At 72.2% G+C, this 56,983-nt stretch carries 48 protein-coding genes and 1 pseudogene (2 of these 49 running past the window's edge); 27 read left to right on the forward strand and 22 right to left on the reverse strand.

Translation table 11 applies throughout. The features are described from left to right. Positions 1–16, reverse strand: partial view of a non-homologous end-joining DNA ligase gene (ligD, locus tag AB0E91_RS01860; RefSeq protein ID WP_361773615.1) — the 5' portion only. It extends 1,007 nt beyond the left edge of the window; the window shows 16 of its 1,023 coding nt (coding positions 1–16); the start codon lies at positions 14–16; its stop codon lies off the left edge, out of view. A 74-nt stretch (positions 17–90) separates the two neighbouring features. Here ligD and AB0E91_RS01865 point away from each other — a divergent pair, with 74 nt between their 5' ends. Then, entirely contained in the window at positions 91–1,161 is a 1,071-nt protein-coding gene (locus AB0E91_RS01865; RefSeq protein WP_361773618.1) for an ATP-dependent DNA ligase, read from the forward strand. 4 nt (positions 1,162–1,165) lie between these two features. Here AB0E91_RS01865 and AB0E91_RS01870 read toward each other — a convergent pair whose 3' ends face one another. Continuing rightward, positions 1,166–3,844, reverse strand: a complete 2,679-nt coding sequence (locus AB0E91_RS01870; protein WP_361773621.1) for an AAA family ATPase — start codon at positions 3,842–3,844, stop codon at positions 1,166–1,168. A 319-nt stretch (positions 3,845–4,163) separates the two neighbouring features. Here AB0E91_RS01870 and AB0E91_RS01875 point away from each other — a divergent pair, with 319 nt between their 5' ends. Further along, on the forward strand, positions 4,164–5,114 hold the full coding sequence (locus AB0E91_RS01875) for a DUF2510 domain-containing protein (protein ID WP_361773624.1): 951 nt from the start codon (positions 4,164–4,166) through the stop codon (positions 5,112–5,114). 134 nt (positions 5,115–5,248) lie between these two features. Here AB0E91_RS01875 and AB0E91_RS01880 read toward each other — a convergent pair whose 3' ends face one another. Further along, positions 5,249–5,863 (reverse strand): TetR/AcrR family transcriptional regulator C-terminal ligand-binding domain-containing protein, encoded by a 615-nt coding sequence (locus AB0E91_RS01880; protein WP_361773627.1) that lies wholly within the window; start codon positions 5,861–5,863, stop codon positions 5,249–5,251. Positions 5,864–6,103: 240 nt separating this feature from the next. Here AB0E91_RS01880 and AB0E91_RS01885 point away from each other — a divergent pair, with 240 nt between their 5' ends. Next, entirely contained in the window at positions 6,104–6,916 is an 813-nt protein-coding gene (locus AB0E91_RS01885) for a phosphatase PAP2 family protein (RefSeq protein ID WP_361773630.1), read from the forward strand. After that, entirely contained in the window at positions 6,913–7,875 is a 963-nt protein-coding gene (locus tag AB0E91_RS01890; RefSeq protein WP_361773633.1) for a hypothetical protein, read from the forward strand. The genes AB0E91_RS01885 and AB0E91_RS01890 overlap by 4 nt, the downstream gene beginning before the upstream one ends. Before the next feature lie 82 nt (positions 7,876–7,957). On the opposite strand, the gene AB0E91_RS01895 is transcribed toward AB0E91_RS01890, so the two are convergent. The 8 genes from AB0E91_RS01895 to AB0E91_RS01930 all read right to left on the reverse strand — a co-directional run bounded on the left by AB0E91_RS01895 (position 7,958) and on the right by AB0E91_RS01930 (position 17,826). Continuing rightward, positions 7,958–8,653, reverse strand: coding sequence for a phospholipid scramblase-related protein (locus AB0E91_RS01895; protein WP_161181161.1), 696 nt, complete (start codon positions 8,651–8,653; stop codon positions 7,958–7,960). Positions 8,654–8,767: 114 nt separating this feature from the next. Continuing rightward, a complete protein-coding gene (locus AB0E91_RS01900; protein ID WP_361773636.1) occupies positions 8,768–10,942 on the reverse strand; it encodes a discoidin domain-containing protein in 2,175 nt (724 codons plus the stop codon). A 55-nt stretch (positions 10,943–10,997) separates the two neighbouring features. Further along, a complete protein-coding gene (locus AB0E91_RS01905) occupies positions 10,998–12,605 on the reverse strand; it encodes a glycoside hydrolase family 13 protein (RefSeq protein WP_361773639.1) in 1,608 nt (535 codons plus the stop codon). A 52-nt stretch (positions 12,606–12,657) separates the two neighbouring features. Further along, positions 12,658–13,533 (reverse strand): carbohydrate ABC transporter permease, encoded by an 876-nt coding sequence (locus tag AB0E91_RS01910; RefSeq protein WP_361773641.1) that lies wholly within the window; start codon positions 13,531–13,533, stop codon positions 12,658–12,660. Then, a complete protein-coding gene (locus tag AB0E91_RS01915; RefSeq protein WP_361773644.1) occupies positions 13,530–14,486 on the reverse strand; it encodes a sugar ABC transporter permease in 957 nt (318 codons plus the stop codon). The genes AB0E91_RS01910 and AB0E91_RS01915 overlap by 4 nt, the downstream gene beginning before the upstream one ends. Positions 14,487–14,490: 4 nt before the next feature. Next, entirely contained in the window at positions 14,491–15,846 is a 1,356-nt protein-coding gene (locus tag AB0E91_RS01920) for an extracellular solute-binding protein (RefSeq protein ID WP_361773647.1), read from the reverse strand. A 163-nt stretch (positions 15,847–16,009) separates the two neighbouring features. Next, positions 16,010–17,008: a LacI family DNA-binding transcriptional regulator gene (locus AB0E91_RS01925; protein ID WP_199779924.1), complete on the reverse strand. Its 999-nt coding sequence runs from the start codon at positions 17,006–17,008 to the stop codon at positions 16,010–16,012. A 179-nt stretch (positions 17,009–17,187) separates the two neighbouring features. After that, the gene (locus AB0E91_RS01930; RefSeq protein ID WP_361773651.1) at positions 17,188–17,826 is read right to left on the reverse strand and encodes a hypothetical protein; all 639 of its coding nucleotides are present in this window, start codon (positions 17,824–17,826) and stop codon (positions 17,188–17,190) included. A 263-nt stretch (positions 17,827–18,089) separates the two neighbouring features. On the opposite strand from AB0E91_RS01930, the gene AB0E91_RS01935 reads away from it, so the two are divergent. The 3 genes from AB0E91_RS01935 (at position 18,090) to AB0E91_RS01945 (ending at position 19,769) form a co-directional block, all read left to right on the forward strand. Then, positions 18,090–18,746, forward strand: coding sequence for a helix-turn-helix transcriptional regulator (locus AB0E91_RS01935; protein ID WP_361773654.1), 657 nt, complete (start codon positions 18,090–18,092; stop codon positions 18,744–18,746). A gap of 26 nt (positions 18,747–18,772) precedes the next feature. Beyond that, entirely contained in the window at positions 18,773–19,318 is a 546-nt protein-coding gene (locus AB0E91_RS01940; RefSeq protein ID WP_361775106.1) for a toxin-antitoxin system, toxin component, read from the forward strand. A gap of 220 nt (positions 19,319–19,538) precedes the next feature. After that, the gene (locus tag AB0E91_RS01945) at positions 19,539–19,769 is read left to right on the forward strand and encodes a hypothetical protein (RefSeq protein WP_361773657.1); all 231 of its coding nucleotides are present in this window, start codon (positions 19,539–19,541) and stop codon (positions 19,767–19,769) included. A gap of 40 nt (positions 19,770–19,809) precedes the next feature. Here the strand turns inward: AB0E91_RS01945 and AB0E91_RS01950 are convergent, their stop codons facing one another. Further along, the gene (locus tag AB0E91_RS01950; RefSeq protein ID WP_361773660.1) at positions 19,810–20,490 is read right to left on the reverse strand and encodes a 4'-phosphopantetheinyl transferase superfamily protein; all 681 of its coding nucleotides are present in this window, start codon (positions 20,488–20,490) and stop codon (positions 19,810–19,812) included. A 272-nt stretch (positions 20,491–20,762) separates the two neighbouring features. Between AB0E91_RS01950 and AB0E91_RS01955 the strand changes: the two genes are divergently transcribed. Together AB0E91_RS01955 and AB0E91_RS01960 are read left to right on the forward strand one after the other, a co-directional pair. Continuing rightward, positions 20,763–21,890 (forward strand): ATP-grasp domain-containing protein, encoded by a 1,128-nt coding sequence (locus tag AB0E91_RS01955; protein ID WP_361773663.1) that lies wholly within the window; start codon positions 20,763–20,765, stop codon positions 21,888–21,890. Positions 21,891–22,036: 146 nt separating this feature from the next. After that, positions 22,037–23,722 (forward strand): carbohydrate binding domain-containing protein, encoded by a 1,686-nt coding sequence (locus AB0E91_RS01960; RefSeq protein WP_361773666.1) that lies wholly within the window; start codon positions 22,037–22,039, stop codon positions 23,720–23,722. A gap of 48 nt (positions 23,723–23,770) precedes the next feature. Here the strand turns inward: AB0E91_RS01960 and AB0E91_RS01965 are convergent, their stop codons facing one another. After that, positions 23,771–25,108, reverse strand: a complete 1,338-nt coding sequence (locus AB0E91_RS01965) for a 6-phospho-beta-glucosidase (protein WP_361773669.1) — start codon at positions 25,106–25,108, stop codon at positions 23,771–23,773. A 133-nt stretch (positions 25,109–25,241) separates the two neighbouring features. Here AB0E91_RS01965 and AB0E91_RS01970 point away from each other — a divergent pair, with 133 nt between their 5' ends. The 4 genes from AB0E91_RS01970 (at position 25,242) to AB0E91_RS01985 (ending at position 32,929) form a co-directional block, all read left to right on the forward strand. Continuing rightward, the gene (locus tag AB0E91_RS01970) at positions 25,242–30,356 is read left to right on the forward strand and encodes a caspase family protein (protein ID WP_361773672.1); all 5,115 of its coding nucleotides are present in this window, start codon (positions 25,242–25,244) and stop codon (positions 30,354–30,356) included. Beyond that, a complete protein-coding gene (locus AB0E91_RS01975) occupies positions 30,353–30,709 on the forward strand; it encodes a hypothetical protein (protein WP_361773675.1) in 357 nt (118 codons plus the stop codon). The genes AB0E91_RS01970 and AB0E91_RS01975 overlap by 4 nt, the downstream gene beginning before the upstream one ends. Further along, complete coding sequence (locus tag AB0E91_RS01980) at positions 30,706–31,308, forward strand: hypothetical protein (protein WP_361773678.1); 603 nt, start codon at positions 30,706–30,708, stop codon at positions 31,306–31,308. The genes AB0E91_RS01975 and AB0E91_RS01980 overlap by 4 nt, the downstream gene beginning before the upstream one ends. Before the next feature lie 211 nt (positions 31,309–31,519). Further along, positions 31,520–32,929 carry a glycoside hydrolase family 16 protein gene (locus AB0E91_RS01985; protein WP_361773681.1) on the forward strand — a complete coding sequence of 470 codons (1,410 nt, stop codon included), beginning with the start codon at positions 31,520–31,522 and terminating at the stop codon, positions 32,927–32,929. Positions 32,930–33,032: 103 nt separating this feature from the next. Here AB0E91_RS01985 and AB0E91_RS01990 read toward each other — a convergent pair whose 3' ends face one another. After that, a complete protein-coding gene (locus AB0E91_RS01990) occupies positions 33,033–33,938 on the reverse strand; it encodes an AraC family transcriptional regulator (RefSeq protein ID WP_361773684.1) in 906 nt (301 codons plus the stop codon). A gap of 146 nt (positions 33,939–34,084) precedes the next feature. Between AB0E91_RS01990 and tkt the strand changes: the two genes are divergently transcribed. Genes tkt through AB0E91_RS02025 form a run of 7 tightly spaced genes read left to right on the forward strand, consistent with a single transcriptional unit; the run spans position 34,085 to position 43,059 of the window. Further along, complete coding sequence (gene tkt / locus AB0E91_RS01995; protein ID WP_361773687.1) at positions 34,085–36,160, forward strand: transketolase; 2,076 nt, start codon at positions 34,085–34,087, stop codon at positions 36,158–36,160. Positions 36,161–36,179: 19 nt separating this feature from the next. Beyond that, the gene (gene tal / locus AB0E91_RS02000) at positions 36,180–37,322 is read left to right on the forward strand and encodes a transaldolase (protein WP_361773690.1); all 1,143 of its coding nucleotides are present in this window, start codon (positions 36,180–36,182) and stop codon (positions 37,320–37,322) included. Next, entirely contained in the window at positions 37,322–39,001 is a 1,680-nt protein-coding gene (gene zwf, locus AB0E91_RS02005; protein ID WP_361773693.1) for a glucose-6-phosphate dehydrogenase, read from the forward strand. The genes tal and zwf overlap by 1 nt, the downstream gene beginning before the upstream one ends. Further along, the gene (gene opcA, locus AB0E91_RS02010; protein ID WP_361773695.1) at positions 38,998–39,924 is read left to right on the forward strand and encodes a glucose-6-phosphate dehydrogenase assembly protein OpcA; all 927 of its coding nucleotides are present in this window, start codon (positions 38,998–39,000) and stop codon (positions 39,922–39,924) included. Before zwf ends, opcA begins: the two co-directional genes overlap by 4 nt. Position 39,925: 1 nt before the next feature. Beyond that, on the forward strand, positions 39,926–41,581 hold the full coding sequence (gene pgi, locus AB0E91_RS02015) for a glucose-6-phosphate isomerase (protein ID WP_361773698.1): 1,656 nt from the start codon (positions 39,926–39,928) through the stop codon (positions 41,579–41,581). Between the two features lies 1 nt (position 41,582). Beyond that, positions 41,583–42,461 carry a phosphogluconate dehydrogenase (NAD(+)-dependent, decarboxylating) gene (gene gnd / locus AB0E91_RS02020; RefSeq protein WP_361773701.1) on the forward strand — a complete coding sequence of 293 codons (879 nt, stop codon included), beginning with the start codon at positions 41,583–41,585 and terminating at the stop codon, positions 42,459–42,461. Between the two features lie 4 nt (positions 42,462–42,465). Beyond that, positions 42,466–43,059 carry a histidine phosphatase family protein gene (locus AB0E91_RS02025; protein WP_361773704.1) on the forward strand — a complete coding sequence of 198 codons (594 nt, stop codon included), beginning with the start codon at positions 42,466–42,468 and terminating at the stop codon, positions 43,057–43,059. Positions 43,060–43,141: 82 nt separating this feature from the next. Here the strand turns inward: AB0E91_RS02025 and AB0E91_RS02030 are convergent, their stop codons facing one another. Then, entirely contained in the window at positions 43,142–43,582 is a 441-nt protein-coding gene (locus tag AB0E91_RS02030) for a PPOX class F420-dependent oxidoreductase (protein ID WP_361773707.1), read from the reverse strand. A 99-nt stretch (positions 43,583–43,681) separates the two neighbouring features. On the opposite strand from AB0E91_RS02030, the gene AB0E91_RS02035 reads away from it, so the two are divergent. From AB0E91_RS02035 to AB0E91_RS02045, 3 genes are all read left to right on the forward strand, one after another. Continuing rightward, a complete protein-coding gene (locus AB0E91_RS02035; protein WP_361773710.1) occupies positions 43,682–44,281 on the forward strand; it encodes a TetR/AcrR family transcriptional regulator in 600 nt (199 codons plus the stop codon). Continuing rightward, positions 44,278–45,636, forward strand: a complete 1,359-nt coding sequence (locus tag AB0E91_RS02040) for an MFS transporter (RefSeq protein ID WP_361773713.1) — start codon at positions 44,278–44,280, stop codon at positions 45,634–45,636. Before AB0E91_RS02035 ends, AB0E91_RS02040 begins: the two co-directional genes overlap by 4 nt. 70 nt (positions 45,637–45,706) lie before the next feature. Continuing rightward, entirely contained in the window at positions 45,707–46,984 is a 1,278-nt protein-coding gene (locus AB0E91_RS02045; RefSeq protein ID WP_361773716.1) for a serine hydrolase domain-containing protein, read from the forward strand. Between the two features lie 16 nt (positions 46,985–47,000). On the opposite strand, the gene ribA is transcribed toward AB0E91_RS02045, so the two are convergent. Further along, positions 47,001–47,660 (reverse strand): GTP cyclohydrolase II, encoded by a 660-nt coding sequence (gene ribA / locus AB0E91_RS02050; RefSeq protein WP_361113835.1) that lies wholly within the window; start codon positions 47,658–47,660, stop codon positions 47,001–47,003. Between the two features lie 39 nt (positions 47,661–47,699). On the opposite strand from ribA, the gene AB0E91_RS02055 reads away from it, so the two are divergent. After that, complete coding sequence (locus tag AB0E91_RS02055) at positions 47,700–48,533, forward strand: creatininase family protein (protein ID WP_361775109.1); 834 nt, start codon at positions 47,700–47,702, stop codon at positions 48,531–48,533. Positions 48,534–48,634: 101 nt separating this feature from the next. Here the strand turns inward: AB0E91_RS02055 and AB0E91_RS02060 are convergent. From AB0E91_RS02060 to AB0E91_RS02080, 5 genes and pseudogenes are all read right to left on the reverse strand, one after another. Continuing rightward, positions 48,635–49,543: pseudogene (locus tag AB0E91_RS02060) on the reverse strand (lysylphosphatidylglycerol synthase transmembrane domain-containing protein); the annotation flags it as partial. Further along, positions 49,540–50,442: a class I SAM-dependent methyltransferase gene (locus AB0E91_RS02065; protein ID WP_361775112.1), complete on the reverse strand. Its 903-nt coding sequence runs from the start codon at positions 50,440–50,442 to the stop codon at positions 49,540–49,542. The pseudogene AB0E91_RS02060 and the gene AB0E91_RS02065, both read right to left, overlap by 4 nt. A gap of 83 nt (positions 50,443–50,525) precedes the next feature. Then, entirely contained in the window at positions 50,526–51,731 is a 1,206-nt protein-coding gene (locus AB0E91_RS02070; protein ID WP_361775115.1) for a glycosyltransferase family 4 protein, read from the reverse strand. Between the two features lie 41 nt (positions 51,732–51,772). After that, positions 51,773–52,171 carry a 6-carboxytetrahydropterin synthase gene (locus AB0E91_RS02075; protein ID WP_361773720.1) on the reverse strand — a complete coding sequence of 133 codons (399 nt, stop codon included), beginning with the start codon at positions 52,169–52,171 and terminating at the stop codon, positions 51,773–51,775. Between the two features lie 180 nt (positions 52,172–52,351). Continuing rightward, on the reverse strand, positions 52,352–53,335 hold the full coding sequence (locus AB0E91_RS02080) for a dehydrogenase (RefSeq protein WP_361773722.1): 984 nt from the start codon (positions 53,333–53,335) through the stop codon (positions 52,352–52,354). A 107-nt stretch (positions 53,336–53,442) separates the two neighbouring features. On the opposite strand from AB0E91_RS02080, the gene AB0E91_RS02085 reads away from it, so the two are divergent. Next, positions 53,443–54,228: a CDP-alcohol phosphatidyltransferase family protein gene (locus AB0E91_RS02085; RefSeq protein ID WP_361773725.1), complete on the forward strand. Its 786-nt coding sequence runs from the start codon at positions 53,443–53,445 to the stop codon at positions 54,226–54,228. A 71-nt stretch (positions 54,229–54,299) separates the two neighbouring features. Here the strand turns inward: AB0E91_RS02085 and AB0E91_RS02090 are convergent, their stop codons facing one another. Further along, positions 54,300–55,085, reverse strand: coding sequence for an SAM-dependent methyltransferase (locus tag AB0E91_RS02090; protein ID WP_361773728.1), 786 nt, complete (start codon positions 55,083–55,085; stop codon positions 54,300–54,302). A 283-nt stretch (positions 55,086–55,368) separates the two neighbouring features. On the opposite strand from AB0E91_RS02090, the gene AB0E91_RS02095 reads away from it, so the two are divergent. Further along, positions 55,369–55,866, forward strand: a complete 498-nt coding sequence (locus tag AB0E91_RS02095; protein ID WP_361773731.1) for a hypothetical protein — start codon at positions 55,369–55,371, stop codon at positions 55,864–55,866. Next, positions 55,866–56,983 carry the 5' portion of a hypothetical protein gene (locus tag AB0E91_RS02100; protein ID WP_361773734.1) on the forward strand. Its footprint extends 268 nt past the window's final position, so the window shows 1,118 of its 1,386 coding nt (coding positions 1–1,118); its start codon is at positions 55,866–55,868; its stop codon lies beyond the right edge, outside the window. Before AB0E91_RS02095 ends, AB0E91_RS02100 begins: the two co-directional genes overlap by 1 nt.

Consider the following 56,983-nt stretch of genomic DNA (forward strand, 5'->3'; position numbering starts at 1 on the left):
CCACCGCATCGCCCATGCGGCCACCGTAGGCGTCCCCCGCACACCGCGCACACCGGGCGCGGTCGGCTGGGCGCGCGCAGAATCGGTGCCATGGATCTGCCGGTCATGCCGCCCGTGAAGCCGATGCTCGCCAAGCCGGTGGCGAAGATCCCGCCGGGCATGCACTACGAGGCGAAGTGGGACGGCTTCCGGGCGATCGTGTTCCGCGACGGGGACGAGGTCGAGCTGGGCAGCCGCACCGGCAAGACGCTGTCCAGGTATTTCCCCGAGCTGGTGGCGGCGCTGAAGGAGCGGATTCCCGAGCGGTGCGTGCTGGACGGGGAGATCGTGATCGCGCGGGAGGGGCGCCTCGACTTCGACGCGCTGACCGAGCGCATCCATCCGGCCGAGTCCCGGGTGCGGACGCTGGCCGAGCGGACGCCCGCCTCCTTCGTCGCCTTCGACCTGCTGGCCCTGGACGACCACGCCCTGCTCGACGTGCCTCTCTCCGACCGGCGGGCCCTGCTCGACCGGGCGCTGGAAGGGGTGACACCGCCGGTGCATCTGGCCCCGGCGACGACCGACATCGAGGTCGCCCGGGAGTGGTTCGAGCGGTACGAAGGCGCGGGCCTTGACGGGATCGTGGCCAAGCCGCTCGCGCTGCCGTATCTCCCGGACGAGCGGGCCATGTTCAAGGTCAAGCACGAGCGGACGGCGGACGTGGTGGTGGCGGGTTACCGGCTGCACAAGAGCGGCCCGGTGGTGGGCTCGCTGCTGCTGGGGCTGTACGACGACCACGGCCTCCTCCAGCACGTGGGGGTGGCGGCCGCGTTCACCATGAAGCGGCGCGCGGAGCTCATCGAGGAGCTGGCGCCGCTGCGGATGACGGACGTGAGAGGGCATCCGTGGGCGCGCTGGGCGGAGGAGTCGGCCCACGAGGAGGCCCGGCTGCCGGGGGCGCCGAGCCGCTGGTCGGGCAAGAAGGACCTGTCCTGGGTGCCGCTGCGCCCGGAGTGGGTCGCGGAGGTGGCGTACGACCACATGGAGAACGGCGCCCGTTTCCGGCACACGGCGCGCTTCCGCCGCTGGCGCCCGGACCGCACCCCGGAGAGCTGCACCTACGCCCAGTTGGAGGAGCCGGTGCGGTACGACCTCGCGGAGATCCTGGGGAGCGCCGGGTAGCCGGTCATGCCGTACCCGCGCGCCGTGCCTGTTCGGCGCGGGCCACCAGGCCGTCCGCGCCGCAGGAGCGGGCCAGTTCCAGGCCCCGGCCGAGGTCGGCCGCCGAGCCCGCCGCGATGCCGTACTCCACGAGGGCGGCCGCGTGCTCGTACTGGCAGGGGGACGCCGCCAGATAGGCGACCGCCTTGCGCGCGAGGCGTACCGCTTCCTCGCCGGTGGCCAGCGCGGCGGCGCAGCGCAGGGCCTCGCCGATGGCGGTGTCGGTGCCGAACCGCTCGGCCTGGCGGCGGGCTTCGGCCGCGAGCGTCCGGGCACGGGCGGGGTCCTGGACGGCGAGGGCGCGGGCGAGGTCGACGGCCCAGGGAGCGAGGACCGGGTTGTGTCCGCCCCTGGCGACGGCGGTCTTCTCGGCGGCCTCCAGCTCGTTGATCCCCTCCTCGGTGCGGCCGACGGCGAGGAGCAGACGGCCGCGCACGGAGTAGAGGTCGGGCAGCACGATCGTGGACGGGTACGGCGGTGCGAAGCCGCTCCGCTCGGCCACGGCCCACGCCTCTTCGTAGTGGCCCCGGGCGAGCAGGGTGTCGACCAGGCCGCACATCGCGGACCAGTACAGCGGCAGTCGGCGGCCGACCCGTTCGGCGAGGGTCAGGGCCTCGCGCAGGGTGGCCTCGGCCTCCTTCAGCTTGCCCTGGCGGCGCAGGGCGAGGCCCAGATAGGAGTTGGCCAGGGAGAGATGGCCGCCGTGCCATCCGGCGCTCCGGTAGGCGCGCAGGGCCTCGGCGAACAGGCTGTCGGCGAGGTCGAGCCGGTCGGTGTAGGCGTAGGTGCTGCCGAGCATCATCAGCAGCTCGATGCCCCACTCCTCGTCGGTCCAGCCGAGGCCGGGCGCGAGGCGGTTGTTGACCAGGACGCGGTCGCACAGCTCCACGACGGCCTCGGCGTTCTCGCCGTGGGTCATGGCGTCGAAGCCGCGCAGGATGAGCAGCGCGCGTTCGGCGTTGTCGCGGCCGGTGCAGGTGCCGGCGAGTTCGGCCAGGCGCCGGGAGCGGTCCGGGGAGACGGTCTCGCGGTGGATGCCCTCCCACATGAACCGGAAGGCCTGGAGCCGCATCCGGACCGGGCCCGGATCGTGCCGCGCGGCCTCGGCGCCGACGGTGCGGACGGCCTCCTCCAGCTGGTCGTTGTGGAGCAGGGCCTGGGAGAGGCGGATGACGGCCTCGACGCGCTCGGCGTGGTCGAGGCCGGGCGTGGCGAGCGCGGCGCGCAGATGCTCGACGGTGACGGCGGGTGCGGTCAGGCGGGTGGAGCAGCCGAGTTCGAAGAGGACCTTGGCGCGGATGTCGGGGCGGGGCGGTTCCCGCAGGGCGCGTTCCAGGCAGCGGCAGGCCGCGTCGGGCGCCCCGACGGCGAGGTGTTCGCGGGCGGCCTCGCGCAGTTGGGCGACCAGTTCCTCGTCGCCCTCCGGCTCCACCTTCAGCAGATGCCGGGCGGCCTCGGCGGCGCCGCGTCCGCTCTCGGTGACGGTCTTGGCGGCGATGCTGTGCAGGAAGCCGCGCATGCTGCCGGTCATGGAGTCGTAGACGGCGCTGGCGACGAGCGGGTGGGCGAATTCGAGGACCCTGCCGTGCGGCCCGTCCCGGGTGGGGTCCGGGATGCCCTCGGTCAGGATGCGGGCGCCGCAGAGGAGTTCGGCGCACTCCTCGGCACCCTTCAGGCTCATCCGGCTGACGCGGGCGACGAGTTCGACGGTGCTGCCGGTGCCGAGGACGGCGGCCGCCCAGGCAAACCGGGTGGCCTCGTCGCCGAGCACGGACAGGCGCTCCACCACTCCCCCGCCGCGCCCGGAGTGGTTCAGGCCGCGCAGTTCGGCGGCCCGGCCCTCGACCGGCTGGAGTTCGCTGTCGCGGACCTTGGTGAGGAGTTCGACGGTGTCGTAGGGGTTGCCGCCGGTGACGGCCCAGACCTCGCGGCAGAAGGGGTCGTCGGCGTGCGACCCCACGGTGGCGCGGGTGAGCTCGGCGGTGGCCTCCGGGGTGAGGGTGTGCAGGCCGTCCAGGCGGTGCCCGGCGCTCTCCACCGCGTCGAGGTGGGAGGCGCTGCCCTCGGGCAGGGCGCCGGAGCGGCGGGTGACCACGACGAGCACCGACAGCTCGCCCAGGTCGGCGGTGAACGCGGCGAGCCAGCGCAGCGTCTCCAGGTCGGCCCAGTGGGCGTCGTCGACGAGCAGGACCAGCGGCCACTCGCTGGTGGCGAACCGGCGTACGGTCGCGACGAGTCCGTCGCAGACGTACTGCGGGTCGGCGGGGGCCGCGCCGGGCTCCACGATGCCGAGGGCGGGGCCGGAGATGTCGTACCAGTCGCCGAGGTACTCGCGGGCCTCCTCCGGCAGCATCGAGGTGAGCATGGGCTGGAGGAGCTGGCGCAGGACGTGGAAGGGGACCGTGCGCAGGGTCTCGCCCGCGCGGGCCGACCAGACGGTGCAGTTCTGGCGTTCGGCCAGGCGGCGGGTCTCGTCGAGGAGCGCGGTCTTGCCGAGTCCGGCCTCGCCGCGGATCACGAGGACGTTTCCTCCGCCGGAGCGGTCGGCGCGCAGCTCGTCGATGGCCTGCGTGATGGCGGCGAGTTCCGCGTCCCGTTCCCACAGGTGGGCCGGGTCGGCCGCCGACGGCCGTGCCCGCGTCATCCTGTTCCCTCCCCAGGTCGCCCGGACGGCGTGCAGACCCCGAGCGTAGCCGTCCCGGGTGAGGGTTGGTGGTCCGACCGGGCAGTGTCATATCCCTATGGGGGACTGGTTACCGGCCAGTCGACCTCACTCCGGCCCGACCGGTCGGTCTGCGCCCAATGAGGCGTCAATAATGCCTGGATTGGTGCGAGTTGGGAACAGGAGCGAGGCCTTCGGGCGTGACGCAAGTCACTTCGACGCGGGGTCGGGTCGGGCGCGTCGCGCGTCTCCGGCGGGGTGCTCTCATCACGCTTTCACCGATGCCTCATACGGTGTGTCCATGACGCAGGTGACTCCTCCCGGCTGGTACCCCGATCCCGGGCAGCCGCACAACGCCCCGCCCGCCGAACGCTGGTGGGACGGCACCGCCTGGACGGCCCAGGTCCGCCCGGCCGGCCACGGCACATACCCGGCCCCTCCCCCGTACTACCCGGCGGCCGCCCCCTACCCGCCGCCGCCCGCGCCCCGGCGCGGACTGCGCATCGGCATAGCCGTGACGGCGGCGGTCGTGGTGCTGGCGAGCATCGGGGTCGGGGTGTTCGCCCTCGCCAGGAACTCCGGCGGCGGCCACGACCGCGCGGGCGCGGGGCAGGAGCAGCGGGGCCGGGGCGGCCCCGAGGGCTCCGCGCCCGAGGACCGGGGCGGTCCGGGCGGCCCCGGGGAGTCGCCGTCGCCGCGCCGCTCCGCGATACCCAAGGTCGAGGGCGGCGGCACGCTGCCCGATCCGTTCAACGGGATCAGCATGCCGGTGCCGGAGGGCTGGACCGGCGAGGTCATCAGCATCGGCGCGCAGGTGACGTCCGACACGTCCTACAAGTGCCCGGGCAACGCCTCGCAGAGCTGCACGGCGGGCGGCGCCTACACCGCGTCCGCCTCCGCGCTCGGCACCAAGGGCGACACGGCCGAGGCGGTCGCCAAGGCGGACATCGCGGCCAACGCCAAGCAGTCGTACGGCGGGACGACCTACGGCAGCATCACCTCGCACGAGGTGCTGGCCTCCAAGGCCGTGACGGTGGCCGGGCAGAAGGGCTATCTGGTCCGCTGGAAGGCGGTCACCAGCAAGGGCGCCGACGGCTATGTGGAGTCGGTCGCCTTCCCCTCGCCCAACGACGCCCACGAGATCCTGGTGGTCCGCTTCGGCCTGGACGTGGGGCAGCGGGTCGCGGTGATCGACGAGATCCTGAAGGGGATCAAGGTGTGGTCGGGCGGCGGCAGCGGCCAGAACGTGTGACGAAATCGGCCGGGTGGGGTGCCCCTCCGCTCAAGGGGCACCCCACCCGGCCAGGGGGTGTGCGCCGCCCCCGTCCCCACGGTGCGGCGCGTGCAGGTCACCGTTCAGTCATCCCGTGAACGGCGGCCTGGGTCTCAGGTGAGTCCGAACGCGGGCAGCACGGCGGCCTCCACGAAGCGGACCAGATAGTCGGCGTCGGCGTACTGGCCGCTGAGCACCGGGCGTACTCGCAGTACGCCGAACATCATGGCGGGCACGAACTCCAGGGCGGGATGGCCGGCGGGGACCTCGCCCCGTGCCACGCCGCGCCGGATCATCTCCTCCAGGGCGGCGATCTCCGGGGTGACCAGCGCGTCGCGCAGCGCCTCGGCCAGCTCCTTGTCGGCGGTGGCGGCGGGCATGAGCGCCTGGAGGAGCCGGGTGTCCTTGCCCGACCAGTCGCCCGCGGCCCGGGCGGCCTGGCGCAGGTCCTCGGCGAGGGAGCCGGTGTCGATCCCGGCGAAGCGCACCCGGCGGTTGGCCCGCAGGGCGGCCGCGACGAACTGCGGCTTGGTCTTCCACTGGCGGTACAGCGTGGACTTGCTGCACCGGGTGCTGGAGGCGATGCCCTCCATGGTCAGGGAGTCGTAACCGCACTCGCGGACCTGGTCGAGCACGGCGTCGAAGAACTCCCGCTCACGCTCGGGCGTGATCTTGGAACGGCGCGAGGCGGCGACCGTGTCCGGTCCGTCCGCGGCCTGCGACGTCATGCGTGGCTTCCCCTCACTTCGTCACCCGGGTACGACCGCGTCCGTGCGGTCCGCTCCCAGTGTTGCCCCAGTTCAAGCGATACGCAAGCGTACCGGAACTCGACCGTATCGGTACACTGTCGTATCGGTACATGGTCGTTTCGGTACACTGGCGTTTCGGTACGGAGACGTATCGCACCGCTGAGTTCCGGGCATCCGGTCCGGGACCGGCAGCACCACCGTCAAGAAGGGGGCCGGGGGATGAATGCCCGCACCGAGCCTTCCCCAGCGGAGCCGCCCGCGCCGGCGAGGCCCCCGCTGCTGCGCGAGTTCCTGCTCGTCGCGGGGCTCTTCCTCGTCTACAAGTTCGGCCGGCAGCTGGCCGTCGGCCACACCGCCGAGGCGTTCCGGGACGCCCACCGGGTGTGGGACCTGGAGCGGGCCGTCCATCTGCCGGACGAGACCGATGTGCAGTCCCTGCTGCTGCACGGCACGACCCCGGTGCACCTGGCGAACACCTACTACGCCACCGTCCACTTCCCGGCGACCGTGGCCTTCCTGGTCTGGCTGTATCTGCGCCGCCCCGGGCACTACGTGTGGGCGCGCCGCGTCCTCGCGCTGGTGACCGCCGCCGCGCTGGTGCTGCCGTTCACCTTCCCGCTGGCCCCGCCCCGGATGGTGAGCGGCACCGGCCTCCTCGACACGGCCCGGGTCTACGGCCCCTCGGTCTACGGCCCGCCCGCCCGCGACCACCTCTCCAACCAGTTCGCCGCGATGCCCTCGCTGCACTTCGGCTGGGCCCTGATGGTGGCGGTCGGCCTGATCGCGGCCACCCGCTCGCGCTGGCGCTGGCTCTGGCTGCTGCACCCGCTGATCACGCTGGTCGTGATAGTCGGCACCGCCAACCACTACTGGCTCGACTCGATCGTGGCGACCGCGATGCTCGGCGTCGCCCTCGCCGTCGTCCACCCGCCGCACCACGCGGCGGGCCGCGGCGCGGGCCGCCCGCTCGCCCTCGGCCGTCCCGCGCGGCTCGCCCCGGAGGGGTCCGTGCTCATGGGTGCCGCCCGATGAACGGCGCGATCCTGGTCGCCGTCGGCCTCTCGCTGATCTCGGCCGTCGCCTACGCGGCCGCCGCCGTCGCCCAGGAACGGCTGGCCTCCCGCGACGCGGGCGCGGGCCTGCTCCACATGCTCCGCACCGGCGCGTGGTGGTCCTCGGTCGGCCTGAACGCGGGCGCCGCGCTGCTGCACGTCGTCGCGCTGCGCTTCGGTCCGCTGACCGTGGTCCAGCCGCTGGGCGCCCTCACCCTGGTCGCGGCGGTGCCGCTCGGGGCGCGGGCGGCGGGACGCCGGGTCACCCCGGCGGAGTGGCGGGGTACGGCGCTGACGCTGCTCGGGCTCGGCGCGCTGCTGATCACCGCCTCGGGTCCGGCGCCGCACCGGGTGCTGAGCCTGACGGCGGCGCTCGCGGTGGCGGGGACGACCATCGCCGTGATCGGTCTGCTGTCCCGGCCCGGCACCCGGCCCGGGCTGCGGCACGCGGCCGCCTCCGGCTTCGCCTCGGGTGTCGCCTCCGCGCTCACCCAGACCGCCACCGTGGCGGCCACGGACCACTCGGGCCCGGCCCTGAGTCCCCGGGTGATCGTGGTGGCCGTCCTGGTCGCGGCGTTCGCCACGGGCGGGCTGCTGCTGTCCCAGACGGCCTACCGGGGCGGTCTCGGCGCCCCGCTGGCGGTGGTCACCCTGGCCAACCCGGTCGCGGCGGCCGTCATCGGCCTGACCCTGCTCGGGCAGGGCCTGCGGGGCGGCACCGGCGGGATTCTGCTGGGCGTGACGGGCGCGCTGCTGGCCTCGTGGGGCGTGGTGGTGCTGACCCGGGTGACGCCGTCGCAGACGACTTCGGCCTCGCCTCCAATGGACGACGAGGAGCATCCCGTCGCCGCCGTACTCGCGCTGGACGCGCAGACGGCGACGGCCGAACCGGCGCTCGTACCGCGTCAACCAGGACCGAACCGGCTGACGCCCCTGTGACGACAGGCCCCCGTACGAAAGGCGGCGGCCGCGTGTCCCACCGGACACGCGGCCGCCGCCTTTTCGCTGCGCGGGGAGCGGATCAGCCCAGGCCCCGGGCGTCCTGCTTGAGCGCGGTGTCCACGGTCAGGGCCGCCGCCACCACGAGGCTCAGCAGCGGGTCGGACAGCGGACGGTGGATCTGGAGGACGTAGTTGTCCGCCGTGGTGAAGAGGGTCTTGGCCAGGCCCTCCCAGGTCTTGGTGATCCGCGCGACCTCGGTGTCCTCGTGGTCGGTGATCGCGAAGTTCCAGGCACGCCAGTTCTCGGCCTTGATCGCGCCGATCTCGCGGCCCTCCGCGGTCATCGCGAAGTTGATCTTGCCGATCATGTTCTTCTGCACGATCTCGCCGACCGGCGAGCCGTCGGGGCGCGTGACGACGACCCGGGACTTGAAGATCTTCGCGGGGCGGACGAGCAGCAGCACCGGCTGCCCCTCGGCGTCCCGGATCTCCAGGCGGTGGGTCAGGTACTGGTCCCAGCTCGTGAGCAGGCGCACCATCTTGCGCAGCACGCCCTGGCCGACCTCGACGACCGAGCCGAGCCGGCCGCCGTTCTGGTCCATCACCGTGTACTCGTTGGTCAGCTCTATGAGCTTGGCCTTCTGGTTCACCACGAGCACGGGCTCGGTGAACAGGGTGCCGTCGCCGGTGGCGGTGGGAGCCACTCCGGCCTGCTTCTGCACCTGACGCTGCACCTTCGGGTCGGCGTCGGAAGGGATGTTCGATTGCGTGGTCACCGGGGCACAGTAGGGTGATTGACCCGTACCTGACCAGCCCTTTTCCGAATCGTGGCCGAACGGACGCACGGGCGGCCGCCCGGTCCTCCCGGACGGCCGCCCGCACCCCTCCCGTCAGGGCGTCTGGTACGCCTCCACCTCACTGAACTGTCCGGCCGGCCATCCCGTGTTGGCGCTCACGGTCAGCCGCAGATAGCGCAGGTTCGTGCCGCTCGGCAGGGAGACGGTCGTCGTGTTGCCCGAGGCCGGGTCGAAGCGGTAGTCCTTCGCACCGGCCACGGTCGACCAGCCCGAGCCGTCGGCGCTGCCCAGGACGGCGATGGTCTGCGTACGGGCGCCCCACGCCGAGGACGGCGGCAGCTTGAGCACCAGCCGCCGCACCCCGTACGACGAGCCGAGGTCGACCGTCCAGGACTGCGGGAAGGCGTTGTTGGTGGACTCCCAGTAGCTGTTCGCGTCGCCGTCCACCGCCTTGCCCGGGGTGTAGACGTCCTGCGAGCCGGTCGCCGTCGCCGGGCGGCCCTTGGCCAGGTTGCGGTTCGGGTCCGGGTCGGGGTTGCCCTGCCCCGGCTGGGGCCAGGAGGAGCAGTCCGACCAGGTGCTGTTCCAGCCGGAGTTGCCGCCGCCGTCGGTGAGCGCGAAGGCGCCGGAGTTCGACGGGTAGGGGCAGTTGTAGATCCCGGCGGCGCCGACCTGGGTCGCGGTGACGTTCCTGAAGGCGGCCGCGCCCTGCGCCTCCGCCTGGACGACGACCGTGCCGGTGTTCCGCACGGTCGCGCCGGTCACGTTGACATTGCGGACCGGGTAGCCCTGGCCGCCGCCGGAGACGAACTCGAAGGCGGAGTACGGGCTGTCGGTGATCGTCGTGTCGGTGATATTGACGGTCGCGTTGATCGCGCTGTCGTAGGAGTCCACCCGCAGGGCGCCCATGGGGTGGTTCCAGTTGGGGTTCATCGCGCCCGCGCGGACCAGGGTGTTGCCGCTGACCGTGATGGTGCCGGCGAGCGGGGAGAAGGGGTCGAGGAACTTCTGGTTGGAGATCGCGATGCCGCTGCCGAGGGCGTTGGTGTCGGACACCAGGTTGTTCTTGACGGAGATGTCGGTGCCGCCGTAGATCGCGATGCCGTTGGCGAGGTTCGGCTGCGAGATGGTGTTGCTCTCGAAGCTGGAGTTGGTGTCGGGGGCGTAGAGGGACCACATGGCGAGCGAGTCGTCGCCCTGGTTGCGCAGGAAGTTGTTGCTGACGCGCACGCCCCGGGCGTTGCCGTTGAGGTTGAGGCCGTCGGCGGTGGTGTCGAGGATGCGGTTGTTCTCCACCACCAGGTTGTCGTTGTTGCCCATCAGCCAGAAGCCGACCTTCAGGTGCTGGAGCCACATGCCGGAGACCGAGGAGCCCGGTCCGAGCGAGCCGTTGACGAAGTTGTCCGGGTTGGAGTCGACGCGCTCGGTGACCTCGCCGATGACGGCGAAGTCCTTGATGTGGACGTTGCCGGAGGAGCTCGACTGGTCGATGAAGCGGGAGGTGTGCACGACCGAGTGCCAGCTGCCCGCGCCCTGGAGGGTCACGTTCTGCACGCCGCCGAGCGAGGAGGTGATCCGGTAGTCGCCCGGCGGAATCCACACCGTGCCGCCCTGGGCGGCGGCGACGGCGTCGCGGAACGCCTGGGTGGAGTCGCCTCCGCCGCTCGGGTCCGCGCCCTTGGAGACGACGGACACCGATCCGGCCGGCTGCGACGCGGCCGCGCCGACCTGCTCGAAGTCGGCCACGTCCACGGTGACTTGGGTACCAGTCGACTGGAACGCCACCTTGTCCCCGGCCTGGAGGTTCTGGCCGAGCAACAGGCGGGCGTTGTCGAAGAAGTGGTGCGTCTTGGCACCCGGTATCCAACTGGTGTCGATGTACGAGTACTTGGAGGTCACCGGCAGTGTCCTGGAGATCCTGGTGCCGTTGACGTACACGTCCAGCGAGCCGGACTGGCCGTCGGGGACGCTGTACGAGAGGTTCACCGCGTTGGCCGCGCGCGGCACGGTGAACTCCACGCGCTGCCCGGAGGTGAGCCGTACGGCCTGGCGTCCGGACGCCTCCGAGGCGAGGGTGCCCTGGGTGTAGTCGGGGCCGATCCTGGTGCCGGTGCCGGCCGCGGATTCCGCCTCCACGGAGGTGAAGGGCAGGTTCGCGCCCGAGGCGGCGTGCGCGGCGGGGGCCACGGCGACGATCATGCCCGCGGCGAGGGCGACGGCCGCGCCGACGGCGGGCAGCCCGAGGTGTCTGGTGGTGCTGCGGTCCATGTGCTGATCCCTTCGTGGGGGGGGTGCCGGGGATAGCAGGGGTGTGCGGGTGCGGTCAGGCGCGCAGCCAGACCGCGGTGTCCTGCGGCAGTCGGCCCTCGTCGTCCAGGGGGCCGCTGGCGAGCAGGAGTTCGGAGTGCGCGGGCAGCCCGGCGGGTGCGTCGGAGAGGTTCACCACGCAGAGCGCGCCGTCCGCGCGGGCGAAGGCGAGCACGCCTTCGGGGGCGGGAAGCCAGGTGAGCGGTCCTTCGCCGAAGGCGGGGCGGGCGGCGATGGCCTCGCGGTAGAGGGTGAGCATGGAGTGCGGGTCGTCGCGCTGCCGGTCGGCGGCGTACGCCTCCCAGCCGGCGGGCTGCGGCAGCCAGGGCTCCTCGCGCGAGCCGAAGCCCGCGTACGGCTCCGCCGCCGACCACGGCAGGGGGACGCGGCAGCCGTCGCGGCCCGGGTCGGTGCCGCCGGAGCGGAAGTGCATCGGGTCCTCGATGCGTTCGCGCGGGATGTCGGCCTCGGGCAGGCCCAGTTCCTCGCCCTGGTAGAGGTAGACCGTGCCGGGCAGCGCGAGCGAGAGCAGGGCGGCGGCGCGGGCGCGGCGGGTGCCGAGGGCGAGGTCGGTGGGGGTGCCGAACTCCTTGGCGGCGAAGTCGAATCCGGTGTCCTCGCGGCCGTAGCGGGTGACGGTGCGGGTGATGTCGTGGTTGCAGAGCACCCAGGTGGCGGGGGCGCCGACGGGCGCGTGTTCGGCGAGGGTGGAGTCGATGGCGGCGCGGAGCCTCGCCGCGTCCCAGGGGCAGGACAGGAAAGCGAAGTTGAAGGCGGTGTGGAGTTCGTCGGGGCGGAGGTAGCGGGCGAAGCGTTCGGCGTCGGGGAGCCAGACCTCGCCGACGAACATCGCGTCGTAGGGGTCGGCGACCGTGCGCCAGGAACGGTAGATCGCGTGGAGTTCGTCGCGGTCGACGAAGGGGTGCGGGGCGGGATCGGAGGACAGGTCCGGGAGTTGGGGGTCCTTGGCGAGGAGAGCGGCGGAGTCGATGCGGACGCCCGCGACGCCGCGCTCGAACCAGAAGCGCAGGATGTCCTCGTGTTCGCGGCGGACGGCGGGGTGGGCCCAGTTGAGGTCGGGCTGTTCCGGGGTGAAGAGGTGGAGGTACCAGTCGCCGTCGGGGAGCCGGGTCCACACCGGTTCGGTGGAGCCGACGAACTGCGACGGCCAGTCGTTGGGCGGGAGTTGGCCGTTCGCGCCGCGTCCGGGGCGGAAGTGGAACAGCTCGCGCTCGGGGCTGCCGGGTCCGGCCGCGAGGGCCGCGCGGAACCAGGGGTGCTGGTCCGAGACGTGGTTGGGCACGATGTCGACGATGGTGCGGATGCCGAGTTCACGCGCCTCGGAGATGAGTTTCTCGGCCTCGGCGAGGGTGCCGAAGGCGGGGTCGACGGCGCGGTAGTCGGCGACGTCGTAGCCGCCGTCCTTCATCGGCGAGACGTACCAGGGGTTGAACCACAGGGCTTCCACGCCGAGTTCGGCGAGGTGGGGCAGCTTCGCGCGGACCCCGGCGAGGTCGCCGGTGCCGTCGCCGTCGCCGTCCGCGAAGCTGCGGACGTAGACCTGGTAGATGACGGCCGAGCGCCACCAGTCGTCGGTCGCGCGGGCAGGGGTGGGCTGTGCCACGGTGCGTGCCTTTCTGGTCGAGGGGCCGGGTCACCCTTGCGTCGGGCCCGGGTCAGCCCTTGGTGCTGCCCGCGCTGATCCCGGCGATGATGTGCCGCTGGAAGACGAGGAACAGGGCCACCATGGGGATGCTCGCGATCACCATCGCGGCGACGAGCACGGTCAGTTGGATGTTCTGCGACAGCTGGACCAGGGCCACGCTGATCGGCTGCTTGTCGGTGTCGGAGAAGACCATCAGCGGCCACAGGAAGTCCTGCCAGACGGCGACCAGCGCGAAGATCGACACCACGCCGAGGACCGGCCGGGACATGGGCAGCACGACCGACCACAGGATGCGCAGCCTGCCCGCGCCGTCGATCTCGGCGGCCTCCAGCACGTCGCGCGGGAGCTGGTCGAAAAACCGCTTGAGCAGATAGAGGTTGAAGGCGTTGGCGACGGCGGGCAGCCAGATGCCGAGCGGGTCGTTGAGCAGGCTGGTGTGGATCAGCGGCAGATCGGCGGCGGTCAGGTACTTGGGGACGACCAGGGCCTGGGCCGGGACCATGAGCGTGGCGAGGATGCCGCCGAGGATCACCTTGCCGAAGGCGGGCCTCAGCTTGGACAGGGCGTACGCGGCGGCCGTGCAGAACACCAGCTGGAACGCCCAGGCGCCGGCCGCCTGCACCACCGTGTTCCACAGGTGCTCCGGGAGCTGCATCAGGTCCCAGGCGTCGGTGTAGCCGGTGAGGTGCCAGTGCTCGGGGACGAGGGTGGGCGGTGTGCGGGCGATCTCGTCCGGGGACTTCATCGCGCCGGAGGCCATCCAGTACACGGGGAAGAGGAAGGCGAGCGCGAAGAGGACGACGACGGCCGTGAACACCGTCCAGTAGACGGCCCTTCCACGCGGGCGGGCGAGGGTGGCCGGGGAGACGAGGGTGCGGGTGCTCATGCGTCCCCCTCGGTGCGGGTGAGCCGCAGGTAGACGGCGGAGAAGGCGCCGAGCAGGACGAGCAGCATGACGCTGAGGGCGCAGGCGCCGCCGAAGTCGTTGTAGAGGAAGGCGTATTTGTAGATCAGGTAGAGCACGGTCACGGTCGCGCTCTCCGGTCCGCCGCCGGTGATCACGAAGGGCTCGGTGAACACCTGCATGGTGGCGATGATCTGAAGGAGCATCAGCATCAGGATCACGAACCGGGTCTGCGGGATCGTGACGTGCCGGATGCGCTGGAACAGGTTCGCCCCGTCGAGTTCGGCGGCCTCGTACAGCTCGCCGGGGATGGACTGGAGGGCGGCGAGGTAGATGAGGACGGTGCCGCCGAGGTTGGCCCAAGTCGCCACGATCACCAGGGAGATGAGCGCGGTGTCGGTGCCGTTGGACCAGTTCGAGGTGGGCAGGTGGAGGAAGCGCAGCGCCTCGTTGGCGAGGCCCGCGCCCGGGTCGTAGAACCACTTCCACAGCAGCGCGCTGACCACGGGCGGGATCATCACCGGCAGGTAGACGACGACCCTGAAGAAGGCTTTGGCGTGCCGGAGTTCGTTGAGGACGAGGGCGAGGACGAAGGGGACGGCGAAGCCGAGGAGCAGGGCGAGCAGGGTGAAGGTGAGGGTGTTGCGCCAGGCGGCGCCGAACTCCGGGTCGTCCAGGACGTGGGTGAAGTTGGCGGTGCCGACCCACTGGGGCGGGGAGCCGGGGGTGTACTTCTGGAAGGCGATGACGACGGCGCGGATCGCCGGGTACCAGGAGAACAGGGCGAAGCAGACGAGGCCGCCGACGAGGAAGGCGTAGGCGCGGGCCTGGTCGAGCAGGATGCGGCGGCGCCGGCCGCCGCCCGCCGGGTGCGGGCCGGGCGGGGCCGGGAGGGCGGCGGCCTCTGAGGGCCGCCGCTCGGCCGTCTTCGTCATGGCGTCAGCTCCGGGCGAGGATGCCGTCGATCTTGCCGGACGCGTCCGTCAGAAGTTGGTCGATGTTCGCGTCCTTCTTGGTGAGGACGGCGGAGACCACGCCGTCGAGGACGGAGTAGATCTGCTGGGCGTGCGGCGGCTCGATCTTCAGTTCCAGGCTGTGGTTGCCGTCCAGGAACGCCTGGTAGTTCTCCACCGGGACGTTGGCGTTGGCCTTCTTGACCTCCTGGTCCTTGGCGTCGGCGGCGCCGGTGAACAGGCGCGGCTCGGGCAGGCCCACCGGGGCGTCGTGCTGCTTGGCGCGGGCGTAGTCGCCGAGGAAGCCCGTGCCGGGGGTGAGGAACATGTGGTCGAGCCACTTGAGTCCGGCGCGGATCTGGGCGGGGGTGTCCTTCTTGTTGAACATGTAGCCGTCGCCGCCGATGAGGGTGCCCTTGCCGCCGGGCATGGGGGCGAGCGCGAGGTCCTTGTAGGAGCCGCCCTTCTCCTTGACCAGGATCGGGATGTTGTCCGGCGCCGAGAGGTACATGCCGAGCTTCCCCGAACCCATCAGCTGCTGCGCGTCGTTGATGATGAGGAGCTGCTTGCTGCCCATGGAGTCGTCGCTCCAGCGCATGTCGTGCAGGTTCTGCAGGACGGCGCGGCCCTCGGGGGTGTCGACGGTGGCCTTCTTGCCGTCGGCGCCGACGACGTCGCCGCCCTGGGAGTAGAGCTCGGCGGTGAAGTGCCAGCCGCCCTGGTTCTGGGCGCTGTAGTCGGCGTAGCCGACGGTGCCGTTGCCGAGCGCGGCGATCTTCTTGGCGGCGGCGCGGACCTCTTCCCAGGTGGCCGGGGGCTTGTCGGGGTCGAGTCCGGCCTTGGTGAAGAGCTTGCGGTTGTAGAGCAGGCCCATGGAGTAGCCGGTGCGCGGGATGCCGTAGACCTTGCCGTCCACGGTGTAGATGTCACGCAGCTGCTTCTGGATCGAGTCGTAGTTCTTCAGTTCCTTCAGGTACGGCGTGAGATCCGCGGCCTGGTGGATGTCGACCACATGCCGGGCGTCGGTGAAGTAGGTGTAGAACACGTCCTCCATCTGACCGCCGGCGAGCTTGGCGTCGAAGGTCTTGGGGTCCTGGCAGGGGAAGGCGTCGTGGGCGACGACGTCGATGTCCGGGTTCTGCTTCTCGAAGGCCGCGATGTCCTGCTCGAAGAAGGAGCGGTCGACCTTGGCGCTCTTGGGCGGCTCGCAGTTGACGGTGATGCGGGTCTTCCCGCCCGCCGAGCTGTCGTCGTCGCCCGATCCGCACGCGGCGGCGGTGAGCGCGAGGGAGGAACAGACGCCGATCGCGGCGAGGGTGCGGCGGAACCCGGTGCTTCTCATCGGTGGACCCCTCATGGCGGGAGCCATGGGTGCCGCGCACATATGTGGCGGGCACCCACAGCGGGAGCAGTGGGCGCCGCACACTCAAGCACCGCCGACAGGGGGCCGCAAGATGTCGCGCAGAATCTGTAATTATTCGACAGTCAGCCGGTTGTCTTGGATCTCAGTCGCGCGGCGCTTGCCCGGTGGAGCCCCGGACCACCAGCTCGGGCTCGAACAGCAGCTCCTCGGCGGGGACGGCGGTGCCGCCGATCTGGGCGTTCAGCAGTTCCACGGCCGCCCGCCCCATGGCCTCGATGGGCTGACGGACGGTGGTGAGCGGGGGCTCGGTGCAGTTCATGAACGCCGAGTCGTCGTAACCGACCACCGAGATCTGCCCCGGTACGTCAAGTCCCTTGCGCCGCGCGGCTCTTACGGCACCGAGGGCGAGGGGGTCGCTGGCGCAGATGATGCCGGTGACGCCCTGGTCGATCAGCCGGGAGGCGGCGGCGTGGCCGCCCTCGATGGAGAAGATGGCGCGCGCCACGCGGGAGTCCGGCAGGCCGCCCGCGAGGGCGTGGGCGGCGGCGAGCTTGCGGGCGGAGGGGACGTGGTCGCCGGGGCCGAGCAGCAGGCCGATGCGCTCGTGGCCGAGGGAGGCCAGATGGCGCCACGCCTGCTCGACGGCGACCGCGTCGTCGCAGGAGACACCGGGGAATCCCAGGTGTTCTATGGCCGCGTTGACCAGCACCACGGGAACCTTGCGGTCGGCGAGCCTGCGGTAGTGGTCGTGCGGGGCGTCGGCCTGGGCGTACAGACCGCCGGCGAAGACGACCCCCGACACCTGCTGTTGGAGCAGCAACTCCACGTAGTCCGCCTCGGAGACCCCGCCCTTGGTCTGGGTGCAGAGCACCGGAGTGAGCCCGAGCTGCGCCAGCGCGCCCCCGATGACCTCGGCAAACGCGGGGAAGATCGGGTTCTGCAACTCGGGCAGCACCAGACCGACCAGCCGGGCGCGCTCGCCGCGCAGCTGGGTCGGCCGCTCGTAGCCGAGCACGTCGAGGGCGGTGAGAACCGACTGCCGGGTGGCTTCGGAGACTCCGGGTTTGCCATTGAGCACCCGGCTGACCGTGGCCTCGCTGACCCCGACCTTCTTCGCCACTTCCGCAAGTCGTCGCGTCATGCGCGCAAGGGTAGCGCAAGTTATGCAAGCCGCTTGCGTAACGGAACGCACGGTCTCGGGTGCGGGAGAGAGATGCGGGAGAGAAGTGGCCCGGGTGAGGGCGCGCACTGTCGCACGTGCGGATGACCGCGTGCGGATGACCCGGCGCCGTCGGTGACCTGAACACCGACGGGGCCGGGTCAGGTCTGCGGGGTCGCGACGACCGTCAGATGGGCGCGGCGGGTGCGGGCGGAGGGCTCCCGGGGGATCATCGTCAGCCGGCGGTGGCCCAGCTCGCGCAGGAGGGGCGGGGTCTCGTCGACGATGCGGCACTCGGCGGTGCCCCGGCGCGGGTCGGGGTGGTGCAACAGGCGTACGGCGCCGTCGAGTCGGGCCGCCGACTCGCCCACCGCGCGTATCCAGTGCGGCAGGCCCTGCCGGTAGGCGGCCTCCATGATCGGGTCGTGGGCCACGTCCCGGCGTATCGCCTGGAGTTCGTGGTCGTGGCCGTACCCCTCCATCGCGGACTTCAGTTGGGCCAGCATCGGCAGACACCAGCCCGGCTCGTGCTCGCCGAGCACCCGGTCCGCGTCGGGGTGGAAGAGGACGAACCGCAGGAAGTTGTCGCCGGGCATGGCGGTGGGGTGGGGGCGTACGTCCCCGAAGAGCGCGCCGAAGGCGCCGTTGGCCAGCACCACGTTCCAGCGGAGGTCCACGACGAGCGACGGGAACGGGGCAGCCTCCACCACGGCGGCGTAGTCCTCGAGATACGCCCGCGTCTCGGAGCTCTCGGGGACGGGCCGTGCTGCCGGCCGCCGCCCTCCTGCCTGGTGTGCCATCGAGAGGTCACCCCTCTTGCCTCGGCCGCCTTCACGCGGCCCTGCGATCCTGGGGCCCGGACGAGAGCCGTGTCAACTATCGTGGCATTCCATGCCTGTTGACGGCTGAAATTCGCCACAGTTGTGGCGAGACCTGGATGCGAGTTCGAACGACGGGCTACTCTCCGGGAAGTTCACTCGCGGCCGGCGGTGACGGAAGCGGACGCGGACGCGTCGGTCGACGGCCCCGGAGACTTGCCTTGAGAGACGTAGGAGTTCTGTCGGTGACGGATGGCTACGAGAATCCGGGCGCCGCGGCGACCGCTCGGCTGCCGGCCGTCGTCGCCCGCGTCACCGCCCTCGCCGACCGGCTGGGCGTGCCGCACGCCGAGGTGTTCGGCACCGGGCGGCTCTCGGTCGCCAGCGGTGTCCCGGAGCCGGTGGTCAAGGCCCTGCTCGGCGGGCGCCCGGCGGGCGAGCCGGATGTGCAGGCCCGCTTCCTCCAGCGTCTCGACCTGCTGCGCCGTACTCGGCTGAAGCCGGGCGGCCGCAAGTACACCCAGCAGGAAATCGCCGACGGCGCGGGGATGTCCCGGCAGCAGGCCGGTGCCCTCATCAACGGCGACCGGCGCCCCACCATGGAGCACTGCGACGCGCTCCAGCGGTTCTTCCGGGTGCACGCGGGCTTCCTCACCGCCGAGGACCCCGAGGCGCTGGCGAGCGCGCTCCAGTACACCGAGCAGGAGCTGCTGCAGCGCCTCGCCGACCGGGAGCGGGCCGCGGTGAGTACGGCCGCGGACCCGCTGGAGCGGCTGCTCCAGGACCACGGGGTGCGCGGGATCGCCTGGCGGGCCGCCCAACTCCCCACCGACCAGCACCGGGACAAGGTCGCCGAGTGGCTCGACATGCTCCTGGAGAGCGTCCGGCAGCCCGAGTCGTGAGCCGCGTGAGGGGCATCGGCAAGGACATGCGGCGGCTCTGTGCCGAGCTGACCGGGCAACTCGCCCTGCCCGCACCGGTTCCGCCGCCCGAGCTGTACCGCGCGCTGTGCACGGCGATGAGCCGCAGACGCGGCCGTCCGGTGCAGTTCCGTACGGCCGTCTTCCCGCCCGGCACGGCCAGTGGACTGTGGCTGGACATGACCGACCGCGATCTGGTCGTGGTGGAGGAACGCACCGCCCCCGACCACCAGTTGGTGATCCTCGGGCACGAGCTGTGGCACATGCAGGCCGGGCACTGCGATCACCACGCGGAGGGCATCGGCGTGGGCGTGGCCACCCGGCTGCTGGCCGACGACCCCGACCCGGCCGCGCTCCAGGCGGCCGTGCAGCGGGTGGCCGCCCGGACCCGCTTCGACCTGGACGCGGAGCGCGACGCGGAGACCTTCGGACTGCTCCTGGCCAGCAAGTGCCGTACGAGGATGAGCGGTTCACCGCTGAGCGGTCCGGTGATCCGGGACGACGTGGCGGGCCGCATCAGCACCTCGCTCGGCTACCCGGGCCCGCAGAGCTGACCCCGCGGGCCCCGGGCTCCCTGGCCCACAGGTCCCCGGCTCCCTCGCCCACAGGTCCCCGCTCCCCCGTCCACATGGCCTACGGCACCGCCCGCGCCCTGCGCCGACCGGGCGACACCCGCGCTGCGCGAGACCGGGCGTTGTCAGTGGTGGACGGCAAGCTGGATACGTGCGCCGCAGCGCGCGTGATCCATGACGCCGAGCCGGGGAGAGCCGACCGATGGCCACCGCCGTACTGACCGACCCTGAGCGCACCGCCGTCCAGGCGTATCTGCGGCTGCTGCACACCGTGCGCGCCGCGTTCGACGGCCCGGCGGCGGCCGGGACCAGGCCCGCCGTCGTACCGCCGACCGTGCTGGCGGAGGCGGAGCGGGCGCTGGCGGGCGCCGGGCTCGCGGGGAACGAGGAGGGGTTCTTCCGGCTGGTGGGGACGTGGTGCCCGGAGGGATGACGCGCTGCGGGCAGAGGGAGAGGCCCACGGGTGGCGGTGGTCAGCCGCGCGGCACCGGCACCGCCGTCAGCACCAGCCCCTCCCCGATCACCCACCGCCCCTCGAACCCCGCGAGGCGCACGCCCCCCACCATCGGCCCCGGCACCAGCAGCCGGACGTGGAAGGTGCCCCGCGTGCCGTCGCCGGGGGACGGCACGAGTTCGATGTCCGCCTCCGAGAAGTCCAGCCACGCCCGCGTCAGCGGGAACCACGCCTTGTACACGGACTCCTTGGCGCTGAACAGCAGCCGGTCCCAGTGCACGCCGGGCCGGGCGGCGGCGAGCACCCCGTGCCGGGCGCGCTCGGCCGGCAGGGCGATCGTGTCGAGGACGCCGTCCGGCAGGGCCGCGTGGGTCTCGCCGTCGATGCCGAGGGAGGCCAGGTCGCCGGTGCGGACGAGGGCGGCGGCGCGGTAGCCGTCGCAGTGGGTCATGCTGCCGGTGAGCCCCTCGGGCCAGAGCGGGGCGCCGCGCTCGCCGGTGAGGACGGGCGCGGGAGGTACGCCCAGCTTCTCCATGGCGTGCCGCGCGCAGACGCGTACGGAGGCGAACTCGCGGCGGCGCTTGGCCACCGCGCGGGCCACCAACGGCCGCTCCTCGGGGTGGAGCGCGGTGTCCGTGTCCTCCGGTTCGCCGAACGCCTCCACGGCCACCACGGACTCGGGAAGCAGTTCCTCGATCACCGGACCGGACCTCCAGGGGCAGGGGGCGCAACGCGGATTTCACCCCAGCACATCCGCCCCCACCGGGCAAGACCGGACCGGCGCGCGAGGCCGCGCCGGGGGCGGCCGATCCGTAACACGCGCGTTGCACGCGCACACCGCCGAAGGCCGTATGATCGCCCCAACATCAGCGCCCAACCTCCCCTTTTCCAGGGCGTTTTGGTGACCCTTCCTCCTCCCTGCCCGGGCACGGGCCGCTGAGTCGTGCCCGAAAACCCCGAAAGGCGGCCCGCATGGTCTCTCGCGTACGCGTATGGCTCAACCGCACGTACGCGGAGAACGTGTTCTTCATGGATCAGCTGCGCAGAAACCCGAGCGACCGCGCGGTGGAGATCCACGCCACGCACGGCGACCCGGACTCGCCCGTGCTGGCCGCCGCCGACACCGCCGATCTGGAGCCGGAGGGGCTGTCCCCGGCCGCGTACGTCGAGTTCGCGCTCGACCAGTGCGCGCGGCGCGGCATCGACGTGTTCGTGCCCCGGCTGCACCAGTCGGCGATCGTCGCGCACCGCGCGGAGTTCGAGGCGGCGGGCACCGCGCTGCTCGCGCCGACGCCGGAGGCGGTGGCCGTCTTCGAGGACAAGGCGACGGCGTACGAGGCGGTCACGTCGGTGGGCGTCGCGGTGCCGCCGTGGTGGCGGGTGCGCACGGCCGACGAACTCGTGGCGGCCGTCGACGAGTTGGAGGAGGCCGGGCACAAGGCGTGCTTCAAGCCTGCGGCCGGTGCGGGCGGGGTCGGCTTCCGGGTGATCACGCGGTCGCCCTTCTCGCTCACCAATCTCAGCGGCTTCCCCGGGCCGTACGTTCAGCTGGACCTGGTGACCGAGGCGCTGCGGCGGGCCGAGGAGCCGGTGGACTGGCTGGTGATGCCGAGGCTGGAGCAGCCGGAGGTGTCGGTGGACTGCCTGACCGGCACGGACAACCGGCTCCGGCTGTCGATCGGCCGCACCAAGAACGGCAGGCGGCGCGGGTTCACGCTGGACGAGCGCTGGCTGGAGCCCGCCCGGCTGATCGCGGAGGGCTTCGGGCTGCACCATCTGTCCAACATCCAGTTCCGGATGTTCGGCGACCTTCCGGTGCTGCTCGACGTGAACACGCGCGCGGCGGGCGGACTGCACCAGCTGGCGCTGTGCGGGGTCAACGCCCCTTGGGCCGCTGTGCAGTTGGCGCTGGGTGAGGACCCGGGCGTGATCGAGCCGCCGTTCCTGGGCCAGGACTACACGACGGTGTCCGGGCCGCGTCCGCTGCGCCCGGTGTCGGTGCCCCGGCAGCGCACGGAGGAGACGGAGGTGCTGCTGCCCGCAGTACCGGCACCCGCCGAGCAGACGACGGCCCGCGCCGAGGCGCTGCCGCTCCTCTGAGCCCCGGCCCCCTCCCGGAGGTCTCTTGGTATGGGCCAATTCGGTTCAATGGCTTGACAGTTGAATTGGTCCATACCACTTTGGACGACGCACCTCGTTCGCACTCTGTGCACTCCCGGACACCTCCATCCCCACAGGGAGATCGCGTGCGTCATCCATTCGGGCGTCCCAGACGCCGGCTTCTCGCCCTGCTCGGTTCCGCCGCTCTCGCGCTCGGCGGGGCCATCGCCCTGCCGGGCACCGCCCAGGCGGCCAACATCCTCACCAACCCCGGCTTCGAGTCGGGGAGTCTGTCGCCGTGGACCTGTACGGGCAACCTCGGCTCGGTCGTCTCCTCCCCCGTGCACGGCGGCTCCCGGGCCCTCCAGGGCGCGGCGAGCGACAGCGACAACGCCCAGTGCAGCCAGACGGTCGCGGTCCAGCCGAACACGACGTACTCGCTGAGCGGCTGGGTCCGCGGCTCGTACGTCTATCTCGGCGTCGACGGCGGCGCCTCCACCTGGACCACCTCGCCGTCGGCGTACAGCCAGCTCAGTCTCTCCTTCACCACGGGTGCCTCGCAGACCAGCGCCAAGATCTATGTGCACGGCTGGTACGCACAGGGCACCTACTGGGCCGACGACATCAGCCTGGACGGCCCGGGCGGCGGAGGCGGCGGTGACACCCAGGCGCCGAGCGCGCCCAGCGGGCTCGCCTCGACCGGCAAGTCCTCCTCCAGCGTGTCGCTGAAGTGGAACACCGCCACCGACAACGTGGGCGTGACGGCGTACGACATCTACAGCGGGTCCAGCCAACTGCTCAGCGTGGCAGGCACGTCGGCCACCGTCAGCGGTCTCTCGCCGAGCACGTCGTACACCTTCACCGTGAAGGCGCGGGACGCGGCCGGGAACGTCTCCGGGGCGTCCAACTCCGTGACGGTGACGACGGACGCGGGCGGCGGAGGCGGCACCGGCTTCAAGCAGGCGGCGCCGTACCTCTACGAGGGCTGGGGCGATCCGCCGAACCCGCAGACCGTGATGAGCGCGACCGGGATCAAGTGGTTCACGATGGCGTTCGTGCTGGACTCCGGCGGCTGCAACCCCTCCTGGGACGGCAGCAGGCCGCTGACCGGCGGCGCCGACCAGACCGCGATCAACCAGATCCGCTCGGCGGGCGGTGACGTCGTACCGTCCGTCGGCGGCTGGCAGGGCAGCAAGCTCGGCGCCAACTGCTCCTCGGCGAGCGCGCTCGCGGGCGCCCTCCAGAAGGTGATCGACGCCTACGGCCTCAAGGCGATCGACATGGACGTCGAGAACACGGACGAGTTCGAGAACGAGGCCGTGCAGGCGAAGATCCTGACCGCGCTGAAGACGGTCAAGGCCAACAACCCTGGCCTGAAGACCATCGTCACCTTCGGCACCTCGACCACCGGCCCGACCTACTACGGCAACCGGCTGATCGAGCAGGCGCAGTCGCTCAACGCCAACATCGACGTGTTCACCATCATGCCGTTCGACTTCGGCGGCGGCTCGGACATGTACGGCAACACCGTGAACGCGGCCGAGGGCCTGAAGAACAAGCTCAAGTCCACGTTCGGCTGGGACGACGCCACCGCGTACTCCCACCTCGGCATCTCCGGCATGAACGGCCTGTCCGACCAGCAGGAGAACACAACTCCCGCCATCTGGCAGCAGATTCGCGATTGGTCCAACTCCCACCACATCGCCCGCCTCGCCTACTGGGCGGTCAACCGCGACCGCTCCTGCCCCGGCGGCGGCGTGGTGAGCAACTGCTCCGGCATCAGCCAGAGCACATGGCAGTTCACGTCGATCACGGCCGGTTTCACCGGCTGAGGTCACGTCGCACACGGCGGAGGGCCGCTCGGCGGAGCGGCCCTCCGTTCAGCTCAGATACGCCAACTCCGGGTGCGCGGCGGTGTATCCGTCGAGGAGACGGCGCGCGACGTTCACCGAGTCGACCAGGGGGTGCAGGGCGAACGCCTTGACCGCGCTTGCCCGTGAGCCGGAGCCGGCGGCGGCAAGGACCTCCCGTTCGACGGCCTTGACCGCGCAGACCAGGCCGGTGGCGTGGCCGGGCAGGGGGGTGGTGGTGAGGGGGTGGGCGCCGTCGGCGTCCACGAGGCAGGGGACTTCGATCACCGCGTCCGCGTCCAGTGCCGAAAGGGTGGTGCGGTTGCGGACGTTGAGGATCAGGGTCGTGCGTTCGTCGCGGGCGATGGCCCGCATGAGGGCGAGGGCGACCTGTTCGTAGCCGCCGGACAGGTCCTCCTCCTCGCGTTCGCCCGCCCCGGCACTCTCACGGTTCTCCGCCATGTACGTCGCCTCGCGTTCGGCGCGGGTGCGGTCCCAGGCGGCGAGGGCGGAGACGCCGGGGTCCTGGGCTTCGGCGTAGAAGCGGGCCTGCTGTTCGCTGAGGAAGGCGCCGCGCGTCAACTCGGCTTCCTGGTAGGCGCGTACGGTCTCGCGGTTGAAGTAGTAGTAGTGCAGGTACTCGTTGGGGATCGCGCCGAGGGACTGAAGCCAGTCGGTGCCGAAGAGGCGGCCCTCCTCGAAGGAGCCGAGCAGCGCCGGGTCGGCGAGCAGGCGCGGGAGTTCGTCGCGTCCGGCGACGCGCAACGCCCGTACCCAGCCGAGGTGGTTGAGGCCGACGTAGTCCACGAACGCCTCGTGCGGGTCGGCGCCGAGGACGCGGGCGATACGGCGGCCGAGGCCGACCGGGGAGTCACAGATGCCGATGACGCGGTCGCCCAGATGGCGGGACATGGCCTCGGTGACGAGCCCGGCCGGGTTGGTGAAGTTGATGACCCAGGCGTCCGGCGCGAGCCGGGCCACACGGCGGGCGATGTCCACCGCGACGGGCACCGTCCGCAGCCCGTACGCGATCCCCCCGGCCCCGACCGTCTCCTGCCCGAGCACCCCCTCGGCCAGCGCGACCCGCTCGTCCTCCGCGCGCCCCCGCAGTCCCCCGACCCGGATCGCGGAGAACACGAAGTCGGCCCCGCGCAGCGCCTCGTCGAGATCGGTGGTGGCCGTGACACGCGGCGCGTCCGCCTTCCCCGCCGCCTGCTCCCCCAGCACCCGGGCGACGGCCCGCAGCCGCGCGGCGTCCGTGTCGTACAGCACGACGTCGGTGACCCGCCCCGCACCACGGTCGCCGAGCAGCGCGCCGTACACGAGGGGCACGCGGAATCCGCCGCCGCCCAGAATCGTCAGCCTCACGTCCGTACCCTTCCCGCACCGCCGCCCCGCGTCCGGCGCCGTCCCGCGATCATGACACGGCCGAGGCACCCGCCAACGGCCGATCCGGGCAAACCCGTACCCGTCGGCGCGAAGGACCAGTACCGTCCGGCGGGTGACGATCAGACGACATGCTCTCCTCATCGGGGTCGGCGAGACCCCGAAGGCCGCGGGGCGGTTCGACGCCCTCACGGAGGTGGTGACGAAGGATCTCGAGGCGCTCGCCACGCAGTTGGCCGCCTCCGGCTACGAGGTCTCCCGGCTCGATCCGGCCGAGGGCCCGGTGGACAAGGGCGACATCACCACCGCCCTGGAGACGGCCGCCGCGCGGGACTGCGACCTGCTGCTGATCCACTTCACCGGGCACGGCGTACGCCTGGACGGCCGGGACTACCTGGTCCCGGGCGACGCCCTCGCCCCCGCCCCCGGCACCGCGTGGACGGCGGGGCAGCGAGGTTCGCTGCTGGAACTGGACATCACCGGATTCCTGCGCGGCTGCCGCGCCCCCTCGGTCGTGCTGACCGTGGACGCCTGCCGGGACGCCCAGGACTCCGGGGACGGAGACGCCTTCGGCGCGGCCACCCTGCACGCCCCGTCCGAGCGGCTGGCCCTGTTCGTCGGCTGCGGCCGCGGCCAGCGCTGCCACTACGGCCCCGACGGGAGCCACTTCTCGCAGGCCCTCGCCGAGGCACTGGACCCGCTCACCCCGGAGCGGACGCTGGAGGCGGTCGTCCACAAGGCCAAGGCCCGCACCGAGGAGCTGGCCCGGCGTCACGACGACCGCGAGCAGCGGCCGGTGCTGAGCGTGGCCCCCGCCGACGAGGCGCTGTCGTCGTTCCCGGAACCGTGCGCGGGCACGGACGTGCCGCTGCGCTGGCGCGAGGCCGTCCGCAAGGCGGGCATCTGGGCGGCGCGGGAGGACGAACCCGGACCCGACGCGGCGATGCGCCGGCGGATCTCGGAATTCGCGCACCGCTGCGCGGTGTCCGTGCTGCGCGACCGGCGCCGCTTCGACGACCCCTGGCAGGACCCGGGCCTGCCCGAGCGCGTGCTGCGCCGGGTGCTGCCGGTCCTGCTCCGGGGCAGCCCGGAACGCTCTCCGGTGGAGACCGGGCTGCTGGCCGGGCTGCCGCTGCTGCGCGAGGCGATGTGGGCCCGCAAGCTCAGCCGGCTCGCCGAGGCCGACCCCTTCGACCTGGACGCCGTGGCGGACCCGGAGCGGCCCCCGACCGGGATGCGCACCGAGCTGCGCTACGTGCACGAGAGCCACCCGCAGCTGCTGCGCAAGGCACGCGGCCACCTCAGGCGCGGGGAGGAGGCGGAGTATCACGCCCTCGCGGCGTGGCTGGCGCATCGCTGGGTGGCCGAACAGCTCGCGGAGAAGCCCGACCCGGGCTGCCTGGAGCTGGCGCGCGATCTGGCCCGGGCCCTGCTCGGTCCGGACAAGGAGCACCGGGTGGACGACATCGCCACGGTGCTCGTGGGCGCGGTGCGTTTCCTCGCCGACGAACCGGTGAATCTGGACGTCCACGACCTCTACCTGCGCAACGCCCCCACCGCCCTCCCCACCACCGACGGCCTGCTTCCCGTCCACTGGTGGAGCGTGCTGGGAGCGGTACGGCTCGCCGGGCTGCTCGCGGCCGACCCGCGCCTCTTCCCCGACGTGCTGGCCGAGCACGTGGGGGTCACGGACCCGGTGGTGCCCGCCGCCGTGGTGGAGACCCTGCAGCAGAGCCTGGAGTGGGCCCGCGAGGGCGACGGCCTGCACCTCAACATGGCGTGCCCGCACCCGGCCCTGTACGAGAGCCTGCTGGACGTCACCCGGCGCGCCGACGGGGTGCTGCGGGCGGTGACCGCCGAGCGGCGGCTCGGGCAGGGCGACCTGATGGCCGCGCTGCCGGCCCGGATCACCTCCCGCGAGCTGCTGGCGGCCCGGCCGCCGGACTCGGAGGACCGCGCCTTCAGCGTGCCGCTGCTGCGCTTCACGCTGGCGCAGGACGAGATCCGCGAACTGCTGATGGGCCACCAGCTCTACGGCGACCGCGCCCTCGCCGTCCGCGAGCTGTACCAGAACGCCGCCGACGCCTGCCGCTACCGCGCGATGCGCTGGGACTACCTGAAGCGGTTCAAGGACTTCCCCATCGCCTGGTCCGGGGAGATCAGGATCACCCAGGGCCGGGAGACGGGCCCGGACGGGCGTCCGGGGCGCGCGTACATCGAGTGCCGGGACAACGGGGTCGGCATGAGCCGGGCCCTGCTGGAGCAGACGTTCAGCCGGGCCGGGCGCCGCTTCTCGCAGACCCGGCCGTTCCGGCGCGAGCAGGCGGAGTGGCTGATCAGGGACAAGTCCCTCCAGCTGTACCCGTACAGCCGGTTCGGGATCGGCGTGCTCAGCTACTTCATGATCTCCGACGAGGTGTCGCTGGTGACCCGAGAGGTCGGGCCGGACGGCGCGATCGCTCCGCAGGCCCTGGCGGTGGACATCTCCAGCAGCAGCGGCCTGTTCAACATCCGCCCCTACGAGCGTCCGGACGATCCCCTGCACGAGGGCGGCACCCGGGTCCGGCTGATGCTCAGCGAGCCCGAGGAGGGGCAGGAGCCGGTCTCGGTCACGGACGTCCTCGAACAGCAGGTCCGGCTCAGCGAGCACCGGCTGCTCCTGCGGGAGGAGGGACGCGAACACGTCGAGCGGAAGGCGGGCCGGCTGTACCACCGTGACGGCGGTCCGAAGGAACGGATGGCCAGGCCCCGCGAGGCCGGTGGCTCGGTCTGGTGGGTCCGTGGCGACGGAATGCTGCTCGCCGACGGCATCGTCAGCTCGCGGACGCCGTTCGGGTACGTCGTGAACCTCTCGGGAGCCCAGGCGCCCAAGCTCAGCGTCGACCGCAACAGCCTGCTGGAGTGGAACGAGGAGTGGACGGAGGAACGGCTCCTCGAAGCGGCCGAGGCCCTGCCGGGCTGGGACGGTCTCGACCTCGACTGGCTGTGGCGCCTTGAGAACAGCGACGGTGCGCTCGCCGCGGGCATCGCGGAACGCCTCGCCGGGCGCGGACTGACCCTGCCCGTGTACCGCGTGGACACGTACGCGCGGCCGGACGTCAACCTCGACGAGGTGGGCTGGTTCCCCGACGACCGGCGGCTCCTGCCGTCCGGTCCCGGCGAGATCGGCGGCTCCAGGAGGTGGTTCGCCGAACCCTGGCGGCGCGCCGTCCTGTGTGACCAGGGCGTCATGTCCGGCGCCAAGGAAGACGGTTGCGCCCTGCCCAGGGACGTCAGCGGCCATCCCGTACCCGGCCCCGGCGACAACGCCCTGCTGGACAACGCCACTGCCGGGACCAGCGATCTGGTCCACCACGCCGCGCAGACCGGTCGGACCGTGGCCGGCCTGCTGCGCCGCGCCCGCCGGTTCGCGCTGCTCGGCACGGGCCTGCGGATCCCCGCGGTCGCGGCGGCGGCCACACCGGAGCTGGACTTCGTCCCCGACGACCTGGACCTGCCCCTGGTGTCGTGGATGACGGACTGGTCCGAGCCGGCGCGGGCCCGGCGGCAGCCGGCCGTGGGCGGGCTGATCTCCATCTCGGCCTACACCGGCATGAGCCTGGGAATGTTGCTGGATCGCTGCCGTCGCTACGCGCCCCTGGGACTCACCCCGCCGCCCGTCCCCGCGCACTGCCTGGAGCACCGGGCCTCGGCCAGGGACGCCGAGCTGCTGTCCGGGTGGGCGGAGAACCGGCGCCACTACTCCAACGACGGTCTGCCCCGGGAGGTGCTCCCGGTCCATGTGGCGCGCCTTGCCGAGCAGTTGGGTACGAGCGGTGCGGACGTCCTGGCCGCGCTCCGGGAACGCGAGCGCTTCGGCTATCTGCTCCCCTCCGAAGAGGATCTGTTGCCGGCGGCGCCGACGGACACGCAGTGGAACCTGTTCCGCAGCTTCGTCGCGGAGGCGGGCGGGGAAGGCGACCGGAGTCTGCAGTCCGTGCTGGCCCTGGCCGCCCGGCACGAGATCCCGGTGGACGAGGTGCTGCGGTCCGTCGACGGGCTCGCCGGTCCGCGGACCACCCCCTGGCTGCCCGAGGTGCCCGCCGGGCTGCCCGCGCTCGCCCGGGCCGACCTGAAGCTGCTCACCACGGACAACGGCAGCGGCGAGGTGCTGCCCTACCGGTCGGTCCCGCTGGACCTGCTGGCGCTGTGCTACGCGCCGGGCGGGAAGTTCCCCGGGCACGGCTCGGACCTCGACTTCGAGCCCTGGGACGCGTTCGCCGCCCGGGTGCGGCGGCTGGAGCGCTTCGGCATGAAGGTGCCCGGGGACCTGGAGCCGCTGCGGCGCTGGATCGACCTGTCGCCGCGTGACCGCATGGCCCTGCTCATCGGCAGCCTCGATCCCACCGTGCCGTGGACCGCGGCCACCCTGGTCTGCACGGCGGGCGAACTGGGGGAGTCCCTGGCGGAGAGCCGGGACCGGCTCGCGGCCCACGCGTCCTGGGTCGGCAAGGAGGTGCCCCGGCTGCCGGACGAGGCCATGGCGTTCAAGCCTTCCGAAGCCGACTCCGAGCTGCTGACCGAGGTCCACGACCTCGATGTCGGCACCTGTGTCCGGGCCGACTGGGCGACGATCACCCCGCTGGCCCTGGCCCGGTACGCCGACGGCGCCGCTCTCTCGATCCCGCAGGCGCTGGAACGGCTCGCGCCGTACCGGCTGCTCGGCGCCCCGGTCCCCGAACTCACGGCGGAGCAGGCGGAGCGCGCCCGCGACGTCAAGCCCGACCAGTTCGACGTGCTGGCGCTGTCGGAGGACATGGACGGGAAGAATCCGCCCAAGTTCGTCTTCTCCGCGCTGGACCTGGTCGCGGTCGCCGCCCGGGGCGGCCGCCCGGTCCGCGAGGTGTACGAACGGCTGCGGTGCTACGAACCGTTCGGCGTGGTCGTCGAGGCGGACGGAGCGCCGGACGTGCTGCCCCTGTGGCAGGACATGGTGCTGCTGAGCGAAGGGCTGAACGGACGGGGGCCCGCGCTGTCGGGCAGCCCCACGCCCGAGCTGATCGCCGACCTGGCGCGCGAGCTCGACACCGACGAGGCGTGGGTGGGGGAACGACTGCGGACGTACGCCCCGTTGTTCGGGCTGTACGGGGAGCCGGGGACCTCGCCGGAGGCACCGGACCCGACAGCGGCCGCACCCGCTACCGCAGCCGGGGCACCCGACGCCATCGCAGAACAGGAGCCCGTCGCATGACGACCCCCGAGCACGACCTCGATCTCACGTACAGGAAAACCGACTGCGGGACGCGCGGCGAGGCCGAGTTCACCCTCGGCGCGGACCCCCACCGGGTGACGGTGCGAGGCCGGTGCCCGCGCTGCGCGGGGGAGACCGGCACGGACTTCCCCAGGGGCGTGGCGGGCACCAAGGGGTGGCGGTTCTGGGCGAAGGAGGAGACTCCCTCCCCGGCCGGGCGGTCCGCGGTGGTGGCCGCCGAAGTGCTGTACTGCGAGTGCGGGTTCGCGCACGACGGTCTGCCGGAGACCACCGGGTTCGAGGGCTGCGGCGCCTACTGGCGGATCGGTCCGGGTACGGGCGGCACGCCGTGAGCGCCGGGACGGACCGCCGGTGGGCGGAGCTGGCCCGGGAGCTGGAGTTCAGCCAGCTCGACGTGTTGCGCAAGCAGGCCGAGGGATGGCGCAACGGGCTGCTGGGTCTGACCGCCCTGGTCGCGGTGGTCACCGCGGTGAAGGGCCGGGACGATCTGTCCGCCCTCGAGGCGCCCTGGCGCACCGTGGCGGTGTCGCTCCTGGGCGGCGCCTTCGTGCTGCTCCTCGTGGGCTCGCTCTTCGCGGTGCGGGCCTCCTTCGGCAAGCCGGGGCAGCGGATCACGCTCGGCGGGCAGGCGCTGCGGGCGTGGACGCTGCGGGAGATCGCCGAGGTCCGGCGGGCCGTGTACGTGAGCGCGTTCGGCCTCGCGGGCGGAGTGCTCCTGGTCGCTCTCGCGCTGGGCACCGCGTGGACCCACACCGAGGAACCGGCCGCCGACCAGGTCAAGGTGTCCACCCCCACCGGCACGCTGTGCGGGGAGCTGGTGGCATACGTGCCGTCCGGGGTGACCCTGCTGCGCGACGCGGGGCACGGCGAGCGGACGGTGACCGTGCGCGCCGCCGACATCCGGAAGATCACCCCGGCCACCTCCTGCTGACCCGCTCGCCCACCGGCCCGCGCCGCCTCGGGGGCGCGGGCCGGTGTTCTGCACCGGTACGCGGCTTCGGCGCCTGAACTCCCTTGCCGCGCAAGCACATTGTTTGCTTCAACCCTTGACGCCCGCAGAGCCGCGGAGCACATTGGCCGCATCTTGAGAGCGCTCTCAAGCGCACCCGCAGCACTTTCTCCCCGTACCCGGAAGGCACCCCATGAGCGAAACCTCCGGTATACCGCGCGCGGTCGGCAGACGCAGGCACTCGGTCCGCCGGGCCCTCGTCGCGGCCCTCGGCACGCTGGGCCTCGCGGCCGTGGCGGCCGCGACGGGCGTCGCCCCCGCCGACGCCTCCGCGCCCGCACCCTCCGCCGGCTGGAGCCAGGTGTTCCTGGACGACTTCGACGGCGCGGCCGGTTCCGGCGTCAACACCTCGAACTGGCAGTACTCCACCGGGACTTCGTACCCGGGTGGTGCGGCCAACTGGGGCACCGGCGAGGTCGAGACGATGACCTCCAGCACCAGCAACGTCGCGCTGGACGGCAACGGCAATCTGCTGATCACCCCGCGCCGGGACGGCTCCGGCAACTGGACCTCGGGCCGTATCGAGACCAGGCGGACCGACTTCCAGCCTCCGGCGGGCGGCAAGCTGCGGATGCAGGCGCGCATCCAGCTGCCCAACGTCACAGGCGCGGCCGCCAAGGGTTACTGGCCCGCGTTCTGGGCGCTCGGCGCGCCGTTCCGGGGCAACTACTGGAACTGGCCGGGCGTCGGCGAGCTGGACATCATGGAGAACGTCCAGGGCCTGAACACCGACTGGTCCACCGTGCACTGCGGCACCAACCCGGGCGGCCCGTGCAACGAGACCACCGGCATCGGCGGCTCGACCTCCTGCACCGGCAGCACGTGTCAGGCGGGCTTCCACACCTACGCGATGGAGTGGGACCGCTCCACCAGCCCCGAGGAGATCCGCTTCTACCTCGACGGCGTCAACTTCCACACCGTCAGGGCGAACCAGGTCGACGCGACCACGTGGGCCAACGCCACCAACCACGGCTACTTCGTCATCCTCAACGTGGCGATGGGCGGCGGCTTCCCGGGCGCCTTCGGCGGCGGCCCCGACGGCGGCACCGAGCCGGGGCACCCGATGACCGTGGACTACGTCCAGGTCCTCCAGTCCGGCGGCGGCACCACTCCCCCGCCCTCCGGCGGCGGCCGTGACGCCTACGGCACCATCCAGGCCGAGTCCTACGACAGCCAGTCCGGCACGACCACCGAGTCCACCACGGACACCGGCGGCGGCCAGGACCTCGGCTACGTCTCGAACGGCGACTGGGCCCTCTACAAGGGCGTCGACTTCGGCTCGACCCCGGCCACCCAGTTCAAGGCCCGGGTCGCGAGCGGCGCCGCCGACGGCGTCAGCGGCCTGGTCGAGGTCCGCCTCGACAGCCGCGCCAACGCCCCGATCGGCAGCTTCGCCGTCGGCAACACCGGCGGCTGGCAGACCTGGCGCACGGTCCCGGCCAACATCTCCTCGGTGACCGGCAAGCACGACGTCTACCTCACCTTCACGAGCGGCCAGCCGGCGGACTTCGTGAACGTGAACTGGTTCGGCTTCGGTCACTGACCGGGGGTCACGGTCCCACGGGTGCCGCCGGGAGGAGTTTCCTCACGGCGGCACCCGTGCGTGTGCGCACCCGCCTCAGCACCCGTGCGTACGCGCACCCGCCTCAGCGCAGCTCCGCCCGGAACGCCACCGGCGTCTGCCCCGTGTGCAGGTGGAAGAACTTGGAGAAGTTGGCGGCGTCGGGGAAGCCGACGGCGGCGCCGACGCGGCCGATGGGCATCTCCGTGTGGGCGAGGAGGCGTTTGGCCTCCAGGATGACGCGGCGGTCGATGAAGCCCTTGGGCGTCTGGCCGGTGGCGGCGCGGACGGCGCGGACCAGGGTGCGGCGGGAGTAGCCGAGGGCGTCGGCGTAGGCGTTGACGCTGTGGTTGGTGGGGAAGCCCTTCTCGACCGCGTCGCGGAAGAGGCTGAACGTGGTGTCGGCCTGGCGGCGGGAGGCCTCGGCGGAGCTGGCCGCGAGGTGGGCGAGGCGGAGCAGGAACGCCGTCAGGCTGTGCCGCAGGACCGCGGTGTGGAGGCTGAGCGGGAGGGTGGTGGTGTCCTCGTACTCGCGGCACAGCTGGTCCAGGGACGCCTGGAGGGCGGCGAGCCGGTCGGGTTCGGGGTGCAGCAGCGGCGGCAGGTCGTAGCGGTAGAGGTTGGTCGCCTCGACGGTGGAGCGGGGCAGGAAGCCGGGCTGCATGGTGAGGACCGTGCCCCGGTACTCACTGGTGCGGTCGAAGCGGTGGATCTGGCCGGGGCGGATCCACAGGAGGTCGCCGGGCCCCGCCTCGTACTCGGCGAAGTCGATCATGTGCCGTACGGGGCCCCCGGTGAAGAGCATGACCACGTGGAAGTCGATGCGGTGGACGCGGTCGAGCGGCGCGTCGGCGTGCCAGGTGTGGTCGGTGCCCATCGCCCCGACCTGCATCCCGACGCCGCCCACCGCCAGCTCGGTCGGGAAGGGGAAGGTCGCGATGCCCTCGCCGTGCCCGCCCTGACCAGCGACTTGAGTCGTTCTGTCCGCCATGTTCTTTTCGCGCCGCCCCTCTCACGCGTTCGATGTCCCAGATTCACCACAGGCTGACACACCCCGACCTTTCCGCGAAAAAGTCAGACTTTTAAGTTTGAACGCGTTTGATCAGTAACCAGGCTTCGAACGAGGACTTCTTGAAGATGAGCACGCAGACACCCGAGAGCTTCGAGTGGACCGATCTCGACCGTCGCGCCGTCGACACGGCCCGGCTTCTCGCGGCCGACGCCGTGCAGAAGGTCGGCAACGGCCACCCCGGCACCGCGATGAGCCTCGCGCCTGCCGCGTACACGATCTTTCAGAAGGTGATGAAGCACGACCCGGCGGACCCGGAGTGGACCGGCCGTGACCGCTTCGTGCTGTCCCCCGGCCACACCTCGCTGACGCTCTACACCCAGCTCTTCCTCGCGGGCTACGAGCTGGAGCTGGACGACCTCAAGGCGTTCCGCACCCAGGGCTCGAAGACGCCCGGCCACCCGGAGTACGGGCACACGGCCGGTGTGGAGACGACGACCGGACCGCTCGGCCAGGGCGCCGCCAACGCGGTGGGCATGGCCATGGCCGCCCGCTACGAGCGCGGTCTGTTCGACCCCGAGGCCCCCGCGGGCACCTCCCCCTTCGACCACACCATCTGGGCGATCGTCTCCGACGGCGACCTGGAGGAGGGCGTCTCCGCCGAGGCGTCCTCGCTCGCCGGCCACCAGAAGCTCGGCAACCTGGTCTTCCTCTACGACGACAACCACATCTCGATCGAGGGCGACACCGAGACCGCCTTCTCCGAGGACGTTCTCAAGCGGTACGAGGCCTACGGCTGGCACACCCAGCGCATCGAGCCCACCGCCGAGGGCGACGTGGACGTCCCCGCGCTGCACGCGGCCCTCGCCGCCGCCAAGGCCGAGACCGGGCGCCCCTCCATCATCGCGATGCGCACGATCATCGCCTGGCCCGCCCCGACCGCCCAGAACACCGAGGCCTCCCACGGCTCCGCCCTCGGCGCCGAGGAGATCGCGGCCACCAAGCGCGTCCTCGGCTTCGACCCGGAGCAGTCCTTCGAGGTCTCCGACGAGGTGCTGCGCCACTCCCGTCGCGCCCTGGACCGGGGTGCCGAGGCGCACGCCGCCTGGGACAAGAAGATCGCCGAGTGGCGCACCGCCCAGCCCGAGCGCGCCGAGCTGTTCGACCGCGTCTCCAAGGGCGAGCTGCCCGAGGGCTGGCAGGACGCCCTGCCGGTCTTCGAGGAGGGCACCTCGGTCGCCACCCGCGCCGCCTCCGGCAAGGTCCTCCAGGCCCTCGGCCCGGTCCTGCCCGAGCTGTGGGGCGGCTCCGCCGACCTCGCGGGCTCGAACAACACCACGATCGACGCGAGCAGCTCCTTCCTGCCGGAGGGCAACCCGCTGCCCGAGGCGAACCCGTACGGCCGTACCGTCCACTTCGGTATCCGCGAGTTCTCCATGGCCGCCGAGATGAACGGCATCGCCCTGCACGGCAACACGCGCATCTACGGCGGCACCTTCCTGGTGTTCTCCGACTACATGCGCAACGCCGTCCGCATGTCGGCCCTGATGCAGCTGCCGGTGACGTACGTCTGGACGCACGACTCCATCGGTCTCGGCGAGGACGGCCCGACCCACCAGCCGGTCGAGCACCTGGCCTCGCTGCGCGCGATCCCGGGCCTCAACATCGTCCGCCCGGCGGACGCCAACGAGACCGCCATCGCCTGGGCCGAGATCCTGAAGAGGCACGCCACCGACCCGGCCCCGCACGGACTCGCGCTCACCCGCCAGGGTGTCCCGACGTACGCTCCGAACGAGGACGCGGCCAAGGGCGGCTATGTCCTCGCCGACTCCTCGACCGAGGTCCCGGAGGTGATCATCATCGCGACCGGCTCCGAGGTCCACCTCGCCGTGGCCGCCCGTGAGGCCCTGGAGGCCGAGGGCATCGGTACGCGCGTGGTGTCCATGCCGTCCGTGGAGTGGTTCGAGCAGCAGGACCGCGCCTACCGCGAGAGCGTCCTGCCGCCCGCCGTCAAGGCGCGCGTCGCCGTCGAGGCCGGCATCGGCCTGACCTGGTACCGCTATGTGGGTGACGCGGGCCGCATCATCTCCCTGGAGCACTTCGGCGCCTCCGCCGACGCCAAGACCCTGTTCGCCGAGTACGGCTTCACCCCCGAGAACGTCGCCGCCGTGGCCCGCGAATCGCTGGCCGCCGCGCGCGCCTGATCCACGCGACAAAGAAAGAATGAGCACTGTGACCGAAGCAATCAGCACCCCCGGTTCCCTCAAGCGCCTCGCCGACGAGGGCGTCTCGGTCTGGCTGGACGACCTGTCGCGCAAGCGGATCACCTCGGGCAGCCTCGCCGAGCTGGTGACGGACGGCGGCGTCGTCGGCGTCACCACCAACCCCTCCATCTTCCAGGCCGCCATCGGCTCGGGCGAGGGTTACGAGGAGCAGCTGACCGACCTGGCCGTGCGCGGCCTGACCGTCGACGAGGCCGTCCGCATGATGACGACCGCCGACGTGCGCGACGCCTCCGACATCCTGCGCGGCGTGTACGACGCCACCGAGGGCCGCGACGGCCGGGTCTCCATCGAGGTCGACCCCCGTCTGGCCCACAACACCGTCGCCACCGTGGCCGAGGCCAAGCAGCTGAACTGGCTGGTCGACCGCCCCAACGTGATGATCAAGATCCCGGCCACCAAGGCGGGTCTGCCGGCCATCACCGAGGTCATCGGCCTGGGCATCAGCGTCAACGTGACCCTGATCTTCTCCCTGGAGCGCTACCGCGAGGTCATGGCCGCCTACCTGGCCGGCCTGGAGAAGGCCGCCGAGCGCGGCATCGACCTCTCCACCATCCACTCGGTGGCGTCCTTCTTCGTGTCCCGCGTGGACTCCGAGATCGACAAGCGCCTGACCGCCCTCGGCACCGACGAGGCCCTGGCGCTGAAGGGCCGCGCGGCCCTCGCCAACGCCCGTCTGGCCTACGAGGCGTACGAGGAAGTCTTCTCCTCCGACCGCTGGCAGGCCCTTGCCGCCGCGGGTGCCAACAAGCAGCGTCCGCTGTGGGCCTCCACCGGTGTGAAGGACCCGGCGTACAAGGACACCCTGTACGTGGACGAGCTGGTCGCCCCCGGCACCGTCAACACCATGCCCGAGGGCACGCTCAAGGCCACCGCCGACCACGGCGACATCACCGGTGACACGGTGACCGGCCGCTACGAGCAGGCCCGCGCCGACCTCGCCGCCGTGGAGAAGCTGGGCATCTCCTACGACGAGGTCGTCCAGCAGCTCGAGGACGAGGCCGTCGCCAAGTTCGAGGCCGCCTGGATCGAGCTGCTGGACGCCGTGACCGAGTCCCTGAAGAGCAAGGGAGTGGACGCGTAATGGCAAGCAAGCCAGCCGGGGCCAAGGCGGCCCCCGCCGAGACGGAGGCCACGCCGGCCTCCGCCGAGGCCGAGCCCAAGACGCGCGCCAAGGCCGAGGAGCGGCCCGCCGCCGCCCGCGCGGCCGAGCAGGTGCGTGTCCCGGTGGCCCCGGCCGCCGACTGGGACAACCCGCTGCGCGACGCCCGCGACCGCCGACTGCCCCGCATCGCGGGGCCGTCGGGCCTGGTCATCTTCGGTGTCACCGGTGACCTGTCCCGCAAGAAGCTGATGCCGGCCGTCTACGACCTGGCCAACCGCGGCCTGCTGCCGCCGGGCTTCTCCCTGGTGGGCTTCGCCCGCCGCGACTGGGAGGACCAGGACTTCGCGCAGGTCGTCCACGACGCGGTCAAGGAGCACGCGCGCACGCCGTTCCGCGAGGAGGTGTGGCAGCAGCTCGCCGAGGGGATGCGCTTCATCCCCGGTGACTTCGACGACGACACCGCCTTCGAGCAGCTGAAGGACGCCGTCGACGAGCTGGACGCCTCCCGGGGCACCGGCGGCAACTTCGCGTACTACCTCTCGGTGCCGCCGAAGTTCTTCCCCAAGGTCGTCCAGCAGCTCAAGAAGCACGGCCTGGCCGACGCCCCCGAGGGCTCCTGGCGCCGCGCGGTCATCGAGAAGCCGTTCGGCCACGACCTGGAGAGCGCGCACGAGCTGAACAAGGTCGTGCACGAGGTCTTCGAGCCGGACCAGGTGTTCCGGATCGACCACTACCTCGGCAAGGAGACCGTCCAGAACATCCTGGCGCTCCGCTTCGCCAACCAGATGTACGAGCCCATCTGGAACCGGTCGTACGTGGACCACGTCCAGATCACGATGGCCGAGGACATCGGCATCGGCGGCCGCGCGGGCTACTACGACGGCATCGGCGCCGCCCGTGACGTCATCCAGAACCACCTGCTCCAGCTCATGGCGCTCACCGCCATGGAGGAGCCGATCGCGTTCGACGCGGACTCGCTGCTCACCGAGAAGCTGAAGGTCCTGAAGTCGGTCCACCTCCCGGAGGACCTGGGCGAGCACACCGTGCGCGGCCAGTACGCCTCGGGCTGGCAGGGCGGCGAGAAGGTCGTCGGCTACCTCGAAGAGGACGGGATCAACCCCGAGTCGAAGACCGACACCTACGCGGCCGTGAAGCTGGAGATCGACAACCGCCGCTGGGCGGGCGTGCCGTTCTACCTGCGCACCGGCAAGCGCCTGGGCCGTCGCGTCACCGAGATCGCGATCGTCTTCAAGCGCGCCCCGCACTCCCCCTTCGACTCCACCGCCACGGAGGAGCTGGGCGAGAACGCGATCGTCATCCGCGTCCAGCCGGACGAGGGCATGACCGTGCGCTTCGGCTCCAAGGTGCCCGGCACCTCCATGGAGATCCGGGACGTGTCGATGGACTTCGCCTACGGCGAGTCCTTCACCGAGTCCAGCCCCGAGGCGTACGAGCGGCTCATCCTGGACGTGCTCCTCGGCGACGCCAACCTGTTCCCCCGTACCCAGGAAGTGGAAGAGTCCTGGAAGATCCTCGACCCGATCGAGGAGTACTGGGACACCCACGGCAAGCCGGCGCAGTACGAATCCGGCAGCTGGGGACCGCAGGAAGCGGACGAGATGCTCGCACGAGACGGACGGAGCTGGCGCAGGCCATGAAGATCGACCTGACCGACACCACGGCAAGCAAGATCAACAAGGCACTGGTGGAGGGCCGCCGAGCGATCGGCACCCCGGCCGTGGGCATGGTCCTGACGATGGTCATCGTCACGGACGAGGAGAACGCCTACGACGCGATCAAGGCCGCCGAGGAAGCCTCCCACGAGCACCCCTCGCGCACCCTGGTCGTCATCAAGCGCCACCCGCGCACCCTGCGCGACCGGACCAACTCCCGGCTCGACGCCGAGGTCCGGGTCGGCTCCGAGGCGGGCGCCGGCGAGACGGTCGTCCTGCGCACCTACGGTGAGGTCTCCGACCACGCCGGGTCCGTGGTGCTGCCCCTGCTGCTCCCCGACGCCCCCGTGGTCGTCTGGTGGCCGGTGGAGGCCCCCGAGGCGCCCTCCAAGGACTCCCTGGGCGCGCTCGCCCAGCGCCGGATCACCGACCTGTACGCGGTCGACCGGCCCCTGGAGGTCCTGGACACCCGCGCCCGCACCTACGCCCCCGGCGACACCGACCTCGCCTGGACCCGGCTCACCCCGTGGCGCTCGATGCTCGCCGCCGCGCTCGACCAGGCGCGGGTCAAGGTGACCTCGGCCGCCGTCGAGGCCGAGGCCGACAACCCCAGCGCCGAGCTGCTCGCGCGCTGGCTGGAGGCCCGGCTGAACGTGAAGGTGGACCGCGTCGTCAGCGGCGGCCCGGTCGTCACCGCCGTACGGCTCGGCACCGCCGAGGGCGAGATCGTGATCGACCGGCCCGAGGGCCCGCTGGCCACGCTGACCCTGCCGGGCCAGCCGCCGCGCACCCTGGCCCTGAAGGTCCGCCCGACCTCGGAGCTGATCGCCGAGGAGCTGCGCCGCCTCGACGCAGACGAGATGTACGCCATCGCCCTCAAGGGCGAGGCCACCAAGGAGAACTCCTGACATGTCCGACGCACCGTCAGACACCCCCAAGCTCACCCGCAGGCCCGAGTGGACGGCGCTCGCCGACCACCGTGCCACGCCCCAGCCGCACCTGCGCGAGCTGTTCGCGGCGGACCCGTCCCGCGCCGAGCGGTACGTCGTCCGGGTGGGCGACCTGCACATCGACTACAGCAAGAACCTGGTGACGGACGAGACGCTCGCCCTGCTCCAGGAACTGGCCACGGCCACGGACGTGTTCGGGCTGCGGGACGCGATGTTCCGCGGTGACCGGATCAACGTGACCGAGGACCGCGCGGTCCTGCACACCGCGCTGCGAGCTCCGCGGGATGCGGTGATCGAGGTCGACGGCGAGAACGTCGTCCCGGCCGTGCACGCCGTGCTCGACAAGATGGGCTCCTTCGCGGACCGTGTGCGTTCCGGTGAGTGGACGGGTCACACGGGCAGGCGGATCAAGAACGTCGTGAACATCGGCATCGGCGGCTCCGACCTGGGTCCGGCGATGGCGTACGAGGCGCTGCGCGCGTTCACGGACCGCGATCTGACCGTGCGGTTCGTGTCCAACGTGGACGGCGCGGACCTGCACGAGGCGATCCGTGATCTGGATCCGGCGGAGACGCTGTTCATCGTGGCGTCGAAGACGTTCACGACGATCGAGACGATCACCAACGCGACCTCCGCGCGCCAGTGGCTGCTTGAGTCCCTCGGTGACGAGAAGGCGGTGGCGCGGCACTTCGTGGCGCTGTCCACGAATGCGGAGAAGGTTTCCGGTTTCGGGATCGACGTGGACAACATGTTCGAGTTCTGGGACTGGGTCGGCGGGCGGTATTCGTTCGACTCGGCGATCGGTCTGTCGCTGATGATCGCGATCGGCCCGGACCGGTTCCGGGAGCTGCTCGACGGTTTCCGGATCGTGGACGAGCACTTCCGCACCGCTCCGGCGGAGGCCAACGCGCCCTTGCTGATGGGCCTGTTGGGGATCTGGTACAACAACTTCTTCGACGCGCAGTCGCTGGCGGTGCTGCCGTACAGCCACTACCTGTCCAAGTTCACCGCGTACTTGCAGCAGTTGGACATGGAGTCCAACGGCAAGTCCGTGCAGCGTGACGGCGCTCCGGTGGAGTGGCAGACCGGCCCGGTCGTCTGGGGCACGCCGGGTACGAACGGGCAGCACGCGTACTACCAGTTGATCCACCAGGGGACGAAGCTGATCCCGGCGGACTTCATCGGATTCGCGCGCCCGGCCGAGGAGTTGAGCGACGCGCTCAAGGGCCAGCATGACCTGCTGATGGCCAACTTCTTCGCGCAGACCCAGGCCCTCGCCTTCGGCAAGACGGCCGACGAGGTCCGTTCCGAGGGCGTGGCCGAGGAGCAGGTCTCCGCGCGCACCTTCCGCGGCAACCACCCCACCACGACCGTGCTGGCCCCCGAGCTGACCCCCTCCGTGCTCGGCCAGCTCATCGCCCTCTACGAGCAGAAGGTCTTCGTGCAGGGCGCGGTCTGGAACATCGACTCCTTCGACCAGTGGGGCGTCGAACTCGGCAAGGTCCTCGCCAAGCGGATCGAACCCGCCCTCACCGAGGGCGCCGAGGTCCCCGGCCTCGACCCGTCCACCACGGCCCTCGTCGCCGCCTACCGTTCCCTCAAGGAAGTGAACTGACATGCAGCTCGGACTCATCGGCCTCGGCAAGATGGGCGGCAACATGCGCGAGCGCATCCGCCGCGCGGGCCACCAGGTCATCGGCTACGACCGCAACCCGGAACTGACCGACGCCAAGGACCTCGCCGAGCTGGTCGAGAAGCTCGACGCGCCGCGCACCATCTGGGTCATGGTCCCGGCCGGCACCGCCACCCAGGTCGTCGTCGACGAGCTGAAGGACCTGCTCTCCCCCGGCGACATCGTCGTGGACGGCGGCAACTCCCGCTGGACGGACGACGAGAAGCACGCCGCCGAGCTGGGCATCAAGGGCATCGGCTTCGTGGACGCGGGCGTCTCCGGCGGTGTCTGGGGCCTGGAGAACGGCTACGCGCTGATGGTCGGCGGCGACAAGGAGAACGTCGAGCGCCTCCAGCCCATCTTCGACGCGCTCAAGCCCGAGGGCCCCTACGGCTACGTGCACGCGGGCCGCGTCGGCGCCGGTCACTTCGCCAAGATGGTCCACAACGGCATCGAGTACGCCATGATGCAGGCGTACGCCGAGGGCTGGGAGCTGCTGGAGAAGGCGAACTCCGTGGACAACGTCCGCGAGATCTTCCGCTCCTGGCAGGAGGGCACGGTCATCCGTTCCTGGCTGCTCGACCTCGCGGTCAACGCCCTGGACGACGACGAGCACCTGGACGAGCTGCGCGGCTACGCCGAGGACTCGGGCGAGGGCCGGTGGACCGTCGAGGCCGCCATCGACCACGCGGTGCCGCTCCCGGCCATCACCGCCTCGCTGTTCGCGCGCTTCGCGTCCCGTCAGGACGACTCGCCGCAGATGAAGATGATCGCCGCGCTGCGCAACCAGTTCGGCGGCCACGCGGTCGAGAAGAAGGGCTGACGTCGTGGGGGACCTCCTGCTCGTCCGCCACGGCGAGACGGAGTGGAGCCTGTCGGGACAGCACACCAGCTGGACCGATCTGCCGCTCACCGCACGCGGTGAGGAGCAGGCCAGGTCCCTCGCTCCACTCCTCGCCGGGCGCGACTTCGCCGTCGCCCTGACCAGCCCGATGGGCCGGGCCCGGGACACCGCCCGGCTGGCCGGTCTGACCGGCACCGAGCCCGACCCCGACCTGGTCGAGTGGGACTACGGCGGCTACGAGGGCGTCAAGACCGTCGACATCCACCGGACCCGGCCCGACTGGAACCTGTGGACCGACGGCGTGACCCCGGGCCCCGAGGGGCATCCGGGCGAGTCGCCCGAACAGATCGGGGCACGCGCCGACCGGGTCCTGGCCCGGATCGACAAGGCGCTCCAGGAGGAGGGCGGCGACGTGGTCCTGGTCGCGCACGCCCACTTCCTGCGGGTGCTCACCGCGCGCCGACTGGGTCTGCCCGCCGCCGACGGCCGGCTGTTCCAGCTGGCCACGGGCACGGTGAGCCGTCTCTCGACGGAGCACGGGCGGCCCGTGATCGTGGAGTGGAACCGGCAGCCCTGACGGTTCCGATGTGAACGGCCGAGGCCCGGACCACCGTGGGTGGTCCGGGCCTCGTCGTGTTCGGGGGCGGTCCGAGGGGCCCCTACCGCCGGGGCACCCCGTAGGCGCGATCGACGCGCAGCCGGGCGACCAGCCGCCGGTCGCGGACCATCGCGGCGCGGTAGTCGTCCCAGTCCGGGTGCTCGCCCTGCACGTCGCGGTAGAGCCGGATCAGCTCCTCCACTGTCTCGTCGCGCGGGTCCTCGGCGACGGGGGTCAGCTCCACCGTGCCCTCGGCGACCGTGTACGCCCAGCGGTCGTCGCTGGTGACGTAGTAGGAGGCGCGGGGTTCACGGCGCAGGTTCCGGGTCTTGGCCCGGTCGTCGGTGACCGAGACGCGGATGATCCGCTCGGCCGGGTCGTAGGCGTGGCTCACATTGGACAGCTGGGGGCGGCCGTCCCGCTTGAGCGTGACCAGCACACCACCGTGCCCCTCGGAGAGCAGCTTCAGCAGGGCGTCCTGCGTCGTCGGGTCGTCAGTCATATCCGGGTCAACGGGGGGTGGTGGGCGGCGCATTCCCCGAAGTCGTAGACAGCGTCTACTGATTCTTGGTAGACACTGTCTATGAGTGAGCCGTCATCCATGAGTGAACCATCGCCCCTGAGCGCGTCCGACCCGGGGCTGCGGTCCCGCCTGGTGGACGCCGGGGTGGCGCTGCTGGCCGCCGAGGGGGTGCAGGCGCTGAGCCTGCGGGAGATCGCCCGGCGGGCCGGGGTCTCGCACGGGGCACCCCGCCGGTACTTCCCCACACATCTGGAGCTGCTGTCCGCGATCGCACGGCGCGGCTTCGAGCAGCTGGGCGTCTCGGTGGGGGTCACACTCGACTCCGCCGACGCCGACCCCCGTGCGCGCACGACGGCACTGGCGCGGACGTATCTGCGCTTCGCGCTGGAGAACCCCGGGATGTACGAGCTGATGTTCCGTCACGACATCCTGGAGAGCGGCCACTTGGGACTGCGCGACACCAGCCTGCCGCTGTTCGGCGTGCTCGTGGAGCTGGTGGGGCGGGTACGGCCGGAGGCGGACGCCCGCCGGGTCGCCGGGGCCCTGTGGGCGAACCTGCACGGGCTGGCCCAGCTGTGGCGCTGGGGAAGTCTCCAACTGGCCACCGGTGACGCGGACTTCGAACCGCTGCTGCAGACGTGCCTTACCGCGCACCTCGGCGCCGGGGAGTGCCGGTGAACCGGCGGCTGACGCTGGCGTGCAGCGTGGCCGGTGCGGTGCTCGTCGCCCTGGACGGTACGGTCCTCACCGTCGCCCAGCCGTCCCTGCAGAGGTCGTTGCACGCCTCGTACGCCGGGGTGCAGTGGACCAGTACCGCGTATCTCCTCGTCGTGGCGAGCCTGTTGGTGTTCGCGGGGCGGCTCGGGGACCGGTACGGGCAGCGGCGGATGTTCGCGCTGGGGATGCTCGGGTTCGGGGCGGCGTCGGCGGCCATCGGGTTCGCGCCCGGCATCGGGTGGGTGATCGGACTCCGGGCCGTCCAGGGCGTGTTCGGGGCGCTGCTCCAGCCCGCCACGCTCGGGATGCTGCGGGCCGCGTATCCGCCGGACCGGCTGGCGATGCCGCTCGCGGTGCGGACGAGCGCGATCGGACTCGCGGCGGCCACCGGCCCGCTGGTGGGCGGGGCGCTGACGGCCTGGCTGGGCTGGCGGTCGGTGTTCTTCCTCGGGGTGCTCCCGGCGCTGGCCTTCGGACTGGCCGCACTGGGCGGTACGGCGCCGCGTGTCACCACGCCCGGCCTCGATCTCCCGGGCGCGCTGCTGCTCGCGGTGACTCTGGCGCCCCTCGTCCACGCGCTGTCCGCGCCCGGCGCGGCCACCGTGCCCGCGCTCGCCGTGTCGGCGGTGGCGGGGATCGCGTTCGTACGGCACGAGCGGCGCGCCGCGCGCCCGTTGCTGCCGCCCGGCGTGATCGGCGCGGGGCCCGTGGGGGCGGCGCTCGGCATCCTGGTCGCCGTGTCGGCCGCGCTGTTCGGGACGCTGTTCGTGGAGACGTACGTGCTCCAACGCGGCCTGGGGCTCGACCCGTTCGAGAGCGCGGTGCGGAGCGTGCCGCTCGCGGCGATGATGATCGCTTCGGCCCCCTGCTGTCCCGCGCTGCTGCGCCGCTGGGGCGCGCGGTGGACGACCGGTGTCGCGACGGCGCTGCTCGCGCTCGGCGGGCTGCTGCTGTCCCGGGCCACGGGGACGCTTCCCCTGGGCGTCGGATTCGCCCTGCTGGGCGCGGGGTTCGGGACGGTGATGGTGGCGGCCACCCATGTCGTCGTACGCCGGGCGGAGTCGACGGCGGCCGGAGTCGCGGGCGGGCTTCAGCAGACCGCGCTCAACATCGGCCCGGTGGTGGGAGTGGCGGCGGCGACCGCGCTGCTGGACGCGGGGCCGCGTGCCGCGCTGTGCGTGTTCGCGGCGGTCGCGGCGGCGGCCGTTCCGTTGGCCCGTGCGCTGCCCCAACGGGGTTCCGCACACGGCGCGTTGGACGCCGACGCGCGGGAGGCCGACGTGCGGGTCCTTCCCGGCGATCCTGCGCGACCATGAGAAACAACAGGTCGTCCCGGTGACCGAGCCGGACCGCACGGCGTACGACGCGACCGTAGGAGAGCGAGCGATGGCACAGCTGCGACAGGAAGTCGACCCGGAAGAGGCGGGGCTGGACGCGAGGGCGCTGGACCGCCTGGACCGGCACTTCGCCCGCTACGTGGACGAGGGCCGGCTGCCCGGCTTCCTGGTGTCGGTGGCCCGGGGCGGCCGCGTCGCGCATCTCACCGTCCACGGCCACCGTGATCTCGCGGCGGGGCGGCCGGTGGAGCCGGACACGCTGTGGCGGATCTACTCCATGACCAAGCCGGTCACCGCCGTCGCGGTACTGACGCTGGTGGAGGAGGGGCTGCTGTCCCTGGACGACCCGATCGACCGCCACCTGCCGGAGTTCGCCAACCCACGTGTGTACGAAGGGGGTTCGGGTGCGGGCGTGCGCACCCGGCCGGCGTCCGGGCCGATCCTGGTCCGCCATCTGCTGACCCACACGGCGGGTCTGACCTTCGCCTTCTACCACAGCCATCCGGTGGACACCCTCTACCGCGAGGCGGGCCTGGAGTCCTCCGTGCCGCCGGGCGCCGACCTGGAGGAGACGGTGGCGGTGTACGCCCGGCTGCCCCTCCAGTTCGACCCCGGCACCCAGTGGAACTACTCCGTCGCCTCCAATGTGCTGGGCCGTCTGATCGAGGTGGTCTCGGGACGTCCCCTGGACGCGTTCTTCGCCGAGCGCGTCCTCGTCCCGCTCGGCATGACCGACACCGGCTTCCACCTCACCCCCGAACAGTTGCCCCGCCTGGCCGCGTTGTACGGCGAGACCGCGACCGGTGGCATCGAGCCGGTCCCCGGCCTCCCCCTGCGCGGCCGACCCCGCTTCCTCTCGGCCAGCGGCGGCCTGGCCTCGACGGCCCACGACTACCACCGCTTCATGGAGTTCCTGCGCCGTGGCGGGGAGCTGGACGGCGTCCGTCTGCTCCGGCCGGAGACGCTGGCCCGGATGACCCGCAACCAGCTCCCCGGCAACGCCGTCCTGCGCGCCTTCGGCGCCCCCGCCCACCGGGAACGCGCCAACGACGGCCTGGGCTTCGGCTTCAACGTCTCGGTCGTCACCGACCCCGCCCGCACCCTGGTCCCTTCGGCCCCCGGCACCTACGGCTGGACCGGCGTGGCGACCACCGCCTTCTGGGTCGCCCCGGCCCACGACCTCACGGTGCAGTTCATGACCCAGCTCCGCCCGAAGACCCTGAAGGTGTTCCCGGAGCTGCGCCGCCTGGTCCACGAGGCGGTGACGGACCGGGCGTTCCGGAAACGGCGCGAGTCCGGCCGCGACGCGGCCGGACTCGTGGGGTGATCCCGCGACGTCGGGATCAGGAGCCGTGGCCCACCGCGTCCAGGTGCGGCAGATCGTGGTCCAGACGTTCGCGCTTGGTGCGGAGGTAGGTGATGTTGTTCTCGCTCGGCTCGATCAGGAGCGGGACCGTCTCCGCGACCTCGATGCCGTGGCGGGTCAGCGACTCGCGCTTGCGGGGGTTGTTGGACATGAGGCGGACCGAGCGGACACCGAGGTCGTGGAGGATCTCGGCGGCGGCGCGGTAGTCGCGGGCGTCCACCGGGAGGCCGAGGGCGAGGTTGGCCTCGACCGTGTCCAGGCCCTCCGCCTGGAGGGCCATCGCGCGCAGCTTGGCCAGCAGGCCGATGCCCCGGCCCTCGTGACCGCGCAGGTAGACCACGATCCCGCTGCCCTCGGCGGCGACCGCGCGCAGCGCGGAGGACAGCTGCTCACCGCACTCGCAGTGCTGGGAGCCGAACGCGTCCCCGGTCAGGCACTCGGAGTGCAGCCGGGTCAGTACGCTCTCCTCGCCTATCTCGCCGAAGACCAGGGCGACATGTTCGTCACCCCGGTCGTGGTCCAGGTAGCCGATCGCCTGGAATTTCCCGTAAGCGGTGGGCAGCGGGGTATTCACGACGCGTTCCGCGCCCGAACGCCGCGGGGACTTCTTGCCGAGGACGCCGAGGTTTTCTGTCATGATCTGATTCCTAAGCAGAGACGAAAGGCCGTGAAAAAGATGAGTGGTTCGGGCGCGCGTGCGGCGGTGGCACACGGGGTGATGCCGACGGACACCACGGAGGACGTACGGAAGCGGGGGGCGGGTGTCTCAAAGCAGGTCGCCGTCCTTCCCGTGGGCAGCTTCGAACAGCACGGCGCGTACCTTCCGCTGGCGACCGACACGCTCGTCGCCTGCGCCGTGGCGCGGGAGATAGCCGCCGCGTACCCGGTACACCTCCTTCCCCCGGTGACGGTCTCCTGCTCCCACGAACACGCGGGCTGGCCGGGAACCGTCAGTATCTCCTCCACCACCCTCCACGCCATCGTGCGGGACATGGCGGATTCGTTGCGCCGTTCGGGTGTCGAGGCCCTCGTGGTGGTCAACGGCCACGGCGGGAACTACGTCCTGGGCAATGTCGTGCAGGAGGCCTCCGCGCGCGGTGAGCGCATGGCGCTCTTCCCGGCCGCGGAGGACTGGGAGGCGGCCCGTGAGCGCGCGGGTGTGGTGACCTCGCTGCTCACCGACATGCACGCCGGGGAAATCGAGACGTCCATTCTGCTGCACGCTCATCCCGAATTCCTCCGCCCTGGTCATGAGACCGCCGATTTCACCGCCGACGACCGTCGTCATCTGCTCACCACGGGAATGTCCGCCTATACCGAATCGGGCGTCATCGGCCGGCCGTCCCTGGCCACGGCGGAAAAGGGCAAGAGCCTGCTGGCGAGCCTGGTGGAGGATTTCGCACCGTACTTCGCGTTGCTGACCTCCGAAAAGCTCCCGGCCTCCGGGGAACTCGCGCTCTCCGGCGAGAGGCCGTCCGCCGGTGAACTCCCGGACGCCGTACGGGAGTAGCCCCGCAGTCCGGCGTACCAGCGGGCGACGAGGACGACGGCGCCGGGCAGGCTCGCCACGAAGCTGAGCACGCCGTAGACGACGGCCACGGCGACCCCGCTGCTCGCGCCGAGTCCGGCCGCCGCGAACGCCCAGGCGGTGACGCCCTCGCGGGGGCCGAAGCCGCCGACGTTCAGCGGCAGACCCATCGCGACCAGCGCGAGCACCGCGAGCGGCAGCAGCACCGCGACGGAGGCGCCGCTTCCGGCGACCCGGGCGGCGACGACGAACATCCCGAGGTGACCGGCGAGGACGACGGCCGAGGACAGCGCGACCCCGGGCCCGCTCTCCCGCGACAGCAGCCCCCGGCGCGCGTCGGCGAGGACACCGGCACGCCCGGCCTCGGCGGACCCCCGGTTCAGCCGTACGGCGACCGTGACCGCGAGGGCGCCCGCCACCGCGAGGGCCACGGGCGCGGCGACGGTGCGCACGTCGTCCCGTACCGGCGAGGGCAGCGTCAGCAGCAGGACGGTGCCGGCCACGGCGAGCGCGATCTGCCCGGCGACCCGCTCCAGCACGACGGCCTTCACCGCACGCCGTACGTCTCCGGCGCTCTGCCCGTGCCGTACCGCGCGGTGCACATCGCCCAACACCCCGCCGGGGAGCGCCGCGTTGAGGAACAGCGCGCGGTAGTAGTCGGCCACGGCGGCACCCAGCGGAAGCCGGATGCCGAGGCCGCGTGCCACCAACTGCCAGCGCCAGGCGCTGAACACGGTGGTGAGGACGCCAACACCGAGGGCGATCAGTACCGTTGGCGTGTCGATCCGCCGCAGTCCGTCCATCAGTGGACCGGTGCCGAGCCGCCACAGCAGTCCGCCGAGGATGACGACCCCGGCGACCGTGCCGAAGTGGGTGCGCAGCGCACGGGAGTTGAAGCGTCCCCGGGCACCCGTCTCCGCGGCCGGCACCGTCGTCGGAGATGCCTCCGACACCCGAACCTCCGTGGCGGTGTCCCCCGTTGGCGGGTTCATCCCGCGCCTCCCGCCGGGCGGGGCAGTGCGAGCAGATCGCTGTGGTGCACGACGACGCGCAGCTCGCCCGCTTCGAGGGCGGCCAGCCGCTCGGCGAGGTAGGCCGCGGCGCGCTCGCGCAGCTCGGGCCGCTGCTCGACCGCCGCGCCCACCCAGCCGCGCAGCCACTGCGCGGTCAGCGCGGCGTGCTCGGGGCCGAGCAGCCACGGGCTCGGGTGCACCCGTACGGTCGCCCCGTGGTCGGCGAACGCCTGGCAGGCCATGGCGACCGCGTCGGGGCCGAGCATCCCGGTACGGCGCTGGTGGTCGTTGAACGCCTCGGTGAGCTGCGCGTCCAGCGGGTCGGACGGTTCGAACTCCACCCGCCCGGCGACGGACAGGGTGAGCAGCGCCGGGCAGCCCGCCCCGGCACAGGCGGCGGCGAGGGTCTCGACCTCCTCGCGGGTGAGCACATCGAGCAGCGCCGAGGCGGTGACCAGGTCGGCGCCGGTCAGCGCGTCCGGGGTGAGCCGGGCGACGTCGCCGCGCCGGGTCTCGACGGTCACCTGGGCGCCGTCGGCGGCGGCGCGCGGGGAGGCGACGGCGGCGAAGTGCAGCAGATAGGGGTCGAGGTCGTGCAGGACCCAGTGCTGGGCGCCGTCGAGGCGGGCCGCCAGCCAGCGGCCCATGGAGCCGGTGCCGCAGCCGAGGTCGTGCACGACGAGTCCGCCGTCCGTGCCGGGCCGTTCGTCCACCCGGGTGCGCAGCGGCTCCAGCAGGACCTCGGCGCGGGCGTCCGCGTCGGCGGCCTCGCGCAGTTGCAGCCACTCGGGCGCGTACCGGGGCGCCTCCTCGGCGTCGCCGTCGCGCAGCCGTACGGTCGGCCGCTCGCCGGGGCGGGTCACGGGACCGGCGCCCATGATGACGTCGTCGGTGTTCACCGGGTGCTCCTGGGGTGCCGTGGCGTGGCCGGGGTCCGTCCCGGCGACCGTGGTCGTCTCGCTCATGCGGCCCTCCTCGGCGCGTCGGGGAGCCGGCCGAGCACGCCGGCCAGGCTGCGGGCGGTCGCGGCCCAGCCCCCGAGGGCGGAGCGGCGGCCCCGGGCGGCGGCCTTGAGGCGGCGGCGCACGTCGGCCTCGTTGAACCAGCCGCGCAGTTCGGCGGCGATGGCGCCGGGGTCCTCCGGCGGGACGAGGATGCCGGGCACGCCGCCGTCGGGGGCGCGGCCGACGGCTTCGGGCAGTCCGCCGACGTCGGTCGCGAGGACCGGGATGCCCCGGGCGAGCGCTTCGGTGACGGCCATGCCGTAGGTCTCGGCGTACGAGGTGAGGACCATCAGGTCGGCGGCGGCGTAGCTGGCGTCGAGGTCGGCGCCGGAGCGCGGTCCGGTGAGGCGCAGCCGGTCGGTGAGGCCGTGGCCCTCGATCTGGGCGCGCAGCCCGGCGACGTACTCGGGGTCGTGGCCGAGGCCGCCGACCAGCGAGCAGGTCCAGGGCAGGTCGCGTACGGCGGCGAGCGCCTCGACCAGGCGGTGCTGGCCCTTGCGCGGGGTGACGGCGGCGACGCACACCAGGTGGGAGACGCCGTCGGTGCCGGGCGCGAGGGGGGCGATGTCGGCGCCGGGGGCGGCCAGGTGGACGCGGTCGGGGGCGAGGCCGTGGTGGGAGACCAGTCGGCGTACGGCCCAGTCGCTGGTGGCGATGGTCGCGGGCACCGCGCGCAGCACGGCGCGCTCGCGGGCGTCGAGGTCGGCGGCGAGGGCCGGGTCCAGGCCGGTCTCGTCGCCGAGCGGGAGGTGCACGAGGACGGCGAGGCGCAGCCGTTCGGCCTCGGGCACGACGATCTCGGGCACCCCGCAGGCGACCAGGCCGTCCAGGAGGACCACGGTGTCGTCGGGCAGTTCCCGCAGGGTGCGGGCGAGTCCCTCGCGGGCGGCGGCGTCCGGGTCGGGCCAGGCGCCGGGCGCGGCGTGCCGGGCGACCTGCCAGCCGAAGCCGGGCAGGTCGAGGCAGACACGGCGGTCGTAGGCGTTGCCGCCGCTGGGGGCGGCGAGGTCGTCGACGCCGCCCGGCATGACGAAGTGCACGGTGCGCAGGGACATGGGGATGATCCCGACGTTCTTGGGGGCGGTGGGCTGCGGGGGGACGTAGGCGAGGGAGCCGGCCTTCGCGCGGTCGGCGGTCTTCGCTCGGTCGGCGGCGGCCTTCACTCGGTCGGGGGTGACCTTCGCGCGGTCGACGGTCAGATCGCTCACAGGTCACGCTCGTAACTCGCCCAGGCGATGTGCGACTCGTGCAGGGTCACCGAGAGGTTCGCCAGGCCCCGCGCGCCTTCGCCGAGGGCGCCCTTGTGGATGCGCTCGGCGAGGCGGTCGGCGATGACCTTGGCGAGGAACTCGGTGGAGGTGTTGACCCCCGCGAACTCGGGCTCGTCGTCGAGGTTGCGGTAGTTCAGCTCGCCGACCACGGTGCCCAGTTCCTTGGTGGCCAGGCCGATGTCGACGACGATGTTGTCGTCGTCCAGCTGCTCGCGCCGGAAGGTGGCGTCCACGAGGAACGTGGCGCCGTGCAGGCGCTGCGCGGGTCCGAAGACCTCGCCGCGGAAGCTGTGGGCGATCATCAGGTGATCGCGGACGGTGATGCTGAACAACGGACGACCCTCCAGGTGCGGCGCGTCTGGTGCCCCCCGCGGTTCCCGCCGGGGGTTGACGACTAGTACGGCTGCCCGCTTGCTCGCGTTCAGCCCTCTCTCACTCTTTTCTCAGGTCAGGCGGTCGCCGACGCTGATTCCTTTTCACATGCCGGACGGGCGTGGCGCTCGTTCTCCCGCTCAAACGGCCGCGTCGTACCTGATGCGGTGACACAGCGCGGACAGCTCTCCGGAGGCCAGGCGGGGCATGAGGTCGGGCAGTTCCTCGAAGTCACTCTCCCCGGTGACGAGCGCGTCCAGCGCGGGGTCCGCCAGGAGGTCGAGGGCGAGGGCCATCCGTTCGGCGTAACCCCGGCCGGGGCGGGCGGCCGGGGAGACGGTGCCGACCTGGCTGGCGCGCACGGTGAGGCGGCGCGAGTGGAAGGCCTCGCCCAGCGGCAGGGTGACGCGCCGGTCGCCGTACCAGCTCAGCTCGATCACCGTGCCCTCGGGGGCGAGGAGTTCCAGGGCGCGGGTGAGGCCCTGTTCGGTGGCGCTGGCGTGGACGACGAGGTCGCAGCCGTCCAGGGCCTCGTCGGGCGTGGCGAAGTCGACGCCGAGTGCCTCGGCGGTCCTGGCGCGGGCCGGGTCGGCGTCCACGAGCTGGAGCCGTATGCCGGGGAAGCGGGCGAGCAGCGCGGCGACCGAGCTGCCGACCATGCCGCCGCCGACCACCGCGATCCGGTCGCCGACTAGGGGCGCGGCGTCCCACAGGGCGTTGACGGCGGTCTCCACGGTCCCGGCGAGCACGGCGCGCGCGGCGGGCACCCGCTCGGGCACGACGGTGACGGCGCTCACCGGAACGACGTAACGCGTCTGGTGCGGATACAGGCAGAAGACGGTACGGCCGATCAGCTCGGCGGGGCCCTGCTCGACGACGCCGACGTTGAGGTAGCCGTACTTCACCGGGGCCGGGAAGGCGCCCTCCTGGAACGGCGCGCGCATCGCGTCGTGTTGGCTCTCGGGCACGCCGCCCCGGAAGACCAGGGTCTCGGTGCCCCGGCTGACGCCGGAGTAGAGGGAGCGGACCAGCACCTCACCCTCGGCGGGGGCCGCGAGGGTGACGTCGCGCAGCTCGCCCTGACCGGGTGAGCGGAGCCAGAACGCGCGGGCGGAGGGGTTCATCCGCATCCTCCTGAACGATCGGGAAGTGGTTCACGTACCGACAAGGGCACAGGCCGCGCACAGTACGCGGCGATGATCGACTCTGTCACTCGGCCGGAGGATGTGCGGTGGCCCTGAACAACACGTATGACGCGAGGCTCCAGCAGGAGACGGCCGTGGGAGCGGGCGTACAGCTTCTGCTGCTGGCCCTGCTCGGCACGGCCATCGGCATGGGGGTGGCCGGCTGGCTGACGGGGCTCGCCTTCGCGTTCGCCACCTGGGCGGTCCTCTCCCGCGCCCTGCACCGCTCCGCGCTGCGCTCCTTCGGCCCGGCCAACCGGGTGACCCTCGGCCGGGCCACCCTGGTCGGCGGTGTGACGGCCCTGGTCGCCGACTCCTTCGAGAGCACGCCCCCGGTCACCCTCCTGGTCGGCCTGACCGCGGTCGCCCTCCTCCTCGACGGCGTCGACGGCAAGGTCGCCCGCCGCACCGGCACCTCCAGCGCGCTGGGTGCCCGCTTCGACATGGAGGTGGACGCGTTCCTCATCCTGGTCCTGAGCGTGTACGTGTCCACGCGGCTCGGCCCCTGGGTCCTCCTGATCGGCGCCATGCGCTACGCCTTCGTCGCCGCCGCCCGCGTCGCCCCCTGGCTCAACTCCCCCCTCCCCCCGTCCTTCGCCCGCAAGACCGTCGCCGCCCTCCAGGGCATCTGCCTCCTCGTCGCGGGAGCGGGCCTGCTGCCGTACGAGGTGGAGTTCGGTGTGGTCCTGCTGGCGCTGGGGTCGCTGGTGTGGTCGTTCGGGCGGGATGTGGCGTGGCTGTGGCGGAACGCGCGGCGGGTGGTGGTGCCGGCGGAGCCGGAGGAGGAGATCCCGGCCCCGGCCGCGAAGACGCCGGAACTGGTCGCCGGCTGAGACCGGCACGGCCGCACGGTTGACTGCGTGCGGCCGCGCTCGTTACACCTTCTCGGAACCATCCGTGCCGTTTACGGCACCCGCGCCACCCCCACGTAGAACCCGCACTTCTCCTGATCCGGCGCAGGCTCCTCCTGGTACCACTCGGTCGCGAACACCAGCCCCGGGTCGACCAGTTCGAGGCCCTCGAAGAACGGCTCGACCTCGGCGCGGGTGCGCATCCGGAGGGGGATCGCGCCCTTCTTGTACGTGTCCTCGACCCGCTCCTTGAGTTCGGGGTGCTGGTCGGCGGTGCCGTGGGAGAGGACGAGGTAGCTGCCCGAGGGGAGGGCGTCGACCAGGGTGCGGGTGAGGCCGTAGGGGTCCTCGGTGTCGGGCAGGAAGTGCATGAGGGCGATCAGGGACAGGGCTGTCGGGCGGGTGAAGTCCAGCCGTCGGCGCGCGTGTTCGAGGATCTCCTCGGGGCGGCGGACATCGGCGTGGATGTAGTCGGTGGCACCCTCGGGCGTGCTGATCAGCAGCGCCTCCGCGTGCCGCAGCACGATCGGGTCGTTGTCGACGTAGACGACCTGGGCGCCCGGCGTGATCGCCTGCGCTATCTGGTGCAGGTTGGGCTCGGTGGGGATACCGGTGCCGATGTCGAGGAACTGGTCGATGCCCTTGCGGGCCAGCCACGCGGACGCGCGGTGCATGAACTCCCGGTTGCGGGCCGCGCTGCGCCGCGACTGCTCGGGCAGCGTCTCACCGACCCGCTGGTCCACGGGGTAGTTGTCCTTCCCGCCCAGCAGCCAGTCGTAGACGCGCGCGGGGTGGGGTTTGCTGGTGTCGATACGAGGGGCGGGTACGCCGGCGGTCACGGGACACTCCTCCATACGTGAGAACACGAGTAACCGAGCATCCGGCCGGGCGTGGACACCGTCGACGGACGGCACTCACGCAGCAGGTCGGCGGCGCCAGCGTAGTCGCAGCCGCCGACGGACGGTCGGGCGAGGCCGCGCTTCTTCGCGAGCGGGCCCGAGTGTTGCTGACGTTCCGTTAAAACCCCAGCTCAGAGCCGTTGTCAGTGGCTCCCCTTAGATTCGTTTCACGTTCCGCCGCTCTGGCGTGAGCGTCCCTTTTCGCGTGCATGGGAGTGGTGTGTTGTCCGTCTGGGAGAGGTCGAGCGCGGCGCGGGTGGTGCCGTCGGCGCGGCCGCGGAAGCTGGCCAAGGTGCCGTTCGTCGAGCTGGCCGACGGGCGGCTGCAGGGAGTGGTGTCCAGTGGGTCGGACATCGAGCGGGTGTACGTCTCGTCGGTCGCGGCGGGGACCTTCGCGTTCGCGTGCAGCACCAACAACAACCGCCCCTGCGGCGGGGCGCGCGGCATGTTCTGCAACCACATACGGGCGCTGATCGGCGAGGCCGTGCTGCAGTACGGCGGCGAGCGGGTGGCCCGGTATCTGAAGGCCGAGGCCGACGGCAGCGACGCGGGGGTGCTCGCCGCCGCCATGACGGGCACGCGCCCGGCGCAGGACGGGAGTTCGGCCGCGGCCCAGGTCTTCAGCCGCTTCCTGCGTCACCTCGCCTATCTCGAACTGTCCGCCACCACCGCGCCGTTGCCGGAGATGCAGTGGTTCCCGACCACGAAGGCGGTGGCCTGATGCGCGTCGACCTGCTCACCGATCCCGTCGAGGGGCTGGAGGAAGCCCTCGCCGCCGCGGACGGTTTCGACCAGGCCCTCGTCGGCGGGCTGCTGCGCCCGCGGCCCGGCCAGGCCGAGGGGCTGACCGGGCTCGCCGCCGCGGTGGCCGGTTCGCCGCTGGCCGCGCGGGTCGCGGAGGCGGCGGAGAAGGCGGCCGCCGGGGCCGCGGGCGAGGACCATTTCCTTGCCCTCGCCGCCGCCCGCACCGCCCTGCTCGGCTCGGCGCACGACGCGCTGACCGAGCGCGTGCGGGAGGCCGTCGGGCGCGCGAGCGGTGACGACGAACGCGGCCCGGCGGGCGCCGGGCAGCCCGTCAACCTCCTGCTCGCCGCCCGCAGTTGGCTGTGCGACCTGGCGCGAGCCGGATGGCAGGGCATCGACCACGAGCTCGTCGGCGGAGCCGCCCCCGTGGTCTCCGCGATGCTGCCCGACCCGGCGCTGCGCCGACTCGCCGCACTGCTCGACGGTTTCGCCGCCGAACTCGCCGCCTCCTGCCCCGGCGCCACCCTGGAGCGGGTGCCGGAGCGGCGCTGGGCCGACCTGTGGTCGCGGGCGCTGCTGCTGACCGTGCCGGGCGCGCTCGGCACCCCGGCGGTGACCGAGGTGACCGGTCGGCTGCTGCCGCTCGGCGTCGACGTGCAGGAGCACGCCACCGCCGTACAGGCACAGGTGCACGCGGTGTTCGAGCCCGCCGACGGCAGTGCCGCCCGGCTGGTGCGGGCCTCGGTGTCCGCGCCGAAGCCCGACTCGGTCGTCGGCGCCGGTCTGTGGCAGCTGCTGCGCCCGCACATGTCGCTGCTCGCGGCCCTGGGCGAGGGCCGGGCGATGGACCTCGACGCCATGCCGGTCACCGGCGAGGGCGACCTGCTGTGGGACGACGCGCGGGCCCGTGCCGGGGAGCCCGCCGAGCCGTTCACCACCGCCCGGGTGGCCCTGCCCGCCGCCTCCGCCTTCCCGACCGCTCCGCTCGACCGGCATCCGGCGCGGATCGCGGTGCCGGTCCTGCTGGAGGGGTACGCGGTGGACGAGACCGAGGGCCTCGCCTTCGACGTCGCCGGGTGCCGGCTGCGGGTCGA

The organism is Streptomyces sp. NPDC026659, assembly GCF_040638245.1.
Classification (GTDB): domain Bacteria; phylum Actinomycetota; class Actinomycetes; order Streptomycetales; family Streptomycetaceae; genus Streptomyces.

What these genes read in the sequence shown, in the direction of transcription:
- AB0E91_RS01865 (WP_361773618.1), top strand. Translation starts at nt 91, where the DNA reads ATGGATCTGCCGGTCATGCCGCCCGTGAAGCCGATGCTCGCCAAGCCG.
- AB0E91_RS01870 (WP_361773621.1), bottom strand. Translation starts at nt 3,844, where the DNA reads ATGACGCGGGCACGGCCGTCGGCGGCCGACCCGGCCCACCTGTGGGAA.
- AB0E91_RS01875 (WP_361773624.1), top strand. Translation starts at nt 4,164, where the DNA reads ATGACGCAGGTGACTCCTCCCGGCTGGTACCCCGATCCCGGGCAGCCG.
- AB0E91_RS01880 (WP_361773627.1), bottom strand. Translation starts at nt 5,863, where the DNA reads ATGACGTCGCAGGCCGCGGACGGACCGGACACGGTCGCCGCCTCGCGC.
- AB0E91_RS01885 (WP_361773630.1), top strand. Translation starts at nt 6,104, where the DNA reads ATGAATGCCCGCACCGAGCCTTCCCCAGCGGAGCCGCCCGCGCCGGCG.
- AB0E91_RS01890 (WP_361773633.1), top strand. Translation starts at nt 6,913, where the DNA reads ATGAACGGCGCGATCCTGGTCGCCGTCGGCCTCTCGCTGATCTCGGCC.
- AB0E91_RS01900 (WP_361773636.1), bottom strand. Translation starts at nt 10,942, where the DNA reads ATGGACCGCAGCACCACCAGACACCTCGGGCTGCCCGCCGTCGGCGCG.
- AB0E91_RS01910 (WP_361773641.1), bottom strand. Translation starts at nt 13,533, where the DNA reads ATGAGCACCCGCACCCTCGTCTCCCCGGCCACCCTCGCCCGCCCGCGT.
- AB0E91_RS01915 (WP_361773644.1), bottom strand. Translation starts at nt 14,486, where the DNA reads ATGACGAAGACGGCCGAGCGGCGGCCCTCAGAGGCCGCCGCCCTCCCG.
- AB0E91_RS01920 (WP_361773647.1), bottom strand. Translation starts at nt 15,846, where the DNA reads ATGAGAAGCACCGGGTTCCGCCGCACCCTCGCCGCGATCGGCGTCTGT.
- AB0E91_RS01925 (WP_199779924.1), bottom strand. Translation starts at nt 17,008, where the DNA reads ATGACGCGACGACTTGCGGAAGTGGCGAAGAAGGTCGGGGTCAGCGAG.
- AB0E91_RS01930 (WP_361773651.1), bottom strand. Translation starts at nt 17,826, where the DNA reads ATGGCACACCAGGCAGGAGGGCGGCGGCCGGCAGCACGGCCCGTCCCC.
- AB0E91_RS01940 (WP_361775106.1), top strand. Translation starts at nt 18,773, where the DNA reads ATGCGGCGGCTCTGTGCCGAGCTGACCGGGCAACTCGCCCTGCCCGCA.
- AB0E91_RS01945 (WP_361773657.1), top strand. Translation starts at nt 19,539, where the DNA reads ATGGCCACCGCCGTACTGACCGACCCTGAGCGCACCGCCGTCCAGGCG.
- AB0E91_RS01955 (WP_361773663.1), top strand. Translation starts at nt 20,763, where the DNA reads ATGGTCTCTCGCGTACGCGTATGGCTCAACCGCACGTACGCGGAGAAC.
- AB0E91_RS01975 (WP_361773675.1), top strand. Translation starts at nt 30,353, where the DNA reads ATGACGACCCCCGAGCACGACCTCGATCTCACGTACAGGAAAACCGAC.
- AB0E91_RS01985 (WP_361773681.1), top strand. Translation starts at nt 31,520, where the DNA reads ATGAGCGAAACCTCCGGTATACCGCGCGCGGTCGGCAGACGCAGGCAC.
- AB0E91_RS01990 (WP_361773684.1), bottom strand. Translation starts at nt 33,938, where the DNA reads ATGGCGGACAGAACGACTCAAGTCGCTGGTCAGGGCGGGCACGGCGAG.
- tkt (WP_361773687.1), top strand. Translation starts at nt 34,085, where the DNA reads ATGAGCACGCAGACACCCGAGAGCTTCGAGTGGACCGATCTCGACCGT.
- tal (WP_361773690.1), top strand. Translation starts at nt 36,180, where the DNA reads ATGAGCACTGTGACCGAAGCAATCAGCACCCCCGGTTCCCTCAAGCGC.
- zwf (WP_361773693.1), top strand. Translation starts at nt 37,322, where the DNA reads ATGGCAAGCAAGCCAGCCGGGGCCAAGGCGGCCCCCGCCGAGACGGAG.
- opcA (WP_361773695.1), top strand. Translation starts at nt 38,998, where the DNA reads ATGAAGATCGACCTGACCGACACCACGGCAAGCAAGATCAACAAGGCA.
- pgi (WP_361773698.1), top strand. Translation starts at nt 39,926, where the DNA reads ATGTCCGACGCACCGTCAGACACCCCCAAGCTCACCCGCAGGCCCGAG.
- gnd (WP_361773701.1), top strand. Translation starts at nt 41,583, where the DNA reads ATGCAGCTCGGACTCATCGGCCTCGGCAAGATGGGCGGCAACATGCGC.
- AB0E91_RS02030 (WP_361773707.1), bottom strand. Translation starts at nt 43,582, where the DNA reads ATGACTGACGACCCGACGACGCAGGACGCCCTGCTGAAGCTGCTCTCC.
- AB0E91_RS02035 (WP_361773710.1), top strand. Translation starts at nt 43,682, where the DNA reads ATGAGTGAACCATCGCCCCTGAGCGCGTCCGACCCGGGGCTGCGGTCC.
- AB0E91_RS02045 (WP_361773716.1), top strand. Translation starts at nt 45,707, where the DNA reads ATGGCACAGCTGCGACAGGAAGTCGACCCGGAAGAGGCGGGGCTGGAC.
- ribA (WP_361113835.1), bottom strand. Translation starts at nt 47,660, where the DNA reads ATGACAGAAAACCTCGGCGTCCTCGGCAAGAAGTCCCCGCGGCGTTCG.
- AB0E91_RS02055 (WP_361775109.1), top strand. Translation starts at nt 47,700, where the DNA reads ATGAGTGGTTCGGGCGCGCGTGCGGCGGTGGCACACGGGGTGATGCCG.
- AB0E91_RS02065 (WP_361775112.1), bottom strand. Translation starts at nt 50,442, where the DNA reads ATGGGCGCCGGTCCCGTGACCCGCCCCGGCGAGCGGCCGACCGTACGG.
- AB0E91_RS02080 (WP_361773722.1), bottom strand. Translation starts at nt 53,335, where the DNA reads ATGAACCCCTCCGCCCGCGCGTTCTGGCTCCGCTCACCCGGTCAGGGC.